At 62.7% G+C, this 57,671-nt stretch carries 47 protein-coding genes, 1 tRNA gene and 1 pseudogene (2 of these 49 cut by a window edge); 17 read left to right on the top strand and 32 right to left on the bottom strand.

The genetic code is table 11. The features are described 5' to 3' along the window. The 7 genes and pseudogenes from rpsA to uvrB all read right to left on the bottom strand — a co-directional run. Nucleotides 1–711 carry the 5' portion of a 30S ribosomal protein S1 gene (rpsA, locus tag LRS53_RS02095; protein ID WP_059315566.1) on the bottom strand. Its footprint begins 969 nt before the window's first position, so the window shows 711 of its 1,680 coding nt (coding positions 1–711); its start codon is at nt 709–711; the stop codon falls past the left edge of the window. Nucleotides 712–851: 140 nt separating this feature from the next. After that, nucleotides 852–1,538, bottom strand: coding sequence for a (d)CMP kinase (gene cmk / locus LRS53_RS02090; RefSeq protein WP_007160398.1), 687 nt, complete (start codon nt 1,536–1,538; stop codon nt 852–854). 20 nt (nt 1,539–1,558) lie between these two features. Continuing rightward, nucleotides 1,559–2,482 (bottom strand): annotated as a pseudogene (locus LRS53_RS02085) (prephenate dehydrogenase/arogenate dehydrogenase family protein); the annotation flags it as partial. Then, complete coding sequence (gene hisC, locus LRS53_RS02080; RefSeq protein WP_231354780.1) at nt 2,475–3,587, bottom strand: histidinol-phosphate transaminase; 1,113 nt, start codon at nt 3,585–3,587, stop codon at nt 2,475–2,477. The pseudogene LRS53_RS02085 and the gene hisC, both read right to left, overlap by 8 nt. 160 nt (nt 3,588–3,747) lie before the next feature. Next, nucleotides 3,748–3,885: a hypothetical protein gene (locus LRS53_RS02075; RefSeq protein WP_231354779.1), complete on the bottom strand. Its 138-nt coding sequence runs from the start codon at nt 3,883–3,885 to the stop codon at nt 3,748–3,750. Nucleotides 3,886–3,944: 59 nt separating this feature from the next. Then, entirely contained in the window at nt 3,945–5,426 is a 1,482-nt protein-coding gene (gltX, locus tag LRS53_RS02070) for a glutamate--tRNA ligase (protein ID WP_231354778.1), read from the bottom strand. A 78-nt stretch (nt 5,427–5,504) separates the two neighbouring features. After that, the gene (gene uvrB, locus LRS53_RS02065) at nt 5,505–7,514 is read right to left on the bottom strand and encodes an excinuclease ABC subunit UvrB (protein WP_231354777.1); all 2,010 of its coding nucleotides are present in this window, start codon (nt 7,512–7,514) and stop codon (nt 5,505–5,507) included. Nucleotides 7,515–7,761: 247 nt separating this feature from the next. Between uvrB and LRS53_RS02060 the strand changes: the two genes are divergently transcribed. Both LRS53_RS02060 and LRS53_RS02055 read left to right on the top strand, forming a co-directional pair. Next, a complete protein-coding gene (locus tag LRS53_RS02060; protein WP_231354776.1) occupies nt 7,762–8,964 on the top strand; it encodes an amino acid aminotransferase in 1,203 nt (400 codons plus the stop codon). An 82-nt stretch (nt 8,965–9,046) separates the two neighbouring features. Beyond that, nucleotides 9,047–9,122 (top strand) — tRNA-Asn (locus LRS53_RS02055). An 82-nt stretch (nt 9,123–9,204) separates the two neighbouring features. Here LRS53_RS02055 and LRS53_RS02050 read toward each other — a convergent pair. Beyond that, nucleotides 9,205–9,579 (bottom strand): response regulator, encoded by a 375-nt coding sequence (locus LRS53_RS02050; RefSeq protein ID WP_231354775.1) that lies wholly within the window; start codon nt 9,577–9,579, stop codon nt 9,205–9,207. Nucleotides 9,580–9,840: 261 nt separating this feature from the next. Here LRS53_RS02050 and LRS53_RS02045 point away from each other — a divergent pair, with 261 nt between their 5' ends. The 3 genes from LRS53_RS02045 to LRS53_RS02035 all read left to right on the top strand — a co-directional run bounded on the left by LRS53_RS02045 (nt 9,841) and on the right by LRS53_RS02035 (nt 11,888). Then, entirely contained in the window at nt 9,841–10,854 is a 1,014-nt protein-coding gene (locus tag LRS53_RS02045; protein ID WP_231354774.1) for a sensor histidine kinase, read from the top strand. A 78-nt stretch (nt 10,855–10,932) separates the two neighbouring features. Further along, the gene (locus LRS53_RS02040; protein WP_026083960.1) at nt 10,933–11,271 is read left to right on the top strand and encodes a zinc ribbon domain-containing protein YjdM; all 339 of its coding nucleotides are present in this window, start codon (nt 10,933–10,935) and stop codon (nt 11,269–11,271) included. 74 nt (nt 11,272–11,345) lie between these two features. After that, nucleotides 11,346–11,888 carry an invasion associated locus B family protein gene (locus tag LRS53_RS02035; protein ID WP_017642049.1) on the top strand — a complete coding sequence of 181 codons (543 nt, stop codon included), beginning with the start codon at nt 11,346–11,348 and terminating at the stop codon, nt 11,886–11,888. A gap of 3 nt (nt 11,889–11,891) precedes the next feature. Here the strand turns inward: LRS53_RS02035 and LRS53_RS02030 are convergent, their stop codons facing one another. From LRS53_RS02030 to LRS53_RS02020, 3 genes are all read right to left on the bottom strand, one after another. Next, nucleotides 11,892–12,629, bottom strand: coding sequence for a hypothetical protein (locus tag LRS53_RS02030; RefSeq protein ID WP_231354773.1), 738 nt, complete (start codon nt 12,627–12,629; stop codon nt 11,892–11,894). Nucleotides 12,630–12,841: 212 nt separating this feature from the next. After that, on the bottom strand, nt 12,842–14,335 hold the full coding sequence (locus tag LRS53_RS02025) for a CoA-acylating methylmalonate-semialdehyde dehydrogenase (RefSeq protein ID WP_231354772.1): 1,494 nt from the start codon (nt 14,333–14,335) through the stop codon (nt 12,842–12,844). 57 nt (nt 14,336–14,392) lie between these two features. Next, nucleotides 14,393–15,739, bottom strand: a complete 1,347-nt coding sequence (locus tag LRS53_RS02020) for an aspartate aminotransferase family protein (protein WP_231354771.1) — start codon at nt 15,737–15,739, stop codon at nt 14,393–14,395. A 352-nt stretch (nt 15,740–16,091) separates the two neighbouring features. On the opposite strand from LRS53_RS02020, the gene LRS53_RS02015 reads away from it, so the two are divergent. The 11 genes from LRS53_RS02015 (at nt 16,092) to LRS53_RS01965 (ending at nt 27,159) form a co-directional block, all read left to right on the top strand. Then, a complete protein-coding gene (locus LRS53_RS02015; RefSeq protein ID WP_017642045.1) occupies nt 16,092–16,937 on the top strand; it encodes a transporter substrate-binding domain-containing protein in 846 nt (281 codons plus the stop codon). A 55-nt stretch (nt 16,938–16,992) separates the two neighbouring features. Continuing rightward, the gene (locus tag LRS53_RS02010) at nt 16,993–17,814 is read left to right on the top strand and encodes an amino acid ABC transporter ATP-binding protein (RefSeq protein WP_442968469.1); all 822 of its coding nucleotides are present in this window, start codon (nt 16,993–16,995) and stop codon (nt 17,812–17,814) included. A 10-nt stretch (nt 17,815–17,824) separates the two neighbouring features. Then, a complete protein-coding gene (locus LRS53_RS02005; RefSeq protein WP_231354770.1) occupies nt 17,825–18,496 on the top strand; it encodes an amino acid ABC transporter permease in 672 nt (223 codons plus the stop codon). 7 nt (nt 18,497–18,503) lie between these two features. Next, on the top strand, nt 18,504–19,169 hold the full coding sequence (locus LRS53_RS02000) for an amino acid ABC transporter permease (protein ID WP_158890917.1): 666 nt from the start codon (nt 18,504–18,506) through the stop codon (nt 19,167–19,169). Nucleotides 19,170–19,194: 25 nt separating this feature from the next. After that, on the top strand, nt 19,195–20,073 hold the full coding sequence (locus tag LRS53_RS01995; protein WP_231354769.1) for a dihydrodipicolinate synthase family protein: 879 nt from the start codon (nt 19,195–19,197) through the stop codon (nt 20,071–20,073). Nucleotides 20,074–20,265: 192 nt separating this feature from the next. Next, the gene (locus LRS53_RS01990) at nt 20,266–21,525 is read left to right on the top strand and encodes an NAD(P)/FAD-dependent oxidoreductase (RefSeq protein ID WP_231354768.1); all 1,260 of its coding nucleotides are present in this window, start codon (nt 20,266–20,268) and stop codon (nt 21,523–21,525) included. Between the two features lie 13 nt (nt 21,526–21,538). Next, on the top strand, nt 21,539–23,020 hold the full coding sequence (locus LRS53_RS01985; RefSeq protein WP_231354767.1) for an aldehyde dehydrogenase family protein: 1,482 nt from the start codon (nt 21,539–21,541) through the stop codon (nt 23,018–23,020). Between the two features lie 10 nt (nt 23,021–23,030). Beyond that, nucleotides 23,031–24,056 (top strand): proline racemase family protein, encoded by a 1,026-nt coding sequence (locus LRS53_RS01980; RefSeq protein ID WP_231354766.1) that lies wholly within the window; start codon nt 23,031–23,033, stop codon nt 24,054–24,056. A 57-nt stretch (nt 24,057–24,113) separates the two neighbouring features. Continuing rightward, nucleotides 24,114–24,821 carry a GntR family transcriptional regulator gene (locus LRS53_RS01975; RefSeq protein ID WP_064308347.1) on the top strand — a complete coding sequence of 236 codons (708 nt, stop codon included), beginning with the start codon at nt 24,114–24,116 and terminating at the stop codon, nt 24,819–24,821. 356 nt (nt 24,822–25,177) lie between these two features. Continuing rightward, a complete protein-coding gene (locus LRS53_RS01970) occupies nt 25,178–26,176 on the top strand; it encodes an acyltransferase family protein (protein WP_017642036.1) in 999 nt (332 codons plus the stop codon). Nucleotides 26,177–26,238: 62 nt separating this feature from the next. Further along, on the top strand, nt 26,239–27,159 hold the full coding sequence (locus LRS53_RS01965; RefSeq protein ID WP_231354765.1) for a LysR family transcriptional regulator: 921 nt from the start codon (nt 26,239–26,241) through the stop codon (nt 27,157–27,159). Here LRS53_RS01965 and LRS53_RS01960 read toward each other — a convergent pair. Further along, nucleotides 27,156–27,884, bottom strand: coding sequence for an SDR family oxidoreductase (locus LRS53_RS01960; protein WP_231354764.1), 729 nt, complete (start codon nt 27,882–27,884; stop codon nt 27,156–27,158). The two genes, LRS53_RS01965 and LRS53_RS01960, sit on opposite strands and share 4 nt — an antisense overlap. Before the next feature lie 162 nt (nt 27,885–28,046). Between LRS53_RS01960 and LRS53_RS01955 the strand changes: the two genes are divergently transcribed. Further along, a complete protein-coding gene (locus LRS53_RS01955) occupies nt 28,047–28,949 on the top strand; it encodes a LysR family transcriptional regulator (protein ID WP_231354763.1) in 903 nt (300 codons plus the stop codon). 211 nt (nt 28,950–29,160) lie between these two features. Here LRS53_RS01955 and LRS53_RS01950 read toward each other — a convergent pair whose 3' ends face one another. The 20 genes from LRS53_RS01950 to flgJ form a co-directional block, all read right to left on the bottom strand. Further along, nucleotides 29,161–29,979, bottom strand: a complete 819-nt coding sequence (locus LRS53_RS01950; RefSeq protein ID WP_231354762.1) for an HAD family hydrolase — start codon at nt 29,977–29,979, stop codon at nt 29,161–29,163. Beyond that, the gene (gene zwf, locus LRS53_RS01945) at nt 29,961–31,517 is read right to left on the bottom strand and encodes a glucose-6-phosphate dehydrogenase (protein WP_231354761.1); all 1,557 of its coding nucleotides are present in this window, start codon (nt 31,515–31,517) and stop codon (nt 29,961–29,963) included. The genes LRS53_RS01950 and zwf overlap by 19 nt, the downstream gene beginning before the upstream one ends. A gap of 83 nt (nt 31,518–31,600) precedes the next feature. Beyond that, the gene (gene gnd / locus LRS53_RS01940) at nt 31,601–32,578 is read right to left on the bottom strand and encodes a phosphogluconate dehydrogenase (NAD(+)-dependent, decarboxylating) (protein WP_017642029.1); all 978 of its coding nucleotides are present in this window, start codon (nt 32,576–32,578) and stop codon (nt 31,601–31,603) included. Between the two features lie 18 nt (nt 32,579–32,596). Further along, nucleotides 32,597–35,416 (bottom strand): bifunctional transaldolase/phosoglucose isomerase, encoded by a 2,820-nt coding sequence (locus LRS53_RS01935; RefSeq protein ID WP_231354760.1) that lies wholly within the window; start codon nt 35,414–35,416, stop codon nt 32,597–32,599. Then, the gene (gene tkt, locus LRS53_RS01930) at nt 35,413–37,497 is read right to left on the bottom strand and encodes a transketolase (protein WP_231354759.1); all 2,085 of its coding nucleotides are present in this window, start codon (nt 37,495–37,497) and stop codon (nt 35,413–35,415) included. Before tkt ends, LRS53_RS01935 begins: the two co-directional genes overlap by 4 nt. Before the next feature lie 240 nt (nt 37,498–37,737). Further along, on the bottom strand, nt 37,738–39,120 hold the full coding sequence (locus tag LRS53_RS01925; RefSeq protein WP_231354758.1) for a sigma-54-dependent transcriptional regulator: 1,383 nt from the start codon (nt 39,118–39,120) through the stop codon (nt 37,738–37,740). Beyond that, nucleotides 39,117–40,316, bottom strand: a complete 1,200-nt coding sequence (locus LRS53_RS01920; RefSeq protein WP_269216615.1) for a sensor histidine kinase — start codon at nt 40,314–40,316, stop codon at nt 39,117–39,119. The genes LRS53_RS01925 and LRS53_RS01920 overlap by 4 nt, the downstream gene beginning before the upstream one ends. Before the next feature lie 193 nt (nt 40,317–40,509). Next, the gene (locus LRS53_RS01915; RefSeq protein WP_231354757.1) at nt 40,510–41,988 is read right to left on the bottom strand and encodes a sigma-54 dependent transcriptional regulator; all 1,479 of its coding nucleotides are present in this window, start codon (nt 41,986–41,988) and stop codon (nt 40,510–40,512) included. Nucleotides 41,989–42,152: 164 nt separating this feature from the next. Next, entirely contained in the window at nt 42,153–42,464 is a 312-nt protein-coding gene (locus LRS53_RS01910; protein ID WP_231354756.1) for a flagellar protein FliT, read from the bottom strand. A 14-nt stretch (nt 42,465–42,478) separates the two neighbouring features. Next, entirely contained in the window at nt 42,479–42,859 is a 381-nt protein-coding gene (gene fliS / locus LRS53_RS01905) for a flagellar export chaperone FliS (protein WP_027601660.1), read from the bottom strand. A gap of 83 nt (nt 42,860–42,942) precedes the next feature. Then, nucleotides 42,943–44,388 (bottom strand): flagellar filament capping protein FliD, encoded by a 1,446-nt coding sequence (fliD, locus tag LRS53_RS01900; protein ID WP_231354755.1) that lies wholly within the window; start codon nt 44,386–44,388, stop codon nt 42,943–42,945. A gap of 62 nt (nt 44,389–44,450) precedes the next feature. Beyond that, on the bottom strand, nt 44,451–44,819 hold the full coding sequence (locus LRS53_RS01895; protein ID WP_007160428.1) for a flagellar protein FlaG: 369 nt from the start codon (nt 44,817–44,819) through the stop codon (nt 44,451–44,453). A 71-nt stretch (nt 44,820–44,890) separates the two neighbouring features. Next, complete coding sequence (locus tag LRS53_RS01890; protein ID WP_231354754.1) at nt 44,891–46,342, bottom strand: flagellin; 1,452 nt, start codon at nt 46,340–46,342, stop codon at nt 44,891–44,893. A 227-nt stretch (nt 46,343–46,569) separates the two neighbouring features. Further along, nucleotides 46,570–51,870 carry a glycosyltransferase gene (locus LRS53_RS01885; protein ID WP_231354753.1) on the bottom strand — a complete coding sequence of 1,767 codons (5,301 nt, stop codon included), beginning with the start codon at nt 51,868–51,870 and terminating at the stop codon, nt 46,570–46,572. Nucleotide 51,871: 1 nt separating this feature from the next. Continuing rightward, on the bottom strand, nt 51,872–52,525 hold the full coding sequence (locus LRS53_RS01880) for an NTP transferase domain-containing protein (protein ID WP_231354752.1): 654 nt from the start codon (nt 52,523–52,525) through the stop codon (nt 51,872–51,874). After that, complete coding sequence (locus LRS53_RS01875) at nt 52,501–53,106, bottom strand: HAD family phosphatase (RefSeq protein ID WP_331275284.1); 606 nt, start codon at nt 53,104–53,106, stop codon at nt 52,501–52,503. The genes LRS53_RS01880 and LRS53_RS01875 overlap by 25 nt, the downstream gene beginning before the upstream one ends. Beyond that, nucleotides 53,103–53,873: a class I SAM-dependent methyltransferase gene (locus tag LRS53_RS01870; protein ID WP_231354750.1), complete on the bottom strand. Its 771-nt coding sequence runs from the start codon at nt 53,871–53,873 to the stop codon at nt 53,103–53,105. Before LRS53_RS01870 ends, LRS53_RS01875 begins: the two co-directional genes overlap by 4 nt. 74 nt (nt 53,874–53,947) lie before the next feature. Continuing rightward, nucleotides 53,948–55,246, bottom strand: coding sequence for a flagellar hook-associated protein FlgL (gene flgL / locus LRS53_RS01865; RefSeq protein WP_231354749.1), 1,299 nt, complete (start codon nt 55,244–55,246; stop codon nt 53,948–53,950). An 11-nt stretch (nt 55,247–55,257) separates the two neighbouring features. After that, a complete protein-coding gene (gene flgK / locus LRS53_RS01860; RefSeq protein WP_231354748.1) occupies nt 55,258–57,297 on the bottom strand; it encodes a flagellar hook-associated protein FlgK in 2,040 nt (679 codons plus the stop codon). Between the two features lie 8 nt (nt 57,298–57,305). Continuing rightward, nucleotides 57,306–57,671, bottom strand: partial view of a flagellar assembly peptidoglycan hydrolase FlgJ gene (gene flgJ / locus LRS53_RS01855; protein ID WP_064308363.1) — the final stretch only. It continues 852 nt past the right edge of the window; the window shows 366 of its 1,218 coding nt (coding positions 853–1,218); its start codon lies off the right edge, out of view; it ends in the stop codon at nt 57,306–57,308.

The raw sequence follows: 57,671 nt of genomic DNA, 5'->3' as shown, positions 1-57,671 counted from the left end.
GACGTTGACGATTTCCGACGGATGCTTGATACGCTTCCAGGCCATGTCGGTGATGTGCAGCAGGCCGTCTACGCCGCCCAGGTCGACGAACGCACCGTAGTCGGTGAGGTTCTTGACGATACCCTTGACTTGCTGGCCTTCCTGCAGGGATTCCAGCAGAGCTTCACGCTCGGCACTGTTCTCGGCTTCCAGGACGCTACGACGGGAAACGACAACGTTGTTGCGCTTCTGGTCCAGCTTGATGACCTTGAACTCGAGTTCCTTGCCTTCCAGGTGAGTGGTGTCACGCACCGGACGGACATCGACCAGGGAGCCCGGCAGGAACGCGCGGATGCCGCTGACGTCGACGGTGAAACCGCCCTTGACCTTGCCGTTGATGACACCCTTGACCACTTCGTCGGCGCTGAACGCGGCTTCCAGGACCAGCCAGGACTCGGCGCGCTTGGCCTTTTCGCGAGACACTTTGGTTTCGCCGAAACCGTCTTCGACGGCATCCAGGGCTACGTGGACTTCGTCACCCACGTTGATGGTCAGCTCGCCTTGTTCGTTGTAGAACTGCTCGAGCGGAACCAGGCCTTCGGATTTCAGGCCGGTATCGACCACAACCCAGTCGCCATCGATCGACACCACGGTGCCGACGATGATGGCGCCCGGCTGCATGTCGAGGGATTTCAGACTTTCTTCAAAGAGTTCTGCGAAGCTTTCGCTCATGTTCATACCTGTTGTATGGATACCCGATGTATCCGGCTACCGCATGACCAGCCCATGCGGGGTGAGTGGTTACCATCCGGCTGCCGGGATGCGACTGGTTCCCGGCAGCTTTCACCGACGACTCGGATGAGTCTCGGCCTTCATCCCGCCAGGTCGCGTTCGGCGGCCAGGGTCAGGATGCGTTCCAATACCTGTTGTATGGAGAGATGCGTGGAATCCAGCTCGACGGCATCGTCGGCCGGCTTGAGCGGAGCAACGCTACGCTGACTATCGCGGGCGTCCCGCTCACGGATCTCTTCCAGGAGGGCAGGCAAGCTAACATTTTCGCCCTTCTGCTTCAACTGAAGATAACGCCTCTGTGCCCGTTCCTCGGCACCGGCGGTCAGAAAGATCTTCAGCTCGGCGTCCGGGAACACCACGGTGCCCATGTCGCGACCGTCGGCGACCAGACCGGGCGCTTCGCGGAACGCCTGCTGGCGCTGCAGCAGGGCATCGCGCACGGCCGGCAGGGTGGCGACCTGGGAGGCACCGGCGCCGACTTCCTCGGTCCGGATGACGTCGGTGACGTCCTCGCCTTCGAGAATGATGCGCTGGCCGTGTTCATGGCCGGCGAGGAACTGGACGTCCAGATGGGCCGCCAGCAGCTTGAGCGACTCCTCGTTGGTGTAGTCCACGCCATGGTTGCGCGCAGCGAAGGCCAGCAGGCGATAGAGCGCGCCGGAATCCAGCAGATTCCAGCCGAGCTGCCGGGCGACCAGCGCCGCGAGGGTGCCTTTCCCCGAACCGCCGGGACCATCGAGGGTGATGACGGGTGCGGTACTGCTCATGAGTGCCCCTCCGTAAGAGAATGATGGGCGGCGACCTGGGCGCCAGCCTGGGTACGACTGGCGAGGATGCGCCCGAAGTATTCGCGCGCGCCGCGCGCATGGGTCAGCACCTCCATGAGGAACTGACCATCGCCGGCCTGGATGGCGCCGCGCAGTTCGTCGAGATCGGTGCGATAGGTGTCCAGCGCCTGCAGCACGGCTTCGCGGTTGGCGATGAAGATGTCGTGCCACATGGTCGGATCGCTGCCGGCGATGCGGGTGAAATCGCGAAAGCCACCAGCGGCGTAGTGGAAGATTTCGCGGTTCTCGCTGCGCTTGGCCAGGGAGTCCACCAGATTGAAGGCCAGCAGATGGGGCAGATGGCTGGTGGCGGCGAGAACCTGGTCGTGGTGCTCGACGGTCATGTGCTCGACATCGGCCCCTATGGCGCGCCAGAGCCGATCGACCTTGTCCAGATCGCTCGGCAGGGTTTCTTCCAGGGGCGTCAGGATGACCTTGTGGCGATTGAACAGCGCCGCATTGGCCGCCGTGACGCCACTGCGCTCGGAGCCGGCGATGGGATGACCCGGCACGAAGCGCAGCGACTGGCCGGCGAAGGCCCGCCGCGCAGCGCGTACCACATTGCCCTTGGCGCTGCCGACGTCGGTGAGGATGGCGCCCTGCAGTGGCAGGGCCGCAAGATCGGCCAGCACCCGCTCCATGGCGAGAATCGGTACGGCGAGCTGGATGACGTCGGCACCCGGGCAGGCCTCGGCCAGCTCGGCGACGCAGCGGTCGACGACGCCCAGTTCGACCGCCAGCCGGCGAGTCTCCGGATCCCGGTCGACCCCGACCACCTCACGGCAGAGGCCGCTGGCGCGGGCGCCCTTGGCGAAGGAGCCGCCGATCAGGCCCAGGCCGACAACGACGAGACGTTCGATCAGGGGGGTGGCCACTTCAGCCACGACCCAGGACCTTGCTCAGCGCCGCCAGGAAACGGGCATTTTCCGCTTCGGTGCCGATGGAGACGCGCAGGAAGGTGGGCATGCCATAGCCGGCGACGGGCCGCACGATGACGCCCTCCTGCAGCAGCCCCTGGTTGATCGGCGCGGCCTCGCGCCCCAGGTCCACGGCAATGAAATTGCCACGGGAGGGAATCCACTTGAGGTCGAGATCGCGGAAACCGGCTTCCAGCTGGGCCATGCCGGCATCGTTGAGGGCGCGGCTGCGGGCCAGGTAATCGCTGTCGGCCAAAGCCGCACAGGCCGCCGCCTGGGCCAGGCTGTTGACGTTGAACGGCTGGCGCACCCGGTTGAGGACATCGGCCACGGTTGGCGAGGAAAAGGCATAGCCGACGCGCAGGGCAGCCAGGCCATAGGCCTTGGAAAAGGTCCGCGAGACGATGAGGTTGGGGTACTGGGCCAGGAACGCCAGGCCGTCCGGCAGTTCGTCACCTTCGGCGTATTCGATGTAGGCCTCGTCCAGTACCACCAGGACGTGCTCAGGCACACGGGCGAGGAAGCGCGCCAGGGCCTCGCTGTCGAACCAGGTGCCGGTGGGATTGTTGGGGTTGGCGACGAAGACCACCCGGGTGTCGGCATCGATGGCGGCGAGCATGGCCTCGAGGTCATGCCCGTAGTCCTTGGCTGGGACGCTGCGGCCTTCCGCACCGATGGCCAGGGTCACCAGCGGATAGACGGCGAAGGCATGCTCGCTGAACACGGCGTTGTAGCCGGGTGCCAGGTAGGCGCGGGCGACCAGTTCGAGGATGTCGTTGGAGCCGTTGCCCAGGGTGATGCCAGTGGCGGCCACGCCGAAACGCTCGCTCAGGGCCTGCTTGAGGTCGAAGGCGTTGCCATCGGGATAGCGGGTCAGCTCGGCCAGTTCGGCACGGATGGCGTCAATGGCCTTGGCGCTGGGCCCGAGGGGGTTCTCGTTGCTGGCGAGCTTGACGATGCTGGCCGGCGCCATACCCAGCTCGCGGGCCAGTTCATCGACGGGCTTGCCGGGCACGTAGGGCGAAAGTTTCTGTACGCCGGGAAGGGCTTGTGCCAGGAAATCGCAGCTCATGGAGACCTCTTCAACTTGCGATGACGACGGTCGGGCCGCCGAAAATGGGCGCCATCTTAAAGCCAAGGCGGGTCGCGGACCAATCGAAGTTGCGCCTGCGCGACGGAAAGCCCCTCGCTGATGGCGCTGTAACGACCCGGTCACGGGTTGATCGTCAGGGTCAGATCGAGGATCGCGCGCCGGTCGGCAATCCGGCCTGGCGATGGAGATTGACCGCCAGGGCGATCATCCGCGTCGCGTTGAGCAAGGCCAGCACGTCTTCGAGCAGATTGTGCCGCTGGGGAATCACGGAAGTCATGGGGCCATCCTGGCGCGAGACAGAAGCCGACCCCGACGTCGGGGTCGGCTGAGAGGCGATCAGCCGAGTTCGGCCAGCAGCTTCTCCCACTCCTTGGTTTCCTTCTTGGAGGGCGCACCCAGCAACTCGACCGCCTGGCGCAGGCGGAAGCGGGTGAGGTCCGGCCCGAGGATTTCCATGGCATCCAGCACCGAGACCGAACTGGCCTGGCCGGTGATGGCGGCGAACAGCAGCGGCATGACGTCGCGCAACTTGAGCTGCTGGTGCTCGGCGACCGCCTGGATCACGGCGGTGATGCGCTCCTTGTCCCACTGGCGCAGGGCTTCGAGCTTCCACAGCAGCAGTTGCATGACTAGGCGGACCTGGTCGGCGGCCAGCTTCTTGTGCTGGAACAGCGCCGGATCCAGATTCAGGGCGCCACTGAAGAAGAAGCCGGCCAGCGGGGCGATCTGGCTGAAGGTCTCGACGCGCTGCTGTACCAGGGGGGCGATCTTGAGCAGGTACTCGGGATTGAGCGCCCATTGCTGCACCTCGGCGGCGAAGCGCTCGGGGCTCAGTTCGCGCAGCCACTGGCCGTTGAGCCAGGAGAGCTTCTCGACGTCGAAGATCGGACCGCCGAGGGACACGCGCTGGAGGTCGAAATGCTCGACCATCTCGTCCAGGGTGAATTTCTCGCGCTCGTCGGGCATGGACCAGCCCATGCGGCCGAGGTAGTTGAGCATGGCTTCGGGCAGGTAGCCCATGCGCTGGTAGAAGGTCACCGAGGTGGGATTCTTGCGCTTGGAAAGCTTGCTCTTGTCCGGGTTGCGCAGCAGCGGCATGTAGCAGAGTTGGGGCTGCTCCCAGCCGAAGTACTCGTAGAGCTTGATCAGCTTGGGCGCCGAGGGCAGCCACTCTTCGCCGCGCAGGACGTGGGTGATGCCCATCAGGTGGTCGTCGACCACGTTGGCGAGGAAGTAGGTGGGCAGGCCGTCGGCCTTCATCAGCACCTGCATGTCCATGCGATCCCAGGGGATCTCGACATCACCGCGCAGCAGGTCGGGGACGACGCAGACGCCCTCCTCCGGCACCTTCATGCGGATCACATAGGGCTGGCCGGCATCCAGGCGCTGTTGCACCTCCTCCTGGCTCAGGCGCAGGCCGCGACCGTCGTAGCGCGGGGTCTCGCCGCGCGCCTGCTGCTCGGCACGCATCTGGTCGAGTTCTTCGGGCGTGGCGAAGCAGTAGAAGGCATGGCCCTTCTCCACCAGCTCACGAGCGTACCTCCAGTAGATCTCACCGCGTTCGCTCTGCCGATAGGGGCCATGGGGGCCACCGACGTCCGGGCCCTCGTTCCACTCAATGCCCAGCCAGCGCAGGGCATCGTAGATCTGTTGTTCGGATTCGCGGGTCGAACGGACCTGGTCGGTATCCTCGATGCGCAGAATGAACTGCCCCCCGTGCTGACGGGCGAAGCAGAGGTTGAACAGGGCGATATAGGCGGTACCGACATGCGGGTCGCCGGTGGGCGACGGCGCGATGCGCGTGCGAACGGTGGTCATCGGCTTTCTCGAAAAACGCGAAGGGACAAAGGCGGAATGGTAGCAGCGCCAGCCCTGGCGCTGCCAGTTGGAGCGGACCTAGACCTGCACCAGGCGCTCGCGCAGCGCCTGGATCTCGTCACGCAGCTGGGCAGCGGACTCGAACTGCAGGTCGCGCGCCAGTTGCAGCATCTTTTCTTCGAGCTGACGGATGCGCTTGCCGATCTCGCTCGGCGAGCGCAGTTCGGCGGCGTACTCACCCTGATCCTCGGCGGCCTTGGCCACGCGACGCTTGCCCTTGGCACCCGGGGCCGCGGCGCCTTCCATGATGTCGCGAATGTCCTTCTTAATGCCCTGGGGCACGATGCCGTGCTTTTCGTTGAAGGCCAGCTGCTTGTTGCGCCGGCGTTCGGTCTCGTCGATGGCCCGCTGCATGGAGCCGGTCATGTTGTCGGCATAGAGGATGGCCTTGCCGTTGAGGTTGCGCGCCGCCCGGCCGATGGTCTGGATCAGCGAGCGCTCGGAACGCAGAAAGCCTTCCTTATCGGCGTCGAGCACCGCCACCAGGGAGACCTCAGGCATGTCCAGGCCCTCGCGCAAGAGGTTGATGCCCACCAGCACGTCGAAGGTGCCCAGGCGCAGGTCGCGGATGATCTCCACGCGCTCCACGGTGTCGATGTCCGAGTGCAGATAGCGCACCCGTACGTCGTGGTCGGCCAGGTAGTCGGTGAGGTCCTCGGCCATGCGCTTGGTAAGGGTGGTGCAGAGCACCCGCTCTTCCTGGGCCACGCGCAGGCGGATCTCGGAGAGCAGATCGTCCACCTGGGTGGTGGCCGGACGGATCTCGATGATGGGGTCGACCAGGCCGGTGGGGCGCACCACCTGCTCGACCACGCGGCCGGCGTGTTCTTCCTCATAGGGACCGGGGGTCGCCGAGACAAAGATGGTCTGGGGCGCACCGGCTTCCCACTCCTCGAACTTGAGCGGCCGGTTGTCCAGCGCCGAGGGCAGGCGGAAGCCGTATTCCACCAGGGTTTCCTTGCGCGAGCGGTCGCCCTTGAACATGGCGCCGATCTGCGGAACGGTGACGTGGGATTCGTCGATTACCAGCAGGGCGTTGCTCGGCAGATAGTCATAGAGGGTGGGGGGCGGCTCGCCCGGACCGCGCCCGGACAGGTAGCGGCTGTAGTTCTCGATGCCGTTGCAATAGCCCAGTTCGAGGATCATCTCCAGGTCGAAGCGGGTACGCTGCTCCAAACGCTGCGCTTCGAGCAGACGGTTCTGGCTGCGCAGCCAGTCGAGACGATCAGCCAGCTCCAGCTTTATGTTCTCGATGGCGCCGAGCAGGGTTTCACGCGGCGTGGCGTAGTGGGTCTTCGGATAGAAGGTGAAGCGCGGCAGTTTGCGGATCACTTCGCCGGTCAGCGGATCGAAGGCCGACAGACTCTCCACCTCGTCGTCGAACAGCTCGATGCGCACCGCTTCCAGATCGGATTCCGCCGGGAAGATATCGATGACGTCGCCGCGCACCCGGAAGGTGGCACGGGCGAATTCCATATCGTTGCGACTGTACTGCAACTCAGCCAGCCGGCGCAGGATGGTGCGCTGGTCGATGCGGTCGCCGCGATCCAGGTGCAAGACCATCTTCAGGTAGGCCTCGGGACTGCCCAGGCCGTAGATGGAGGATACCGAGGCGACGATGATGGCGTCCTTGCGCTCCAGCAAGGCCTTGGTGGCTGACAGGCGCATCTGCTCGATGTGGTCGTTGATGGACGAGTCCTTCTCGATGAAGGTGTCCGACGAGGGCACATAGGCTTCCGGCTGGTAGTAGTCGTAGTAGGAGACGAAGTACTCCACCGAGTTGTTCGGGAAGAAGGCCTTGAATTCGCCATAGAGCTGGGCGGCCAGGGTCTTGTTCGGCGCCAGCACCATGGTCGGACGCTGCACCTGGGCGATGACATTGGCGATGCTGAAGGTCTTGCCCGAGCCGGTCACGCCGAGCAGGGTCTGGTGCGACAGGCCTGCCTCCAGGCCTTCCACCATCTGGCGAATGGCTTCGGGCTGGTCGCCGGCCGGGGTGTAGCGGGTGGAGAGCTGGAATGCGGACATGGCTGCCTCAGTAGCGCGAAAATGCACGGACACCACCGCGCTGACGCAAGGCCAGGGCGGTGTGGGCGAGGAAAAAGCTGGAAGCCCCTAGATGAGGTCGCATGCGCCCCTTTGCAATCCGCCTGCGGCGCCGCACGTCAGGAAATCTCCTACCGAGGTCGGGTCGCGATGGTGCCTGCAGGGGGCTATACTCCTGGTTCCTAAGCGTTCCGCCCTTCCCTTCACCCCTCATTCGAGCCCCTGCCCCATGAGTTTGTTCTCCGCCGTCGAAATGGCACCCCGCGACCCCATCCTTGGCCTGAACGAGGCCTATAACGCCGACGCCCGTCCGCACAAGGTCAATCTGGGCGTGGGGGTCTACTACGACGAGCAGGGCCGCATTCCGCTGCTGCGCGCCGTGGCCGAGGCCGAGCGCCAGCGCGTGGCCGCTCAGGCGCCGCGTGGCTACCTGCCCATCGAGGGCATCGCCGCCTACGACCAGGCCGTGCAGCACCTGCTGTTCGGCGCCGAGTCGAGCCTGGTGCGCGAAGGTCGCGCCATCACCGTACAGGCCGTCGGCGGCACCGGTGCGCTGAAGATCGGCGCAGACTTCCTCAAGCGGCTGCTGCCGGATGCCGTGGTCGCCATCAGCGATCCGAGCTGGGAAAACCACCGCGCGCTGTTCGAGGGCGCCGGTTTTCCCGTGCAGAACTATCGCTATTATGACGCCGCCAGCAACGGCCTGAACCGCGCCGGCTTCCTGGCCGATCTCCAGGCGTTGCCAGAGCGCTCGGTAGTGGTATTGCACGCCTGCTGCCACAACCCCACCGGCGTGGATCTGCAGCCCGCCGATTGGCAAGCGGTGCTGGACGTGGTCAAGGCGCGTAACCTGGTGCCCTTCCTCGACATCGCCTACCAGGGCTTTGGCGACGGCATCGAGGAAGACGCCCAGGCCGTACGCCTGTTCGCTGATTCCGGGCTGACCTTCCTGGTCTCCAGCTCCTTCTCCAAGTCCTTCTCGCTGTACGGCGAGCGGGTCGGCGCCCTGACCCTGGTCAGCGAAAGCCGTGAGGAAAGCGCCCGGGTGCTGTCCCAGGTCAAGCGGGTCATCCGCACCAACTACTCCAACCCGCCGACCCATGGCGCCACCATCGTCGCCAGCGTGCTGAGCAATCCCGAGCTGCGCGCCCTGTGGGAAGCCGAACTGGGCGAGATGCGCCAGCGCATCCGCACCATGCGCAACGCCCTGGTGGAAGGCCTGGCCGCCGCCGGCGCCACCCGCGACTTCGCTTTCGTCAACGCCCAGCGCGGCATGTTCTCCTACTCCGGCCTCACCGCCGAGCAGGTCGAGCGGCTGAAGAGCGAATTCGGTATCTATGCGGTCAGTACCGGACGCATCTGCGTGGCGGCGTTGAACGCGCGCAATCTGCAGCCCACCGTCCAGGCCATCGCCGCGGTATTGCAGGGCTGACGACGGGCGTTCGGCGGCCCGTTTTTCTGGTGCCGCCGAGGCTTGACTTCCCGTTATCTATCAGTAAGATACGCCCCGTTGTTCCGCGATAGCTCAGTCGGTAGAGCAAATGACTGTTAATCATTGGGTCCCTGGTTCGAGTCCAGGTCGCGGAGCCAAAATCTGAAAAAGCCCGTAGCGGGCGACCGCTACGGGCTTTTTCATGGGCGCGATTTGGTCAGCGCCACAGCTGTCGAGTGCCTAGACAGGGTTCGTCTGGGCACCGGGCGCTGGGCAACTGCGGTGCAACGCCTCCAGATCCCAGGGTTTGGGCAGAAAGGTCGCCCGCGCCGCGCGAGCAGGGTTGTCGTCGCAATAGCCCGAGGTGATGACGATGGGCAGGTGGGCCTGACGGCCACGCGCCTGGAGTGCCAGATCCACACCACTCAGAAGGCCCGGCATCCGCACATCGGTAAAGAGCAGATCCAGCTTGGGCTGCGCTTCCTGCAAGAAGGCACAGGCGGCATCCGCGCTGCCAAAGGCATACACCTGATAACCCCAGCCTTCGAAGAGTTCCTGCAACAGCTCGCGCAGAACAGGCTCATCCTCGGCGACTAGCACACGCTGGCGATTCATGAGCGGATCCTGTGATTGAAAGATTGCAATCGTTTGACCATAGCAATCCACTAGCGTCCTGAGCTGTACGACCAAGGGCACTGTTGTACAAGAAACATACCTGACCGATTAGCGAGCGGGGGAAACGGCCGAGACGGTCCAACTCTTGTACAGGCTGCCGCCGTCGGACCGGGCAAAGCCACCTTTGGTGCGCTCATCCCCTAAGCGAGACCGCTATGCGTTAAGCTTGCGCCGCCGTTGTCTACCCCACAGGTTAGAGCCTTGGATCCGTCGTCTCGTCGTCATTGGATCAGCGATCTCAGCAGCAGGATCCGCGCTCGCCCGGTACTGGCCTACGGCCTCGCGCTGCTGGCGTTCGCCCTGGCCCTGGCGGCACGCTTCGCCCTGGTGGACGTCCTGCTGCAGGGCTTTCCCTACCTCACCTTCTTTCCCGCCGTCATCCTGACCACCTTCTTCTGCGGCAGCCGCGCCGGCACCCTGTGCGCCGTGCTGTCCGGGTTGGCCGCCTGGTACTTCTTCATTCCTCCGGGCTGGACCTTCGATGTCGGCGCCCAGGGCTTTCTGGCCCTGGCCTTCTACGTGGTCATCGTCGGTGTGGACATCGCCCTGATCCACTACATGCATAGAGCAAGCGCCCGACTGCGCGCCGAGCAGCAGGTGATCCACGACCTCTACGACGTCCAGACGACGATGTTCCAGGAGTTGCAGCACCGGGTCGCCAACAACATCCAGTTCATCGCCTCGTTGCTCATGCTGCAGCAACTCAAGTTGCCCGGCGACAGCCAGGCGTCCCAAGCCCTGGAAGAGGCGCGTTCGCGACTGGAGAGCATTTCGCGCATCCACCGGCGACTGCACGATCCGGCCGACGCCGCGCAGCCAGTGGCCCATCACCTGCAGCTGCTGACCAATGACCTGCTGGCCGCCGCGGGACAGGCCAACGTCTCCTGCGCCATCACTGCCGAGCCGCTGAATTTCGACCTTCCCCGCCTGACCACCCTGTCGATGCTGGTGGCCGAGGTGGTGACCAACTCCCTCAAGCACGCCTTCGACGCCAGCCAGCGCGGTCTGATCAGCATCAGCCTGCAACGCGACGACGATCAGCGACTGCTATTGCGCATCGCCGACAACGGTCGGGGCATGCCGCAGCAGTTCAATCCGCACACCAGCCAGCGCCTGGGCTTCAAGATCATCAACAGCCTGGCCGAACAGCTCGGCGGCGAAGCCCGCTATCGCAACGATAATGGCACCGTGGTCGAGGTGCAGCTGGCCGCCTAGTGCAACGGCCTCACAGACACCCGGGCGCGGCTAAAACCCTATACAATGCGCGGCTTTTCCAGCCAGGTGTCCTTCGCCATGACCGCTCTGCCGCCCTGCCCCCTCTGTGCTTCCGAATACACCTACGCCGACGGCGCTCAGCTGATCTGTCCGGAGTGCGCCCACGAATGGACGCCCGGTGACACCGGCGCCACGGACGAGGCCAAGGTGATCCGCGATGCGGTCGGCAATACCCTGCAGGATGGCGACACCGTCAGCGTGATCAAGGATCTCAAGGTCAAGGGCTCGTCCCTGGTGGTCAAGGTCGGCACCAAGGTCAAGAACATCCGCTTGGTCGATGGCGATCACGACATCGACTGCAAGATCGAGGGCATAGGTGCGATGAAGCTCAAATCCGAGTTCGTCAAAAAGGTCTGATCGTCGTACCGGGGTGTTCCCTGGCGGAGCGATGGCCTACCCTTAGGCTCTTTTCCTCCTGCCAAGGACTCTCCATGTCTTATCGCTTTCTCCGCCCGGCCCTGTTCCTCGCGCCCCTGCTGCTCGCCGGCCAGGCCTTCGCCCAGTCGGCGCCTGCCAACGCCCAGGAACCCCAGCCGTCGGTCACGGAGAAGTATGGCGACTGGCAGGTGATCTGCCGCATCGCCCGCAATGCGGACCGTTCCGTGCAGCTATGTGCCATTACCCAGCAGAAGGACAGCGCCAAGGGCCAGCGCATGCTGGTCACCGAGCTGCGCCCCAACCGCGAAGGCGTGGACGGCATCCTGGTGCTGCCCTTCGGCGTGGCGGTGACCAAGCCGATCTCGCTGCAGATCGACAAGCGCAGCCTGGAGAATCGGCCCTTCCATACCTGCATCCCCCAGGGCTGCGTGGTGCCGGTGGAATTCGTCGGTGACGTCTTCAAGCAGCTGCAGCGCGGTGGGCGCCTGACCGTGACCACCCCGGTCGCCAACGGCGAGACCGCCAGCGAAAGCCTGTCGCTCAAGGGCTTCTCCAAGGCCTATGACCGCGCCAAGGAACTGACCAAGCCGCTGTGATCGCTACTGCACCGGCAGGAAGTTGATGAAAAGCAGGCTCTGGGCGTAGTTGACGCCGATGCGCCGGTAGCGCTCGTCCAGCAACTGGGCGAGCAGGTCCAGGCGAGCGACGATCTTGCCGAACTCGGTGGCGAAACTGAGGTTGCTGCCCTCCTCCGAGATCTCGTTGGCGAACAGCAGGGGCTCGCCATCGGCGTTCTTGCGCTGGCCGAGCAGCCAAGTGGCCTTCTCGATGTTACGGGCGGCATTGTTGACGAAGCGCGCATTCACCACATCGGTGATGTAGAACTCGGTGCGATTGCCGTGGGCAGCGATGATCATGCTGCCGATGGCATAGATGAAGGCACCGACGCGGTCACCCTGGTAATCGTCACCCAGCACGTAGCTCAGGGCCGCCACGTCCTTGCGTCCGCCCAGTGCCGGCAGGCTGCGTCGCTGCTCGATGGCCGTGCGGATCTCACGCTCGGCGCTGGCGGCATCGGGCAGCCCGGTCTTCTTCCATTCGGCCGGATTGCGCAGGTAGAGCTTGTTCATCAGCCGATAGAGACTCTGCAGATTGGCCTGCATGGCGAGAGTAGCCATGCGGTCGGAGCTGGTCTGGAGGAATTCGCTGGGGCGGGTCTTGCCGAATTGCCGGGCGATGTCCTGAGCGGACTGGCTGCTACAGCCGGTCAGACTCGCGAGCAGGAGGCCAATCACACACCCGAGACGGGCGACGGCTGTGAAGGTAGGGGCAGGCATGGAAGCTTCGGCAATGGAGGGCAGCCGAAGGGTAAAGCCTTCCCTGGCCGGCCTGCTGTGCGGCAGGCCAAGGAATGAGCCTTTCCGAGCTTATTTAAAGGCTCGCGAGCTAGAGACAAACAAGGCGAAAATGCCTGAGGAAGCGGACCGGGCTGGCGACCCAGGGCATTTTCAACGCCGTTTGGCCGACGCGCAGCAGCCTTTAAACAGGCTCAACCGTTGCTGGGGAAGGCGAACTGCGAAGCCTCCTGGGTCTCACGTTGCGGCCAACGCTGGGTGATGGTCTTGCGACGGGTGTAGAAGCGCACACCGTCGGGGCCATAGGCGTGAAGGTCGCCGAACAGCGATCTCTTCCAGCCGCCGAAGCTGTGATAGGCCACCGGCACTGGCAGCGGCACGTTGATGCCAACCATGCCCACTTCGATCTGATCGGCGAACAGCCGCGCCGCTTCGCCGTCGCGAGTGAAGATGCAGGTACCATTGCCGTATTCGTGGGCATTGATCAGGGCGATGCCCTCTTCCAGGCTCTTGACCCGCACCACGCAGAGCACCGGTCCGAAGATCTCTTCCTTGTAGATGCGCATCTCCGGGGTGACCTGATCGAACAGACAGCCGCCGAGGAAGAAGCCCTCTTCATGATCGGCGACCTTGAGGCTGCGGCCGTCCACCACCAGCTTGGCGCCTGCGGCGACGCCATCGACGACGTAGCCGGTGACCTTGTCCAAATGCGCGCCGGTCACCAGTGGGCCCATGTCCAGGCCGCACTGGGTGCCGGGGCCAACCTTGAGCTTCTCGATCTCCGGCACCAGTCGGGCGATCAGGGCATCGGCGACCTGGTCACCGACGCAGACCGCCACCGAGATGGCCATGCAGCGTTCGCCGCAGGAGCCGTAGGCGGCGCCCATCAAGGCATTGACGGTATTACCGAGGTCGGCATCGGGCATGACCACCGCGTGGTTCTTGGCGCCGCCCAGGGCCTGGACGCGCTTGCCCTTGGCGGTGCCGCGGGCATAGATGTATTCGGCGATGGGGGTGGAGCCGACGAAGCTCAGCGCCTTGACCTCGGGGGCGTCGATCAGGCCGTCCACGGCTTCCTTGTCGCCATGCACCACGTTCAACACGCCCTTGGGCAGGCCGGCTTCCTCGAACAGCTGGGCGATGGCCAGGGTAGAGCTGGGATCGCGCTCGCTGGGCTTGAGGATGAAGGTGTTACCGCAGGCGATGGCCAGCGGATACATCCACAGCGGCACCATGGCCGGGAAATTGAAGGGGGTGATGCCGGCTACCACGCCCAGGGGCTGGAAGTCGGACCAGGTGTCGATACTCGGACCGGCGTTGCGGTTGTATTCGCCCTTGAGCAGCTCGGGTGCGGCAGTGGCGTATTCGACGTTCTCGATGCCACGGCGCAATTCGCCGGCGGCGTCTTCCAGGGTCTTGCCGTGCTCTTCGCTGATCAGCTGCACCAGGCGCTCTTCGTTGCTCTCCAGCAGCTGCTTGAAGCGGAACAGCACCTGGGCGCGCTTGGCCGGCGGGGTGTTGCGCCAGGCTGGAAAGGCGCCCTGGGCGGCGTCGACGGCCTGCTGCAGGGTGGCCGCATCGGCCAGGGGCACTTCGCGGATGACCGCGCCGGTGGACGGGTTATAGACCGGTGCGCGGCGGCTGCCACCGTCGACCAGCTGGCCGCCGATGAGATGCTTGATGCTCATGAAAGGACTCCTTGTACGAGGGATGGGCGCTCCCGCCGGGGAGCGCCGGAAAGGGGGTCAGTCGAGGCGATTGAGGACATCACCGACCGCGGCGAAGACGCGATCCAGGTCTTCGATCCTGGCGTTGAAGGTAGGCCCGAATTGCAGGGTGTCGCCACCGAAACGCACATAGAAGCCGGCCTTCCACAGGGCGATACCGGCCTCATAGGGACGGATCACCGCATCGCCGTCACGCGGGGCGAGCTGCAGGGCACCGGCCAGGCCGCAATTGCGAATGTCCACCACGTGCTTGGCGCCCTGGAGGCCATGCAGCGAAGCTTCGAACTTTGGCGCCAACTCGGCGGCTTGTTGCACCAGATTCTCACGCTCCATGAGCTCCAGTGCGGCCAGACCCGCGGCACAGGCGACCGGATGGGCCGAATAGGTATAGCCATGGGGAAACTCGACCATGTGCTCCGGCGTGGCCTGGTTCATGAAGGTGTCGTAGATGGCGCTGCTGGCGATCACCGCGCCCAGGGGCACGGCGCCGTTGGTGACCTGCTTGGCCACATTCATGATGTCCGGCGTCACGCCGAAGAAATCGGCGCCGGTGTGACGGCCCATGCGGCCGAAGGCGGTGATGACCTCGTCGAAGATCAACAGAATGTCGTGCTGGGTGCAGATCTCGCGCAGGCGCTGCAGATAGCCCACCGGCGGCACGATCACCCCGGCCGAACCGGACATGGGCTCGACGATGACGGCCGCGATATTGGAGGCATCGTGCAGTTCGATCAGCTTGAGCAGCTCGTTGGCCAGTTCGACGCCGCCGGTCTCGGCCATGCCCTTGGTGAAGGCCATGCCAGGTTGCAGGGTATGAGGCAGATGGTCGACGTCCATGAAGGAGCCGTACAGCTTCCGGTTGCCGCCGATGCCGCCCAGGCTGGTGCCGGCAATGTTGACGCCGTGGTAGCCGCGGGCCCGGCCGATCAGCTTGGTCTTGGCCGGTTGACCCTTGATGCGCCAGTAGGCCCGCGCCAGCTTGACCGAGGTGTCGGCGCTCTCGGAACCCGAGCCGGTGAAGAAGACATGATCCAGACCGGCCGGAGTCAGTTCGGCCATCTTTTCGGCCAGCTGGAAGGACAGCGGATGGCCGTACTGGAAGCCCGGCGAATAGTCGAGGGTACCCAGCTGACGTGCCACGGCCTCCTGGATCTGCTTGCGCGAGTGACCGGCGCCGCAGGTCCAGAGTCCGGAAAGGCTGTCGTAGATGCGCCGACCCTGGTCGTCCGTCAGCCAGCTGCCCTCGGCGGCCACCACGATGCGCGGATCCTTCTGGAAGGCGCGATTGGCGGTGAAGGGCATCCAGTAGGCGCGCAGATTGAGCTGCGCGGCGACGGGTGGGGAAACGGTCAGCGGCTGGTTCATGACAGGGCCTCGGGGCGGTGACGTTGAGCCTGCAGAGTACGTTCAGCCTTGCGTGAGTTAAATGGTTTTTTTCTCACACTTGGATTCAGTAAAAATCACGTTAAGTCTCGGGTTTCGTTTTTGGGAAATTTTTTTCCTGCCGCGGTGAGTAGCCTTTTATTTCGGCATATCAAGGATTTACCGGCTGAGCTCAACTGGAGCTGCAGCACTTTTACGGCAGCGCTGCTGAGGAAGCCCGTTGACAGTCCCAATTCGCCACTCCTAATCTGCATGCAGCGCTGAATACAACTACATACACAAAAAAGCTTTTTTGCCTCCTGCCTATAACAATCGTCCAAATGGAGTAGCAGCTATGGCTCGGCGTCTATCGCGTTCGCAATCCCTTCGTGCAGTCCTGGGTAGTCTGGCAATCGCCGGCGCCCTGCTCTGGCAGCCGGCCGCTCAGGCCGAGCAGGCCGGCGTGTGGCAGCAAGTCCAGAAAGCCGGCGTCTTGAAATGCGGGGCCGCAGTCGCCGCGCCCTATGTGATGCGCGATGCCGCCTCGGCGAAATACAGCGGCTACTTCGTCGATCTGTGCCGCGACTTCGGCGAGCGGGTGCTCAAGGTCAAGGTGGAGTTCGTCGACACCAACTGGGACAACCTGGTCGCCGGCCTGCAGGGCGGCAAGTGGGATCTGGCCATGGCACTCAACCAGACACCCGAGCGGGCCCTGGCCGTGGCCTTCAGCACGGCCGCCACCGACTATCAGATCTCGCTGTTGCTGAACAAGGACAACCCCAAGCTGGCCCAGGCCGGCGAGACCTTGGCGGACTACGACAAACCCGGCGTGACCTTCGCGGTGATGTCCGGTACGGCCGCGGACAAGGCGATCTCGGCCGTCATCAAGCAAGGGACCGTGATGCGTCTCCCCGGTATGGACGAGACACGTCTGGCGGTGATGTCCCGCCGCGCCGACGTGCTGGTCGATGCCAGCGACACCAATCACCTCTTCGCCATCGCCAACCCCACCTGGGCCAAAGAAGTGATGCCCAAGCCGGCGCTGGCCAAGCAGGGCGTGGCCTTCGGCGTGCGCCGCGACATCTCCTGGGCCGACATGCAGGTGTTGAACATCTATCTCACCCAGCGACGCGAAACGGGTGAGATCGCCGCCCTCGTGGACAAGGCCTCCGAGCAGGTCAACGCCCAGAAAGCCCCGTAATCCGCCGCTGAGACAAAGGACTCGTCCTGACGAGTCCTTACCGGAGTTCGCCCCTATGAAAGCCGTTTCCATCATGCCGACGCCCCTTGCCACCGCCGCACCGGAGGCCCGCCCGGGTCCCGATGGCTTCGTCCAGTTCCAGCACGTGTGCAAGAGCTATGGTCCGGAGCTCAAGGTCATGGACGACTTCTGCCTGGACATGCGTGCCGACGACCGTCTGGTGATCATCGGCCCGAGTGGCAGCGGCAAGAGTTCGCTGCTGCGCGTGATGATGGGGCTGGAAAGCATCCAGGATGGCCGCATCCACTTCCAGGGCCAGCCCTATATAGAAGGTCGCAACGGACGCAGTCAGGTGCTGGATCGAGTACTGCACCGGCAGATCGGCATGGTCTTCCAGCACTACACCCTGTTTCCCCACCTGTCGGTGCTGGGCAATCTGGTCCTGGCGCCCATGAAGGTACGCGGCTTGTCGCGCGCCGAAGCCACCGAAAAGGCTCGGCTGTACCTCGCCCGACTGGGCCTGGAAAGCAAGCTGCACGCCTATCCCAGCCAGCTGTCGGGTGGCCAGAAGCAGCGCGTCGCCATCGCCCGCGCGCTGATGCTGGAACCGGCGCTGATGCTCTTCGACGAGGTCACCTCCGCCCTCGACCCGGAAATGGTGATCGAGGTGCAGAACGTGATGCTGCAGCTGGCCGAGCAGCGCATGGCGATGATCATCGTCACCCACGACATGCACTTCGCCAAACACATCGCGACCCGGGTGGTGTTCTGCGCCAACGGCCGACCGGTCGAGGAAGGCCCGCCCGAGGAACTGTTCAGGCGTCCGCGCGAGCCCCGCACCCGGGAATTCCTGGAAAAGGTCTTGCACCTGGATTGAGGACGGCGCCATGAACTACCAATTCGACTTTTATTTTCTCAACGGCACCCTGGGCCCGCTCTGGCAGGGCCTCAAGGTGACCCTGCAACTCGCCTTGGCCGCCAATCTCATGGGCCTGGTGCTGGGTTTCCTGCTGTGCCTGCTGACCCTGAATCGCTGGCGCCTGGTACGGCTGCCCGCCCAGCTGTTCATCGAGTTCTTCCGCTGCACCCCGGTCCTGCTGCAGATCGTCTGGTTCTTCTATTGCGTGCCCATGCTCTTCAACGTCTTCGTCGACCCCATCACCATGGGCGTGCTGGCGCTGGGCCTTAACCTCACCGCCTTCAATGCCGAGGCCTACCGCGCCGGCGTACAGGCCGTGCCGCGTGAGCATCTGGATGCCAGCGTCGCTCTCGGCCTGGGACCGCTGAACCGCACCCTCTATGTGGTGCTGCCGCAGGCGTTGCGCAGTGCCCTGCCGGTACTGATGACCAATGGCATCGGCATCCTCCAGCAGAGCGCCCTGGTCGCCATCGTGGCCGTGGCCGACCTGATGTACATCGGCAAGTCCATCGCCACCGAAGCCTATCGCCCGCTGGAAACCTACTCGCTGATCGCGTTGATCTACTTCGCCCTGTCCTTGCCGATCGCCCAGCTGGTGCGCCTCGTCGAACGCCGCCAAGACGCGGCCCTGGAGCGCTGAGATGGATATGCAACTCGACTTCTCCATCGTCCTCGGCTACTGGCAGGTGCTGCTCAAGGGGCTGGGACTGACCTTGACCATCACCCTCGGCTGCGCCCTGGTGGGCAGCCTGCTGGGCTTCGGGCTGAGCCTGGTGCAGCTGGCGCCCAGCCGCCTGCTGCGGGCGCCGGTTCGGCTCTATGTGGAGTTCTTTCGCGGCACCCCCCTGCTGATCCAACTGTTCTGGGTGTTCTTCTGCTTTCCGGTGGTGTTCGGCCTGTCGATCTCGCCCTATGTCTCGGTAGTGATCTCCCTCACGCTGTTCATGGCGGCGATCACCAGCGAGACCTTTCGCGGCGCCCTCAAGTCCATCGCCGGCGAACAGCACGATGCCTGCGTGGCACTCGGCCTGACGCCCGGGGTGAAGGTGCTCTATGTGATCTTCCCCCAGGCGCTGCTGCGCGCCATACCGCCGCTGCTCTCGAACGTCATCAGCCTGTTCAAGGAAAGCGCCCTGATCTCCTCGGTCGGGGTGGCGGACCTGATGTTCGTCGGCCAGAACCTTTCCAACAGCACGGCGCGTCCGGTCGAGTTCCTCTCGGCGGTCGCCGTCATCTACTTCTGCATCGCCTTTCCCCTGACCCGTCTGGTCGGCCTCGTCGAGGCCCGGCTGCTGAGACGCTTCGCCTACTGAACCCCCATCCCGAAGAGGCAACTCCATGGACATGCACGGCATCCTTCCCGCTCTCGTCACCCCCTTCGACAAGGCCGGCCACGTCGACTGCGCGACGCTAGCCTCCATCGTCGACTACCAGCTCAAGGCTGGTGTATCCGGCTTCGTGGCGCTGGGCTCCACCGGCGAGTACTACGCCCTCGACAACGCCGAACGGCGCCTGGTCCTGCAGACGGTCAAGGAGGTAGCCGAAGGCAAGGGCACCCTGATCGCCAACTGCAACGGTGCCAGCACCCGTGAAGTGATCGAGCAGATTCGCCAGGCCATCGAGTGCGGCTTCAGCAACATCCTGCTGGCCCCGCCCTTCTATGCCCTGCCAACCCAGGAAGAGCTGATCAACCATTATCAGACCGTGCTGGACACCTTCGCCGGCATCAACGTCATCCTTTACAACTACCCCATCCGCACCAACGTCGAAGTCGGCACTTCGGTGCTGGAAGCCTTCCGCGACCATCCTCGCGTCATCGGCATCAAGGAAAGCTCCGGCAATCTGCTGCGCGCCATCGAGATCACCGAGACCTTCAAGGGCGGCTACCAGCTGTCCTGCGGCTCGGATGACCAGGCACTGGACTTCTTCCTGTGGGGCGCCACCAGCTGGATCTGCGGGCCGGCCAATTGTTTCCCGGATCAGATCGTCGCCTTCCACAAGGCCTTCACGGCCGGCGATATCCCAGGTGCCCAGGCGGTCATGCGTTCGCTGTTCCCCGTGATGGCGAGCATGGAGCAGGGCAAGTTCATCCAGAAGGTGAAGTACGGTTGCGAGCTGGCCGGGTTCAACTCGGGTAACGCCCGCCTGCCGCTGTTACCGCTGAGCGACGCCGAGAAGGCAGACTTCCGCGCAGTCTTCGAAGCCTCGCAGCGCTGACGGGATAGCCCACCCCGGCACAAAGGGGTGGTGGAGGATTTCCATGAACCCCAGCTTCGGCGGCTTCACAGGCCAGGCGCAGGAAAGGCCAGAGCCATACCACGCGGGTACCGTGGAGGCGCCTTCGCCCGCCTGGCGGGATGTGTCGCCATCCGGTCCGCATGACAGGTCGCCATTCAGCGAGAGAGCACTATGAACCAGGAGTCAGGCGCTCCCCGGACCGCGATAGTGGTCGGGGGCGGTATCGTCGGGGTGTGTTGCGCCCTCTGGCTGCAACGGGATGGGCTGGCGGTGACGCTGGTCGACCCCGCCGCACCAGGCGACAGCACGGCCAAGTGGAGCTGTGGCCAGATGGCCGTCAGCGAGGTGGTGCCTCTGTCCAAGCCGGGCATCCTGAAGAAGCTGCCCGGCTGGTTGCTGGACCAGCGGGGTCCGCTGGCGCTAAGGCCCAGCGCCCTACCTGGCATCCTGCCGTGGTTCCTGAGATTCCTGGCTTGCGCCCGGCCGACGCGCATCCAGGAAATCGCCGCGGAACTGGCGACCCTGACCCGCGACGTCTACCGCGACTACGGGATACTGCTGGAAGCCTGTCCCGACCGTAGCCTGCTCGGCGAGCGGCCCATCCTCGAAGTGTTCGACACGCCTCAGGGACTGGCCCAGGAGCGTCACCACTTCGAGTTGCGTGAGCGCCTGGGTTTCCAGGTGGAAGAACTGGACGCCGCCGCCATCGCCGATCTGGAGCCCGCCTTCGCCGGTCGGTTCAAGCACGGCCTGCTGTTTCCCGATTGGCGAGCGGTCAGCGATACCGAAGGCTTCATCGCCGCCCTCACCGCCAGTTTTGAACAGGCGGGTGGCCGCCGGATTCGCGAGCGGGTGACGCGGATAGACGAATACCAGGGACAGGCCACCGGGGTGACGCTGGCCGACGGGCGCCGCCTGCCGGCCGAGCGGGTGGTCATCGCCGCGGGCAATGGGGCGCGGGCCTTCTTTGGCCAGCTCGGACTTTCAATACCCCTGGCAGGAATCGCCGGCTACCAGGTGGTGCTGCCAGAGCCTGAAGTCGAGATCCACCACTCCACCATCTATGCCGACGGCGGTTTCTGCTTCGCGCCCATGACCCGCGGCCTGCAGATCGGCGGCACCATCGAATTCGCCGGCGAGGGCGCCAAACCCAACTTCGCCCGGGCCGACATCATTCTGGAAAAGGCGCGGCGTGTGCTGCCACAGCTGCGGACTACGGATCTCGAATATGGCGTGGGTTATCGGCCCTTCCTACCCGATACCAAGCCGATCATCGACCGCAGCCAGCGCCTGACCAATGTATTGCTCGCCTTCGGTCACGGCCAGCTCGGCCTGACCTTGGGCGCTACCACGGGACGGCTGATCGCCGATCTCGCCGGGGGACGCACGAGCACCCTTGATCTCCACCCTTTCCGCGCTTCGCGCTTCTGACAGGACTTCGCTGATGGTTCGCTACGACCACCTGTACATCGATGGCCACTGGGTTCGCCCGTTGCGCGGCGGCACCTTCGAGACCTTCGATCCGGCCCTTGAGACTCCCCTTGCCCAGGTCGCCGCGGCGACCGCCGAGGATATCGACCTGGCTGTCCACGCGGCCCGTCGCGCCTTCGACGAAGGGCCCTGGCCGCGGCAGAGCGGCGCCGAACGGACGACCGTGCTGCGCCGCATCGCCGCGATGATCCGCGAGCGCCAGCAGTCACTCGCCGAGCTGGAGGTGCGCGACAATGGCAAGCCACTCCCCGAAGCCCTGTGGGACATCGGTGACGCCGCCGGCTGCTTCGATTTCTATGCCGACCAGGCCGAACGCCTGGACCGGGACCGCGAGCGAACCATCGCCTTGAGCGATGCGCGCTTCAGCGCCGTCGCCCGGCAGGAGCCCATCGGGGTTGCCGGTGCCATCATCCCCTGGAATTTCCCGATGCTGATGGCGGCCTGGAAGGTCGCTCCAGCCCTGGCCGCCGGCTGCACCCTGGTGCTCAAGCCGTCGGAGCTGACTCCACTGACCGCCCTGGAACTGGCCGGCATCTGCGACCAGGCCGGATTGCCACCCGGGGTTCTCAACGTGGTCACCGGCCTGGGCGCGGACGCGGGCGCCCCGCTGGCCGAGCATCCGGCCGTCGACAAACTGGCCTTCACCGGCAGCGTGCCCACCGGCAGCCGGATCATGCAGGCTGCCGCGCGCGACATCAAAAACATCAGCCTGGAGCTGGGTGGCAAGTCGCCCTTCGTCATCTTCGCCGACGCCGAGCTCGACGCCGCTGTCGAATGGATCCTGTTCGGCATCTTCTGGAATCAGGGCGAAGTCTGCTCGGCCACCTCACGTGTGCTGGTGGAGCGTGCCCTCTATGAGCCGCTGCTGGAACGCCTGGCGCAAGAGGCCCAGCGCATCACCCTGGGTCAGGGTCTGGAGGCGGGTGTGTTGCTCGGTCCGCTGGTGAGTCGCGGTCAGCACGAAAAGGTGCTCGCCGCCATCGCCCGCGGCCGCAAAGAAGGCGCTCGCCTGGTCACCGGAGGCGAGCGCCCGGCGCACCTGACCACCGGGTACTACGTGCAACCCACGGTCTTCGCGGATGTCGCCGAGGACAGCTGGATCTGGCGCGAGGAGATCTTTGGTCCGGTGGTCTGCGTGCGGCCCTTCGACGATGAAGCAGAGGCGGTACACAGCGCCAACGACTCCCGCTTCGGTCTTGCCGCCGCCGTGATGTCGCGCGACCTGGCCCGCTGCGAGCGGGTAGCCCGGGCCCTGCGCGCCGGTATCGTCTGGATCAACTGCTCGCAGCCAACCTTTACCGAGGCCCCTTGGGGCGGCTACAAACAGAGCGGCATTGGTCGCGAACTGGGGGAATGGGGCTTGCAGAACTACCTGGAAACCAAGCAGATCACCCGCTACGACAGCGACCAGCCCTGGGGCTGGTACATCAAGTAGGACAGCTACCATGCGCTGGAAGAAAACGTTGCAGCTGGCCGACGTCCACTGCGAAGGCGAGATCGGCAAGGTCATCACCGCAGGCGTGTTGGACGTGCCCGGCCGGACCATGCTCGACAAGATGAATTACCTCAACGAGGTGGACGACAGCCTGAGGCGCTTGGTGACCCTGGAACCGCGCGGCTGCCTGCAGATGTCGGTCAATCTGCTGCTGCCACCGACCCGCCCGGAGGCCCAGGCGGGGTTCATCGTGCTGCAGGCGGACAAGGCCCATCCCATGTCAGGCAGCAACTGCATCTGCGTGGTCACGGCGCTGCTGGAGCTGGGTATCCTGCCGATGCAGGAGCCGCTGACCACCGTGACGCTGGATACACCGGCCGGTCTGGTGGTGGCCCAGGCCGAGTGCCGTGACGGCCGCTGCCTGAATGTCTCCCTGGACATGGTGCCGGCCTTCGTCGAGGCGCTGGATCTGCAGGTCCCTACCGCCCAGCATGGCACCCTGACGGTAGACGTGGCCTTCGGTGGGGTCTACTACGCGCTGATCGATGTCGATCAGGTCGGGCTGAGCATCGCGCCGGAGCATGCCCGAGAGCTGGCCGAACTCGGCGTAGAACTAAAGCACGAGATCGGGCGACAGGTGCGCGTACAGCATCCCTTGCTGCCCAGCGTGAACGAGATCGCCTACGTGATGTTCCGCAAGCGCCTGGACGCCTGCACCTACCAGACCTGCACCACCTTGCCGCCAGGCCGGGTGGATCGCTCGCCCTGCGGCACCGGCAGCTCGGCGAATCTGGCCACCCTCGCCGCGCGCGGACTGGTCGCGGTAGGCGATCAGCTCACCTCACGCTCGACCATTGGCGGCGAATTCACTCTTGGCTTGCGCGGACTGACCGAAGTGGCGGGTCGGCCGGCGGTCCTGCCCAGGGTCACCGGGCGTGCCTGGCTCTATGGGCTACAGCAACTCGGCATTGATCCGGATGATCCGCTCGCGGCCGGCTTCATGCTCAGCGATACCTGGGGCGCCGGGTTCGGTTAGCGCTGCAAACGCGATGCTAGACTGGCCCTCCAACCTCCGAGCGTGAAGAACTCCTCGATGGCTCCCAAAGACGCTGATCCCACCGTTGCCGCCCGCCGTCACGGTGGGCGTTACATCTATGAAGAGCTGCGCCGGCAGATTCTCACCCTGCAGCTCAAACCAGGGATGCCCCTGGACGAAACATCGCTGGCCACCCAGTTCGGGCTGTCACGCTCGCCGGTCCGCGACGCCCTGGCGCGCCTGGCAAGCGAGGGCCTGGTCACCATCCTGCCCAATCGCACCCTGCTGGTGACGCCCTTCGAGATCGAGGAATTCCCCAACTACGTGTCCGCGCTGGATCTGTTGCAGCGCGCCGTAACCCGCCTGGCCGCCATCCGGCGGACACCGCGCGAGCTGGACCTGATCAAACAGGCGGACGCGCGCTACCTGGACGCGGTCGCCAGCGGTGACTTCCAGGCCATGTCGGAATTGAACAAGGCTTTCCACCTGGAGATCGCCCGTGCCGGCAAGAATGCCTATCTCACGGCCAGCTACGACCGATTGCTGGGCGAGGGACAGCGACTGCTGCACCTGCACTTCGACTACATCATGAACAGTGCTGGCTCCACCCAGCTCGGTCGCGACCATGATCGTATCGTCGCCGCCATCGAACACCAGGACGGCGACGAGGCCGAAGCCGCAGCCCATGAACACACCATGCTGTTCCGCCAGCGCTTTCTCAGCTTTCTCGAACAGGATCTGTTGCGCGGTATGGCAGTCGGCTGACAGTGAGCCCTGCTTGGTGTGCCTACCAGACCCAACGTCAGCTTCGATCCATGACTGAGAAACCCCTGGCCAGAGGTCATGGGCGTGCCAACTCCATCGACAGAAACATCTTGAAAACAACAAATTTGATTAGTAATCAGTAATTTGCCTGAAACACTTTAAGCTGGCCGCCTGCCACCGTAGTCCCGTGGCGCCGAGGCCTCCTCGCCTCACCTCTTTTCCCGGCGCGTAGTCCTGCCGGGCGCGGTAGCCTGTCCGCCGTCTCTGCCGCGTACCCCACTGTCCGCTTTCGCTAACCCGTGCCCCTCCTCCGAGGCAGAGCGCGTGGTTTACCTATTCCTCAAGGAAACCTCTCCATGCTGATTCAGCTCAACTGGATCCGCGGCCTGGCGGCCGTCCTTATCGTTTTCCACCACATGACCGTGGGCAGCTACCAGACCACCGAGCACCAGCAGATCGCATTGAATCTGCTATCGCTGGAAACCACCTGCATCTTCGTCGCCCTCTCCGGTTTCTTCTTTCGCTACAACCTCGGCAAATACAGCTACCAGGTCTATCTGGGCAAGAAGCTGCAGAACGTCATCCTGCCCTACCTGCTGATCTCGATTCCTGCCGTGCTGCTCTATGTTTCCGGGCTCAAGCAGGAGCATGAGTGGATCGACATGAACGCCTTCCATGACTGGCCGCCCTTCGCCCAGACCGCCCTGCTGCTGGCCACTGGCGCCCACCTGGGCCCGCTGTGGTTCATCCCGGCACTGACGCTGATCTTCCTGCTCGCGCCGGTCCTGGAGTGGATCGTCCAGCGTGGCCTGTTACCGGCGGCGACCATGGTCGGCCTGCTCTATTTCCTGGTGTCCGACCGCCCGGCCAACGATGCCGATCCGCTGCTGGCCGCCCTGCATTTCCTGCCGATCTACCTCTGCGGCATGCTGGCCTGCGAACAGCGCGAACGCCTGCAGCGCCCCCAGGCGCGCTACTGGCTGCTGGCGGCCCTGGTGCTGCTGAGCGGTGCGGCGGTACTCGACAGTGCCTTCTATGGCCTGCAGAAACTGGCGCTGTGCCTGTTGCTCTTCGCCGTCTTCAGCCAGCAGGTCAAGACCACGGGACGTACGGACGGCCGTCTGGCCAAGGGTATGGCCCTGCTCGGTGCCTACAGCTTCGCCATCTATTTTCTGCACGGCTATCTGGCTGGTGCCTACCGGGTGCTGGGTCGCCTGCTGGGTGAGCAGAATTTCGCCCAGTATCTGGGCACTCGCCTGTGCCTGACATTGATCACCTTGCTCTGCTGCATCGCCGCGGTCTGGCTGGTCAAGCAGGTCAGCCAGCAGCGCAGCCGGGTGTTGATCGGCGCCTGAAGCCAGTCGCTGGCGCCGTGCCAAGCGGCGCCTTATGCTGTCCCGCATTTGCGGTGGCAGCCATGAAGACGACGCGCAAGGCCCTGCTCGCCCAAGTCGGCGATTTCGAGATCCGCCTGCTGCGGCTGTTCAAGACGGTGGTGGAATGCGGCAGCTTCACCGCCGCCGAAGGTCGCCTGGGCATCACCCGCTCGGCCATCAGCCTGCACATGAACGACCTGGAAAAGCGCCTGGGCATGCGCCTCTGCCAGCGCGGTCGCGCCGGTTTCTCGCTGACCGACGAAGGCCGCGAAGTGCTCAAGGCCAGCCAGTCGCTGTTCGCCGCCCTGGAAGGCTTTCGCAGCGAGGTCAACCAGCTGCACCAGCACCTGCGTGGCGAGCTGAACCTAGGCATCATCAACAACCTGGTGACCCAGCCGCACATGCGCATCACCCATGCCCTGGCGGCGCTCAAGCGTACTGCGCCGGGGGTGGTGGTCAACATTGGCATGACCCTGCCCGGCGAGATCGAGACCGGCGTGCTCGACGGCCACCTGCACCTGGGCGTGCTGCCGCTGATCAATGCCCTGGCCGGTCTCGACTACCTGCCGCTCTACGAAGAGCGCGCGCTGCTCTATTGCAGCCGCAGTCATCCGCTGTTCGCGGTGGCCGACGCGGCGCTGGACGAGAGCACCCTGGCCACCCAGGATGCGGTAGGCCCCAACCATCTGCTCAACCAGGACGGCCACGAGCGCCATGCCGCGCTGAATTGCACGGCGCGGGCCTCGGATCGCGAAGGCGTGGCCTTTCTCATCCTCACCGGCTGCTACATCGGCTACCTGCCCGACCACGTCGCCCAGCCCTGGGTGGCCCAGGGCCAGTTGCGCGCCCTCGATCCCGAACGCTTCCACTTCGACACCACCCTGGCCGCCGTCACCCGCAAGGGTCGGCGGCCGAATCTGGTGCTGGAGCGCTTTCTCGAAGCCCTGGCCGAAACGGTCTAGTTGGCGCTGCGGGTCGGGCGGACGACGATCTCGTTGACGTCCACGTCGTCCGGCTGCTCGATGGCGTAGCGCACGGCCCGGCCGATGGCGTCGGGTTGCAGAGCGATGGCGCGGTAGCCGTCCATCATCGCTCGCGCCGCCGGATCGGTAATGGTCGAGGCCAGCTCGCTTTCCACCACGCCTGGATGGATGCAGGTGACCCGCAGATCGTCACGCTCCTGCCGTAGTCCTTCGGAGATCGCCCGTACCGCGTGCTTGGTGGCGCAATAGACCGCCGCCGTGGGCACCACCGACAGGGCGCCGATGGAGCCCAGGTTGATGACATGGCCAGCGCCGCGCGCGGTGAATTCCGGCAGCACCGCGGCGATGCCGTTGAGCACGCCCTTGATGTTGACGTCGACCATCTGCATCCACTCCTCGGTCTTGAGCGAAGCCAGGGGCGACAGAGGCATGATGCCGGCATTGTTGACGATGACGTCCACCCGGCCCCAGCGCTCGCGAGCTGCCTCGGCGAAGGCGGCCACGTCGGCGCTGTCGGTGACGTCCAGCCGGCGGCAGGCGGCTTCGCCACCCGCGGCGTTGATCTCGGCCGCCAGGGCCTCCAGCCGTTCGCTGCGGCGAGCGCCGAGCAGCAGCTTGCAGCCGGCCGCGCCCAGTTCACGCGCGATGCCCGCGCCTATGCCACTGGAGGCGCCGGTGATGAGTACGACCTTATCGATAGTCATGAGGTGTTCCTCTCGAATTGGGGTGGATTGCCTGGACGACCTGCTGGTCAGCTGCGTGCCCTTCCAGCACTGCGCCCTTCCAGGCTTGCCACCACCTTAGCGAAGGCTCATTGTCGTGAAAATTCCCCCGCTCCTGACTGCCATGGTTAGCCAGACTCACCAATGCACACCGATCTGAATCTGCTCAAGGTCTTCGTCGTGGTGGCCACGGCCGAGAATTTCCGGGTGGCGGCTGATCGCCTGGGCGTCAGTCGCTCCGCAGTCAGCCAGGCCATCCGCCGTCTGGAAGACGAACTGGGCAGTTCGCTGGTGCAGCGCACCACCCGTAGCGTGCGCCTGACCGAGGCCGGTGAACGCCTGCAACGGCAGGTCGCAGGCCCCCTGGCCGGTCTGCTGGGCGCCCTGGAAGACGCTAGCCACGCTGGACCACCGCGGGGCCTGTTGCGAGTCGCGGTCACCTCCATCGCCGAGCGCTTTCTCGATGGCCCGCTGCTGGCCGGCTTCGTCGAGGCCTATCCGGAGGTGACCCTGGACATCACCGTTACCGACGAGGAATTCGATATCGTCGCCCGTGGTTTCGATGCCGGAGTACGGCTAGGCGAGGTGATCGAGCAGGACATGATCGCCATTCCAGTGACCGGACCGCAGCGCGAAGTGGCGGTGGCGACCCCTGGCTATTTCGCCCGTCATGGCCGACCCCGGCATCCGCGTGACCTGGCGGACCACCGCTGCATCGGCTGGCGCCCGGCACCGGAGGTGGCGCCCTGGCGCTGGGAATTCAGCGAGAACGGTCGCGCCTTCGATGTGGCGGTTGCACCCCGGATCACCACCAACGACATGCTGCTGATGGTACGCACCGCCCTGGCCGGCGGCGGCATCACCTTTGGCATGGAAGACACCTTCAGGCCCTATCTGGACCGTGGCGAACTGGAGCGGGTGCTGGAAGATTACCTGCCGCCCTTTCCCGGCTTCTATCTCTACTATCCGAATCGCCACAACCTGGCGCCCAAGCTGCGGGCGCTGGTGGAGCATGTGCGGGGGTATCGGGCGGAGAACGAGGGGTAGGCTGGAATGTGGGCGGCCCTCACCCCGGCCCTCTCCCGGAGGGAGAGGGGGCGCCCGCCTGACCCTGCGTAGGGTGGAAAACGGCGCAGCCTTTTCCACTTGGTACGAAGGCAGGCCCTGTTGGGCTTCGGCGATGGAGCCGCCTCAACCCAACCTACAGGACGCATAGGTTGGGTTGAGTGCAGCGAAGCCCAACGTCACCCGCCAGCCATCAGCTCCCCAGGATCCACCGATCGATGGCCTGGGCCAGACCGTCTTCCTGATTGCTGGCGGTGACCCGGTCGGCCGCTTCCCGCACTCCTGCGCCGGCCTGGCCCATGGCGATGGCCAGGCCGGCCTGGCGGAACATGGGCACATCGTTGCTGCCATCGCCGATGGCCGCCGTGCGCGCCACAGGTACGCTCGCGGCCTGGGCCAGTTCGATCAGGGCATCGCCCTTGTTGGCCTTGGGGTGGGTGATGTCGAGGTAATAGAGCTGGGAGCGCAATACCGTGGCGCCCTCCCCCAGCCGTTCGCCCAGCTCTCTCTCCAGGGCTTCGAGGCCCGCATGGTCGCTACCAGCAGCGACGATCTTGTCGACTCTATCCAGGTAGGGTTCGAAGGACTCCACCACGGTCGGCCCGTACCCCAGCGCCCGGGTCTCGCGCGGGACGTAGGGCCCCTGTGCATCACGGGTCAGCCAGAGGTCGTCGGCGAACAGCCAGACTTCGAAGGCCTCGCGCTCCAGGCGCTCCAGCACCTCGCGGGTGACCTGCTCCGCCAACCGATGGGCGCGGATCAGGGTGCCATCCGCTTCCACCAGATTGCCGCCATTGAACCCGGCCACCGCCTGGTCGATGCCCAGCTGCCGCACCAGCGGCAGCAGCGCCCGCGGGGGGCGGCTGCTGACCAGGGTGATGGCTTTACCAGACGCCTGCAGGCGCTTGACGGCAGCGATCACCGCCTCGCTCAGGCTCTTGTCGTCACGCACCAGGGTGCCATCGATATCCGACACCAGCAGGTCGATGGGGATCAGGTCAGGGGATGCCATGAGCGGCCGTCCTTTTGCAGAAGTTCGTCGGCACCGGCGGGACCGGCGCTGCCCGCGGCATAGCTTTCCACCTCACCGCCCTGCTGCCAGGCGTCGAGGAACGGCTGCACGGCGCGCCAACCGTTCTCGATGTTGTCGGCGCGCTGGAACAGCGTCTGGTCACCGATCAGGGAATCGTAGATCAGAGTTTCGTAGCCGGTGGACGGCTGCATCTCGAAGAAGTCGGTATAGGCAAAGCCCATGCGGATGTTTTCCAGCTCCACCAGGGGCCCCGGGCGCTTGGCATGGAAATCGAACCACATGCCTTCGTCCGGCTGGATCTGGATGATCAGATAGTTGGGCTTCATCCGGTCAATTTTGGTATCGCGGAATTGCGCATAGGGCGCGTGCTTGAAGCAGATGGCGATTTCGGTGTCGCGCGCGGTCAGGCGTTTGCCGGTACGTAGGTAGAAGGGCACCCCGGCCCAACGCCAGTTATCGACGAACAGCTTGAGCGCCACATAGGTCTCGGTCTGGCTTTGCGGATCGACCCGCTCTTCTTCGCGATAGCCTTTCACCGGCTTGTCATTCATGGTCCCGGCGGCGTACTGACCGCGCACCGAATTGACCAGGGCCTCTTCGGTGGTCTGGGGCCGGATGGCACCCACCACCTTGGCCTTCTCATCGCGCACCGAGGTGGCGTTGAAGGACGCCGGCGGCTCCATGGCGACCATGGCCAGCAGCTGGAACAGATGATTGGGCACCATGTCCCTCAGGGTGCCGGTCTTCTCGTAGAAATCGCCACGCGACTCCACGCCCACGGTTTCCGCCGCGGTGATCTGCACATGGTCGATGTAGTGGTTGTTCCAGAACGATTCGAACAGGGCGTTGGAGAAACGGCTGACCAGGATGTTCTGCACCGTCTCCTTGCCCAGGTAGTGGTCGATCCGATAGATCTGCTTTTCTTCCATGTTCGCCAGCAGGCGCTGGTTGAGCGCCTGGGCGCTGGCCAAGTCGGCGCCAAAGGGCTTTTCCACCACCAGTCGGCGGTAGGCGTCTTCGCGTTCTTCCAGCAGCCCGGCCTTGCCCAGGCGCTCGGCCACATCGCCAAAGAAGCGCGCGGCGGTGGCCAGGTAGAAGACGGCGTTGTCGGTGTCGGCCTGGGCAATGCGCTCGCCTACCGCCTGGTAGGTGGCGTCTTCGAGGAAATCGCCCTGCAGATAGCGGATGCGCCCACGCAGCTGGCCCCAGAGATCGGCATCCAGCGCCTCGTCCCGGGACTTGCCCTTGGCTTCGGCCTGGTCACGGATGAAGGCCTCCAGCCGGTCGGCAAAACCTTCGTCGGTGTTGGGATTGTGGTCGACACCGATGATCTGGGTGCGGTCGTCGAGCAGACCGTCACGCAGGAGGTTGTACAGTGAGGGAATCAGCAGTCGCTTGACCAGGTCGCCATTGGCGCCGAACAGAAAGAGCGTGGCTGACGGCGCGGTGGGCGCCTTGGTGCAGGAGCGCCGCGCCTGGGCGGCGGTGCTGGGGGTCACAGCAGGAGAATCGGTCATGACAGGGCCTTATCCACGAGGGCGGCTGGTGCCGTTCCCCGGGACGCGGCCCGTGGCCGCTCCACAGGGGAACGGCCAGGGTTTTACTGCGGGATTTCGACGTGACCGCCAAAGCCGAATCTCATGGCCGACAAGAGCTTGTCGGCGTAGGTGGCCTGCTGGCGGGAACGGAAGCGCGCATAGAGGGCAGCGGACAGGACGTTGACCGGTACCGCTTCCTCGATGGCCGCTTCGATGGTCCAGCGACCTTCGCCGCTGTCGGCCACCGAGCCGGAGAACTTCTCCAGTTCGACGTCGCCGGCCAGGGCCTGGGCGGTCAGGTCCAGCAGCCAGGAGGACACCACGCTGCCACGACGCCAGACCTCGGCGATGTCGGCCAGGTCCAGGTCGAAGCGCTCGTCTTCCGGCAGCTTGCTGCTGTTCTTCATCTTGAGGATGTCGAAGCCCTCGGCATAGGCCTGCATCAGGCCGTATTCGATGCCGTTGTGCACCATCTTGACGAAGTGACCGGAACCGGCCGGACCGGTAAAGATGAAGCCGCGCTCGGCCCGCTCGTCCGGGGCGTTGCGGCCACGGGTACGCTCGATGCTGCCATAGCCGGGGGCCAGGGCTTCGAAGATGGGCTCCAGGCGCTCGACGGCTTCGGACTTGCCGCCGATCATCATGCAATAGCCACGCTCCAGGCCCCAGACGCCACCGGAGGTGCCGACGTCGACATAGTCGATGCCCTTCTCGGCCAGGGTCTTGGCGCGACGGATATCGTCCTTGTAGTAGGTGTTGCCACCATCGATGATGACGTCACCGGGAGCCAGGCGGTCGGCCAGCTCGGCGATGGTCTGCTCGGTCGGCTCGCCGGCCGGCAGCATGACCCAGATGGCCCGCGGCTGTGCCAGGGCGGCGATGACGCCATCCAGGCTATCGGCGGTGATGGCGCCTTCCTGGCCGAGGCCGGCCACGGTTTCGGCACTGCGGTCATAGACCGCGACTTCATGCCCATGCTTCATCAAACGCCGTGCGATGTTGCCGCCCATGCGGCCCAGTCCGATGATTCCCAATTGCATGCTGATGACTCCTTGAGGTCAGGCGACCGCCGCCTCGACCAGTTCGACGATTTGTTGCAGGCCGGCGTCGATGTCGCCGCCCTTGATATGCACGCGCAGGTAGCGCCGTCCCCGTTCGGCCAGCACCTCGAGGTCGCCCTTGGCCTGGGCGGCCTCGACGACACCAAAGCTCAGACTCCGCCCTGGAATCTCCAGGTCGTTCTGGGCATCGGCGGTAATCTGGATGAACACACCCGAGTTGGGACCGCCCTTGTAGGCCTGTCCCGTGGAGTGCAGAAAGCGGGGGCCGAAGCCGCCGACGGTCGCTACGCGCTTGCTGTCGCGAATGCTATCACGCATGGCGCTCAAGGCCTCCTCGTGCACGGCATTGCGCTCCAGATAGGCCAGTACCGCCAGGTAGTCGCCGGGCTGCAGACGCGCCAGGTGCGCCTTGATCGCTGCGCGGGCGGTGTCCTGCCCCTGCAGGTCGGCATCGCCAAACAGGGTCAGGGTGCCCTCCTCCAGCAGGGGTTCGTCACCGGCCAGGCGACCGTCGCGCTCATAGCCATCAGTGAGCGCACGGGTCTTGATCTTGCTGGCTTCCACGTCGGGCTGATCGAAGGGATTAATGCCGATGACGGCACCGGCCACTTCGGTCGCCACCTCCCAGCGGAAGAATTCCTGACCGATCAGCTCGGCACGGGCGAGACGGATGTCCACCACCGGATGCCCCGCGGCGGCCAGGGCCTGCAGGCGACTGTCGCGCTCGGCGTCTTCCTCGCCGGCCAGCACCAGGCTGACGAACACCCGATCCGCACCATAGACGTCCGGACTGCCCAGCGGCTCCAGATCCACCGGGATGATGCCCTTGCCCTGTTTGCCGGTGCTTTCGGCCAGCAACTGCTCCAGCCAGGCACCCAGACTGGCGACACCCGGCGAGGCGATCAGAGTGACCTTGTCACGACCGGCGCGTACCGCTTCGCCCAACACCACGCCGAGACGGATACCGGGGTTGATGGCAGGCGGCGCACTGGGACCGCAGGCCAGCACCATGGGCTGGGTCACCTGGAAGAAATCGGCCACCGAGTGCCCCAGCAGCGCCAGAGGCACCATGCCGAACACCGACAACACTGAATAGCGCCCACCGATGTGGGGATCGCCCTGGAAAATGGCCCGGTAGCCTTCGGCCGTGGCGCTGGCTTCGAGTTTGGAGCCGGGATCGGTAATGGCGACGAAGCGCCGTTGCACCTCGCCCGCACCAAGCGTGCGCTCGACAGCCTGGTGAAAATAGGCACGCAGGATTTCCGGCTCCAGGGTCGAGCCGGATTTGCTCGATACCAGGAACAGCGTCTTGCGCAGGTCCAACTGCTCTTCCAGCGCGGTGATCTGCGCCGGGTCGGTGGAATCCAGCACCCTGAGGGTCAGTCCGCCAGGGGCGGTACCCAGGGTATTGGCCAGCACTTCCGGGCCCAGGCTCGAACCGCCCATGCCCAGTAGCACCACGGTATCCAGGCCTTCCTTGCGCACGGCGTCGGCCAAGGCCTCCAGGGCCACGGGATCGGCTTGACGCCCCTGGGCGGCGGCTAGCCAGCCGACCCACTGGTCTTCGTCGCGACCGGTCCAGAGCGAGGCATCGCCCTGCCACAGCCGGCGCGACCAGCCTTCACGTCGTGCCTCGTCGAGGCGGGCCTCGACGGCTTCATTCAAATCGTGCGGCAGCCGATAGTCCGCCGCATTCAAGCGCTCGCCGAGAAAATCGAGGCGCTTCTGCCCAACCGCACCCAGCAGGGCATCGGCGGCGTCCTCGAATTGCCGGGCGCCGTCCTTGACCAGCCGCTTGGCCACGCCATCGAGATCCAGCCCGAAACGGGCAGTCGCGTCCACCACCCGCTGCGCGGCTTCGATGTCAGTGCTCAACATGGGAGCTGCCGTACCATGGTCGCGGAAGGCGTCCATGGTCTTGGGCGGCATGGTGTTGACGGTGTCCGGACCGATCAGCTGATCGACATAGAGGGTATCAGGATAGGCCGGATCCTTGGAGCCGGTGGAGGCCCACAGCAGTCGCTGCGGGTGGGCGCCCCTGGCTTCCAGCACCTTCCAGCGTGGCGACTGGATCAGCCGCAGGTAGTCCTGATAGGCCAGCTTGGCATTGGCGATGGCGACCTTGCCACGCAGCTCGGCCAGCTCGGCATCCTCGCCCTTGCGCTGGTCGATCAGCTTGTCCAACACGCCATCGACGCGGCTGATGAAGAAGCTGGCGACGCTGGCGAGCCGACTGATGTCCTTGCCCTGGTGCAGTCTAGCCTCTAGACCCGCGATATAGGCCTCCGCCACGGCCATGTAGGCATTGCGATCGAACAGCAGGGTCACGTTGACGTTGATCCCTTCCTCGATCAACTTGCGGATGGCCACCGCCCCTTCGGGCGTCCCAGGCACCTTGACCATGAGATTGGGCCGATCCACCGCCTGCCAAAGGCGCCGGCCCTCCTCCAGAGTGGCGCGGGTATCCAGCGCCAGATAGGGCGAGACTTCCAGACTCACATAGCCGTCACGCCCTTCGAGGCGGTCATAAACCGGCCGCAGGATGTCCGCCGCCTGCTGGATGTCCTCGATGGCCAGCTGCTCGTAGACGTCCACCGGCTCGGCATCGGCCTTTTCCAGAAAGGCCTCGAGGCTGGCGTCGTAGTCACTGCCGTGGCCCATGGCTTTCTCGAAGATCGAGGGGTTGGAGGTGACCCCGGTGAGGCCGTCACGCTCGATCAGCTTCTGCAGCTCACCCTTGGCCAGAAATTCACGGCTGACGAAGTCGAGCCAGACCGCCTGGCCCTGCTCCGTCAGCTGTTTGAGTGGATTGCTCATGTGGCGCTCCCTTTGCGTTGCGCCTGTTCCTTGGCCAGCTTGACCACGTTTTCCACGGTGTAGCCATATTTAGCCTGCAGCTTGCCGATGGGCGCGGAGGCACCGAAGGTGCTCATGGTGACAGAGGCGCCTTTGCGCCCAACATAGCGCTCCCAACCCAGGGGACCGGCCTGCTCGATGGCGACGCGGCCCAGGACCTCGTCCGGCAGCACCGATTGCTTGTAGGCCTCGTCCTGCTCCTCGAACAGCTCCCAGCAGGGCATGGAAACGACTCGTGCCTTCACCCCTTCGCTCTGAAGCTGCTCATAGGCCTGCATCGCCAGACCCAGTTCGCTGCCGGTGGCCATGAGGATCACCTGGGGCGTGCCGCCCTCGGCATCGGCTACCACGTAGGCCCCCTGGGCCACGCCTTCGGCGCTGGCGTATTTGCTGCGATCCAAAGTCGGCAGGGGCTGGCGCGACAGCACCATGCAGGAGGGTCTATTGGTCTGCTGCAGGGCGATCTTCCACGCCTGCACCGCTTCGTTGGCATCGCCCGGACGCAAGGTCAGCAGACCGGGCGTGGCACGCAGCTGCGCCAGGTGCTCGATGGGCTGGTGGGTCGGGCCATCTTCGCCGACGCCGATGGAGTCGTGGGTGAAGACGAACACCACCGGCAGCTCCATGATGGAGGCCAGGCGGATCGGCGGCTTCATGTAGTCGCTGAACACCAGGAAGGTGGCGGTGAAGCTGCGCAGGTAGCAGAGCGCCATGCCATTGGCGATGGAGCCCATGGCGTGCTCGCGGATGCCGAAGTGCATATTGCGCCCGGACGGCTCACGAGCGGAGAAGCTGCCCGCGCCGTCGAACTTGAGATTGGTCTTGGTGGACGGCGCCAGATCCGCTGCCCCGCCGACCAGCCAGGGAATGTTCTGGGCAAAGGCATTGAGCGCCTTGCCACCGGACTCGCGGGAGGCCACGCCCTTGGCGTCGGTGTCGAAGCTGGGCAGCTTGGCGTCCCAGCCGTCAGGCATCTCGCCGGCGCGCATGCGCTGGAGTTCATCGGCACGAGTCGGATCGTCCTGACGCAGGCGATCGAAGGCACGGTTCCAGTCTTCGTAAAGGCCGCTGGCACGCTCCAGCAGGGCGTCGCGCAGGTGGTGACGGGCTTCGTCGGGCACCAGGAAGTCGGCGTCCTCCGGCCAGCCATAGGCCTTCTTGGCCAGCTTGATCTCGTCCGCGCCCAGGGGCTCGCCGTGGGCCGCCGCGGTGTTCTGCTTGTTGGGCGCGCCGTAGCCGATGAGGCTGTCGACCACGATCAGGGTCGGCTTGCCGGTATTGCCCTTGAAGCGATGCAGGGCGGCGGCCAGGGCTTCAGCGTCGTTGGCATCCTTGACGTGCAGGGTGTGCCAGCCATAGCCGCGGAAGCGTTCGGCCACGTCTTCGCTGAAGGCCAGTTCGGTGTGGCCTTCGATACTGATGGTGTTGTTGTCGTAGATCCAGCAGAGGTTATCCAGGCCCAGGTGGCCGGCCATGGAGGCCGCCTCGCCGGTGACTCCTTCCATCATGTCGCCGTCGCCGCAGAGGACGTAGACGTCATAGTCGAACAGGGTCACGCCCGGCTGGTTGAACCGCGCGGCCAGCCACTTCTGCGCCAGCGCCATGCCGACGCTGTTGCCACAGCCCTGACCCAGGGGCCCGGTGGTGGTCTCGATCCCGGTAGTCATGCGGTACTCGGGATGGCCTGGCGTCTTGGAATCCAGCTGGCGGAATTGCTTGATGTCGTCGAGGCTGACCGCCTCCTTGCCGGTGGCGGTGCCGTGCTCGTCGATTTCCTTGACCCCGGCGAGGTGCAGCAGCGAATAGAGCAGCATGGAGGCATGGCCGACCGACAGCACGAAGCGGTCTCGGTTGGGCCAGTCCGGATGCTCGGGGTGATAGCGGAGGAAGCGGCTCCACAGCGTGTGGCCGACCGGGGCCAGGGCCATCGGCGTACCGGGGTGGCCGGAGTTGGCCTTCTGTACCGCGTCCATGGACAGGGTACGGATGGTATTGATGGTCAGTTGGTCGGCGTTGGAGCTGGAAGGTGCGGTGGAACCCATGGCAAGCGTCCTCGTGCTGGCAGACACGCCACCCGCGGCGAAAACGGTCTTTACGGTCCCTGAAACCGTTTTCAACAAAGGCAGCGCCTAAGAGAAAAAGCAAAGCGGCCGGACGAGGTCCGGGACGGCGGGGGCAGGCATCCTCTGCGACCCCACGCCGCAGTCGCGATCCTTTCTCTAGAACAGCACGCCGGAGGGTTGGTTCCATGGCGGTAGATAGCCGGCTATCGACTTGCGCGCTCAGTGTCCGGCGGCAAGCGACTGCTCGACGTCCAGGCCGGCGTCGCGCATCTGCGCCAGCTTGTACCTCAAGGTGCGGGCACTGATGCCCAGGCGTTCAGCGGTCTCCTTGCGCCGACCGCGCTCGGCCCTGAGGGTATCGAGAATCACCTGGAATTCCCGGTCGCGCAGATCGGCATCCAGCGGGCGCATAGCCTCGTCAGGGTGTGCCTCGGGTACGGGCGCCGCCCGAGGCGCCAGGGATACACCCGTGGCCAACCAGTGCAGCCCGAAATCCTCGGCCTGGATCTGTTGGCCCGGTTGCAGGATCAGCGCCCGCTGCACGGCGTTGTCCAGTTCGCGCACATTGCCCGGCCAGGGGTGCTCGGCCAGGGCCTGGCGCGCACCAGCGCTCAGGATCGGTACCGGCCGATTCATCCGCGCGGCCTGGACCGCCAGCAGCCGTTCGGCCAGGGGTACGATGTCGGCCGGCCGCTCGCGCAGCGGTAGCCAGGCCAGCGGAAAGACCGACAGCCGATAGAAGAGGTCTTCGCGAAAGCGTCCGGCGGCCACCTCCTCCGCCAGCTTGCGGTTGCTGGTGGCCACCACGCGGATGTCCAGGGCCATCGGCTTGCGCGCCCCGACCCGCTCCACCTCGCGCTCCTGCAGGACGCGCAGCAACTTGGCTTGCAGGCCCAGAGGCATTTCGGAAATCTCGTCCAGCAACAGGGTGCCGCCCTGGGCCAGTTCGAACTTGCCGGGCTGGGTGGCGATCGCCCCGGTGAAGGCGCCCTTCTCGTGACCGAAGAGAATGGCTTCCAGCAGGTGATCGGGAATGGCCGCGCAATTGACCGCCACGAAGGGGCCTTCCGCCCGTGCCGATTGATCGTGGATGAAGCGCGCCAACACTTCCTTGCCGGTACCGGATTCGCCGGTGATCAGCACCGTGGCCTCGCTTTGGGCCACCCGGCTGGCCAACTCCAGCAGTTGTCGACTCTGGGGATCGGCCGCCACCGGCTGGCGAGCACCGGGCACGCGCCGTCCCTGGGGGCAGCAGCGCGCCAGGGTATCCAGCAGCAGGCGCGGCTCGAAGGGCTTGACCAGGTAATCCGCCGCGCCGCCACGCATGGCCTCGACGGCGCGTTCGATGCTGCCGAAGGCGGTCATCAGCAGTACCGGCAGCGCCGGATCGCGCAGCCGGATACTGGCCAGCAACTGATGCCCATCGATGCCCGGCATGTTGACGTCGCTGATCACCAGGCCGAAGGGTTCCTCGGCCAGCGCCAGCAGGGCCGCCTCGCCGCTGTCCACGGCGCGATAAGGGTAGCCGCCGAGCTCCAGGGTATCGGCCAGGGCTTCGCGCAGGGCGCGGTCGTCTTCCACCAGCAGGATGGGCAGGGTCATGCCGAGATTTCCTCGCCCGCCAGCAGCGGCAGGATGAAGGTCACCAGCGTGCCACGACCCAGCCGCGAGCGCACGGTCAGACGGCCACCATGGGCCTTGGCCATTGCGAGGGCGACGGGCAGGCCGAGACCGGTGCCGGTGGTCTTGGTGCTGAGAAAGGGTTCGCCCAGCCGTTGCTGGACCGCCAGCGGGATGCCAGGGCCGCTGTCGCTGATCGCCAGGCGCAATTCTCCGCCACGGCGATGGAGATGTATCTTGAGACGCGCCGGGCGACCGCCGCCGGCCATGGCCTGCAGGGCGTTATGGATGAGGTTCAAGGCAGCACCTACCAGCATGTCGCGATTGCAGGCGAGCAGCCCACCCTGGGTGTCGAGTTGCCAACGCACGGGACAGTCGCCCAGGTGAGGGATGGCGGCCTCGCGCAGGGCATTGAACAGCGCGCTGGGCGTCAGTCGATCCGCCAGGGGCAATTCGCCGCGGGCGAACACCAGCATGTCGCGGACCTGGTTCTCCAGTTCGTGCAGTCGCTCCTTAAGCCGACCGGCGAAGCGCTGCTGCTGCGCCAGCGCCAGACCGCCCTCCTCCAGGTGGCTGGCATAGAGCAGCGCCGCAGTCAGCGGGGTACGGATCTGGTGGGCCAGCGAAGCCATGGTCCGCCCCAGTGCCGAGAGCCGTTCATGCCGCGCCAGTTCGCCTTGCAGATGGCGGGTTTCGGTGAGGTCGTTGAGCAGCACCAGTTGACCCGGCTCACCGTCCAGGGAGCGAATGGCGATGGACAGGCGGCGCCCATCACGCAGGGAGACTTCATGGCCGTCGTCATGACGCGGAGCGAAGGCCCGTGCGATGACCGAGCGCCACAACTCGCCTGCCAGCGGCTCGCCGAGCAGGGCCTCCGCTACGGGGTTGGCATCACGCACGCGCCCGGCACCGTCCAGCACCACGATGCCGGCAGGCAGGACGTCGAGCAGATTCTGCAGCCGGCTGGCCAGGCGTTCCTTTTCCGCCAACTCCTGCAAGCGCTGGGCGGACACCCACTCCAGTTCACCCTGCAGCGAATTCATCCGGGCTTCGAGCAACTGGAAAGATTCGCTCAGCTGACGCGACATCTGCCCCAGGGCTTCACGGGCCTGCGCCGAAGCGGAGGCCTCCACGGCAGCATCGTTGGGGACAGCGGCAGAAAGGGCTTGCGCAGGCATAGGCTAGGCTCGCGACGAACAATTGACATTGTCCAGGCTGGAGCAAGACCCATGCCGCTTAGTAGTGACGCTTGTTGGGAGAGAAACGAGCCGTAGGTTGGGTGGAGGCGGCTCCATCGTCGAAGCCCAACCGCATGGCCGAGTTGAGCACCGTTGGGCTTCGCTGCGCTCAGCCCAACCTACAAAGAGCCCGCTAGATCTCTTCGTCGAACTCGTCGTCGCGACGGCCCATACCGTACTTGCGCATCTTCTCGACCAGGGTGGTCCGGCGGATGCGCAGCCGCTCGGCAGCACGGGCCACGACGCCACCGGCATCGTCCAACGCCTGTTGGATAAAGCTCTTTTCCAGATTGGCCAAGTAGTCCTTGAGATCCAGGCCTTCGCTGGGCAGCAACGCAGAGGACGACACCTCGACGGTGCCAATCCCGGCCATGGCCTCGCGCTCCTGCAACTCCTCGCGCAGGGACTCCACCATGGGATCGGCTTCGTCCTCCACGTAGCGGAACTTGAGTGGCAATTCGGCCACGCCGATGACGCCATAGGGATGCATGATCGCCATGCGCTCCACCAGGTTGGCCAGTTCGCGGACGTTGCCCGGCCACTCATGGCGACACAGCGACATGATGGCCGCCGAGTTGAAGCGGATGGAGCCACGCTTCTCATGCTCCATCCGGGCGATCAATTCGTTGATCAGCAACGGAATGTCTTCACCCCGCTCGCGCAGGGGCGCCATGTCGATGGGGAAGACATTGAGGCGATAGTAGAGGTCTTCGCGGAAGGTGCCCGCAGCGATCATCTGCTCCAGATTCTTGTGGGTCGCGGCGATGATGCGCACGTCCACGCTCTGGGTCTTGTTGCTGCCTACCCGCTCGTAGGTCCGTTCCTGCAACACACGCAAGAGCTTCACCTGCATGGGCAGCGGCATGTCGCCGATCTCATCGAGAAACAGGGTGCCGGTGTTGGCCAGTTCGAAACGACCAGCGCGGCTGGTGATGGCGCCGGTGAAGGCGCCCTTCTCATGGCCGAACAGCTCGCTTTCCAGCAACTCCGCGGGAATCGCGCCGCAGTTGACCGGCACGAAGGGCGCCTCGCGACGCTTGGAGTGGAAGTGCAGGTTGCGCGCCACCACCTCCTTGCCGGTGCCGGATTCGCCGAGGATAAGCACCGTGGCCTCGGTATCGGCCACCTGCTGCATCATCTTGCGTACACCCTGGATGGCGCGGCTGGTGCCCACCAGACTACGAAACAACTCGGGTTCGCGCTGACGACCGCGATCCCGAGCCTGGTCGTACATCTCGCGATAGACCTGGGCACGGTGCAGGGAATCCAGCAGCTTGTTGTAGGCCAGCGGATATTCAAGGGAGACCAGCACACGACGGCGAACGTCGTCCGGCCACTCCGGTTGCACCGATTCACCGAGCAGCAGCAATGGGACCATCTCGTCCCAGGCGACGATCTGCTTGAGCAGCTCGACACTGTTGCCGCGACTGTCGACGCGCCCAACCAGCACGCAGCTGACTTGCCGACTGCTGTCGAGCGCTTCGAGGGAGGACTGCCAATCGGAACTGGTGCAGGCGAGATGCGCCTCGCCGAGAAAATCGAGAATGACCGATACCGCCTTGCGCCGCTCGGCTTCATCGTCGATCAGAAGGATCTTGGTTTCACGCCACATGTCCCTGCCCCAATTCGGCTTGTCGGTTCGCTACGCGCAGGTGTCGCCTGCATCCAAGTGCCAACTGGTCGGCATCTTGCGCAAGTTAAGACAAATTGTGATGCGGGGTCAATTTTATGGCGGCGAAATATCCAAACTTTGAATTACCGTCCAACAGATGACAGTCAACCGAACAGTTGATAGACCTTGGCGGCCTGATTCGACTTATTGAGTTTGGTCAACTCTTGAGCGGTAGCATCCCGCTCTACCTTGCAGGTTTCCAGCATGGACGCATAGAGCACCAGCAGGCGCTCGAGGCTGGCCCGCAGGGCCACAGCCTCGTCGCCGGTGGCATACAGCGCTTCATCGACGAACAGCCGGCAATCCAGATCCAGCTCGGCGATCCGCGTCCAGTCTCCGGCCTTGAGCGCAGCGGCCATCTGCTCATGAACGAGCTCGACGCGTTCCACCGGGGTCTTTTGCATGGCGACGTTCATCGGTCGACTCCAGATCAGGGGGCAATGGCATCCCAGCCGGACTTGATCTCGCGGATCAGGCCGGATACTTCTTCAAGGATAACAGGATCGTTGTTGCGGTTGGCTTCGCTGAGCCGGCGGATCATGTAGTCGTACAGACGATCCAGGTTGGTGGCGATCTCGCCACCCTGCTCGAAATCCAGGACGTCCTTGAGACCGGCGATGATAGAGACGGTCTTACCGATCAGCTCACCCTTCTCCGGTAGCCAACCGCGCTCCAAGGCACCTTGCGCCTTGGCCAGACGATCCAGGGCGCCCTGCATGAGCATCTGAATCAGCTGATGAGGGCTGGCTTCGAACACCTGCGCCTGCAGACCGACCTGCTGGTATTGGCGCATAGCTGTCATTGCGTTCATGTCACAACCTCTGTGTGTTTCCGATAACTCTTTATCGGTCGTCACAGGCAGAACTTGACGCTTTATTAGGTAAATTCCCTACGTCAGGAGTTCTTGGTGGCGAATGGCATAGACGCCAGGGAAGAAGCCAACTGGGACGCCGTACTGGACAGCTGCGAGTAGGTCGCGTCCATGGCGTTGTACTGCTTGTAGAGGCGCTCCTGAAGCGAGGTCATCCGAAGGTTCAGAGCCGTTTGCTGCTCAGTTACCTTCTTACGCACATCGCTCAGGGCCGATGTGCGTTGCTCAAGGATGCCGCCAGCCTGGGTATAGACGTCGAGCTTGCCCTTCATCCGCGCGGCCAGACCATTATCACCCGTGAAAAAGCCCGCCAGATCAGAGAAGCTGCCAGTAACCATTTTGGTCAGTTTGGTGTCGTCGATTGCCAACGTACCATCCTTCTGGGTGGTGATCCCCAGATCGGCCAGCGCTTTGATGGACCCCGTGCCCTGCATATTGACCAATTCATTACGAATGGTGCTGGTCAGGGTCCGAGTAGTTGCATCACCTACCAGCGCGCCAGTGATAGGAGCGCTGTTTTCACCAACGGTCGTTACCGACGTTTGGGTTTTAATGACACCCATAAGTTTGTTGTAGGCATCAACGAACTTCTTGACGTTGCCTTTCACCCCGGCTTCGTCCTGGCTTACCCCCACGGTCATGGGCGTATCTTTGTCAGTCTTGGCTTTGAGGGTGAAGCTGACACCTTCGATGGCATCACTGACGGTATTGGTCTTACTGGAGACCTGCAGGCCATCCACGGTCATGAGGGCACTTTGCGCCCTGGTCAGCATCCGCGCGGCGGCCGGATCACTTGGCGTCGGCGGGTCGACCACGTTGCTGTCGGCAGGCTTGGCAGGCGGTGTGAACTCCAGCTTGGAAAGACTCTGGGTGCCGCTGCCATCGTCTCCTGAGACCGACACCGCAATGTCGTTGCCGTCACCCGATTGAGTGCTGCTCAGTACTAAGCGTGCACCCTGGGTATCGCTGACGATGGTTGCGCTAAGGCCTTGAGATTTACCCGCCGTATTAATGGCGTCGCGAATACCCGCCAGCGTGTTATTGGTTGAGTCGATCTTGATGCCAGGGATCGAGGTGCTGCCAACCTTGATGTCCAGGGTACCCTGGCCGAACTTGTCTTTAGCGCTCACGGCACCCAGGGCAACCTTGCTACCTGCGGCCAATTGCTTGACCTCGACCTGGTAACTACCCAGGCCGGCACTTTGGCTGGCCGTTGCCGTCAACACATCCGATTTGGACGTACTGACCGAACGGGCCAGAAAGCTGGAGGGGCTATTGAGCGTGGTCAGGGCGCTCTGGAAATCGCTGATCGCGCTCTTGAGCGAACCGACGGCCGTGAGCTGAGCTACCGCCTGGCTTTCGGTCTTCGTGATCTGATTCTGCTTGGGAGCCTTTTCAGCTGCCACCATCGTTTTGACAATATTGTCAATATCGAGCCCAGAGCCGCCGATACCAGAGATACCTGCCATGTCATCAATCTCCCCGCCAACGTTTCGTCGTTTTGGATTCTTGGTTACAAGATCCGTGCCGCTCAGGCCTTGGCTTCGAACATCAGACTTCGAAAGTCATCGAGCTGCTTGGACAGCTTCAATACTTCCTCAGTCGGAATCTGTCTCACAAGCTTGCCCGACTCACCATCGATTACCTTGACAACTACCTCACCGGTAGAATCGTCGACGCTGAAATCCAGATTGCGATGATCATTCTGTAGCTTCGATTTCAGCCCAGAGACAGCACTTTCCACATCGTCTTGCTTGACAGCTGCAGACGATTTTTGGGTTTTGTCCTGCTCAGTGGCCGCTGATTTTTCCGAAGACGAAACGGCAGCTATCCCGCTTCCTCCCGAATTAACGCCCGAGGTAGGCACTGCGGCAAAACCCGATGCTTTGACGATGTCCATGTTTTGTCCTCACAACGGAAGAAAGGGAGAAGAGGCGTCCCCCTTCTCCCTGCCTTGCTGATCGCTTCGCCTTACTGAAGCAGGCTCAGTACCGACTGCGGCAGCTGCTTGGCCTGGGCCAGAATCGCGGTACCGGCCTGTTGCAGCACCTGATTCTTCGACAGGTTCGCCGTTTCGGCCGCGTAGTCGGTATCCTTGATTCGGCTACGAGCTGAGCTAGCGTTCTCCGAGATGTTGGTCAGGTTGCTGATGGTGTTATCGAAGCGGTTCTGCACGGCACCGAGGTCGGCGCGCTGGCTATCAATGTTCGCCAGGGCCTGATCGATGACGCCGAGAGCTTTCTGGGCACCGTCGGCAGTGGAGATGTCGACATCAGAAACCTTACTCAGGTCAGCCGTTTTCTTGCCAAACACTTCGGTCGTGGCGCCGGTCATCGCGAAGGTCGTCGGGGAGTCCAGCTTCACGTATCCGGTCGCAGTACCACCATTGGCGCGGATATCGGTCGCCGCACTGAATTTTCCATCGGTGCCCTGCGAGGCAAGCTTGACGGTACCAGTCGCGCTATTGGTGTCACCACCGAACTTGATGTTCTCACCCGAGGCAGAAGTGATGGTCAGCTTCTTGCTGTCCTTATCATAGTTCGCCGTGACTCCGAGCTTGCTGGCGTTGGAGTTGATCTGAGCTGCCATTTCCTCGGTGCTGGTAACACCCACCAGGTCGACGGAGTTCGAACCAACCGTCATCTTCATGTTGATCGAGCCGCTGGTAACGCCGACCTCAGCTTGCACTACGGTACGAGCGGACGCTGCGAGACCTGGAATCTTGCCGTCGAACTTTTCGGCCAGAGTTTTCGCGCTGTCGGTGGTGGCAACAGTCACGCTTTCGGACTTGCCACCCCCTACTACGTTGATGGTGCCGCTGGAGAAAACAGCGCCACTACCAGCGGTCACGCTACCAGCCTTGGTAGTGCCGTTAGCACCCTCGGTGGTGGCACCGCCGCCGATCTGATAGGAGCCCAGAGCGGTCGCCGAGGTATCTTTCAAAGTGATGTCGATAGTTTCGTAGGCGTTGGAACCGATCTGGAAGCTGGTGGTGCCAAAGGAGCCGTCGAGGAGCTTACGACCACCGAAGGTAGTGGTGTCAGCGATACGGCTCAGCTCGGATTGCTGGGCGGATACTTCTTTCTGTAGGGCAGCACGGTCAGCATCGCTGTTGGAACCGTTGGCGGACTGTACGGCCAGGTCACGAATACGCTGCAGGATGTTGGTCGACTGCTGCATGGCGCCTTCAGCCGTCTGCGACAGGGAGATGCCGTCGTTGGCGTTGCGGGTCGCCTGGTTCAGACCATTGATCTGATTGGTCAGACGGTTGGAAATCTGCAGGCCGGCGGCGTCATCCTTGGCGCTGTTGATGCGGCTACCGGTGGACAACCGCTGCATGGAGGTCGAAAGGGAGTTCGACGAAGCCTGCAGGTTACGTTGGGTGTTCAGCGAAGAGATGTTGGTATTGACGGTAAGGGCCATGGTGGCGTCCTCCAGTAGAACGGTGTGTGCCTGAGCATGCGAACGGGGCCTGCTTGCTCAGGCGCCCCTGCATTTCGCATTCATCTTGTTTATCGGCGTGGACTCAGGAAGCTTTAATTTTTCTTTCGCTTCCTCTTGCTTTTTTTGCGAGGAAGAAAAAGGGAAGCCGTAGCTTCCCTCCTGAGTACGATCTACCTTCGTATCGGCCAGTAAGCCATATTCTTGAATCAGCTTGGCAACCAGGCCGCTTGCCAGGCCAGAGCGGCCTTCTCGTCCAATAGCCAGTTACCCATGACCTGAGCGCGCAGTCTCTGTCCCGCTAGCCGGCTGGCAGTAAGGTCACCCGCCTGAGCGCGGATGGCTTCCACCCAATTCTTGTAGCGGTTCTTGACGCGAACCACGTCCAGGCTCCCGGCGTAGGCACGGACGTCGCTGCACACCACCGGATAGCCACAGGCTCCATACTCAAGCAGCCGCAGATTGCTCTTGCAGGCGTTGAATACATTGTCTTCCAGCGGCGCAATGGCCAGATCCAGAGCAAGGTCGGCAAGGCGCTGGGGATACTGCCCTATCTGCACCCCATGGTGAAACTCCTTCACATAACGCCGCAAGCTTTCAGGGCAATAGCCCAAAAAGATCCAGTCCACTTCGTTCGCTAGATCCCGAACAACATCGTGAATCAATTCGAGATCCCCTTGATGCCCAATGCCTCCCGCCCACCCAACCCGTGGACGTGAAGAAGCGGCCTTGTGCGGCGTTAGACTTCCCCACCATTTGATGGGCAAACGATTGTTGACCACTCTGATGTCAGAGTGCAGATCTGCGAATTGCTCGGCCAAGGCGTCAGTGGAGACGACGAAGCGATCCACCAGAGAGAGCGCTCTGCGCAAAGACTTCAGGACATCCTTGGGCATATGCTCTCGGTGGACGCTCTTTAGCGGTAAATTAGGCAGGTAGTCATCAAGCTCGAAGACGCGAAACGCGGTAGAGTACCTTTTGAGCCTTTGAATCATATCTATCTGCTCATCCAGTATCTGTCGCTGCAGAACTATCGTATCAGGCGCGATCCGGTCGATTTCCGCCGGGGAAAGGATATCTGCGCCTATACCACCTTCAATCAGCGCACGCTCGCGGAGCGCTTTGAAGGGTTGATAAATCCGATAGTGACCACAACCGCTGTCGTCAGCCGGCATCGCCAAGATACGCGGACTGAGTGAGGCGAACATTGGCTTCCAGCCTGCCTCTCGAGGATCAAGCTCGAAACCTGGTTTCGTCAGCGCAAGATTCCGGTTGTAGCTGGGATCGTTGGCAATCACAGGCAGCCATCGGTCATACATCGCCAATTGCTCAGCGGTAAATCTATTGACCTTTTCCGAGTAACTGCTTTTATCGACTTCGCGCTGACTGACACTGCCTTCGTGCATGAGAACCGCATAGGGCGTCCAGACACAGAGATAGCCGGCTTGGCGTATTTTCAGACAGAAATCGACGTCGTTGTAGGAAACACGAAAATCACCTTCATCAAGTCCACCAACCTCGAGATACAACGAACGCGGGACCATGAGGCACGCAGCTGTTACCGCCAGATAGTTTTGATCAACTACCATACGATGCATGTAACCGGGATCATCCGCCGGCAGACCTATGAAGGCATGATCGGCTGGCCCGTCCAGTCCTAGCACGACACCCGCGTGCTGGATACGCCCATCAGGAAAATGCAGCTTGGCTCCTACCACCCCGACCTCGGGGCGCCTCGCATGATTGAGCAATGCCTGTATCCAGTCTGGCTGAATCACCTCGGTATCATTATTGAGCAAAATCAGATAGTCGCCGCTGGAATGCTCGACGGCGAGATTATTCATTGCCGAGTAGTTAAAAACCTCAGGGTAATCGATTACCCGCAACTGCGGCGTCTGGAGATCTCGTATTCCCTGAAGCCACTCGCAGGTGGCCGCATCAGTGCTTCCATTGTCTACGATGATGATTTCATAGTTGGAATAGGACGTCTTCTCGAAGATACTTTCAATACAACGACGCAAGTAGAACAACTGATCCTTGGTCGGTATGATTAGACTGATCTTCGGCTCTCCGGAATAGCCATAGGCTATTCGATTTATCACGGAGAGTGCGCCAGCATATATTTTATGGGGAACATTCAGCCGCTCCAGGTGACGACTCACCACAGGAGCTATAAAAGGCTGTACATTAATGCGCGAAACCCATTCACCAAAAGAGCAATGAGCATGTATCAGCACTTCCGGTATATGTCCCACGGCGTCGAGGCCATAGGCTTCTACCACCCGGAAAGCAAAATCATAGGGACCCAACTCACCGATATCGTCAGCAAATCCCTGCAAGTCGCGATAGCCCTGGGCGGCGACAGCCACTCGCGGACCGATATAGGGATAGCTGCGCAGCAGGTCGAGATTGATGTCAGGCTTGAACAGCGGGTTGGTGTACTCCACCGCGTCTAGCTGAACGTCTTCGTCGACATAGCAGAACTGCCATCCAGGATGCTGCTGGACATGCTCAGCGATCAATAGACAGGCATGCTCCGCCAAGACGTCGCCGGCCTCCATGACCATGAACCAGCGCGCGCCTGTGGACTCAAGCACCTGGGGTAAATCACGCCAGCTGCCCACAGGCAGCCACTGATCAGCGGCAGTCGGAGTCGGCCCTTGGCCTTCTGAAGCCATGACCACTACACCTGCTACAGGATAGAGCTGAGTTCCAATGCTAGAGAGGGAGCGCGCCAGAAGTTCGGCGTCCAGTACATTGCCATGTAGCACGACCAGCACTTGCGTGCGAGGCTCCTTGCCAGCACCCCAGGCGGCGATCAATGCCTTCTGGCCGATGTCGAAATGTCGCGAGGCACTCCAGATCTGGTAGGCGGTAAGTGACTCAGCCAAGTCGTCGGTGAGACGTACTATATGAGGGAGGGGCCTTTCGGCCTGATCGGACTCGACAGTCGACGGCAGTACCTCAACCTCATCGAAGGTACCCGAAAGTGAAATGGAGCTAACCAGTCCTTGCATGCCTGGAAAGCTGCCATTACAGAAAATACCTACTTCGGCACGTCCTTGGGCGTCAGGCGCGAAGAAAATATCAAAAGCCTGTGTCGCCTCAGCAATCTCGAATCGCTGTTCAAGGACCTGCCCATTGACGGTAAACGTCAAGCCAACTGGAAAATGGCTGTAGTTCTTTTGCTTAAGAGCCGCCAGATGGAGCCGCAGCCGCCCTCTTCCGTACCAGTCAGCTCGGATATCCGAGGTGATACTCAACCTGGATTCTTCGCCGAAGAGGTAATGCACGCTACCGACCAGCTTGGTGACGCCTGGCCCTGGCGTAACGTACAGCGGATTCGTCGAGGCAGGTGCAGGCGTCGTCAACGAATGCCACCACACCTCCATTGCTGCTTCGCTCAGTTGCGAACGTAATTGCGCGACCTCGACGATCAATCCATCGTAAGTCACCAGTTGCCAACAGGTTCTACCAAACACCCTGGACAGCCGCTCACGTAACCAACCCGCCTCTCCGCCGTCATCCATAGCGGTATCGACCGCAGCAGACAAAATATGACGTCTACCGCGAAAGGTGCCTCTACCGCTTTCCGCCAGCGCTATCGATAGCGGATGGAAACTACCTGGCTGCATCCAGTAATGACCCTCAAGCAGCAGGAAGAGCCCGGTTTTTTTGCCTTGTTTCTCCAATGCATTCGTCCATTGGAGAAGGTTTGCGTAGGAAGTAACATCCGCTCTATCGATCGTCTGCCCAATCAGTACCACACGGGCAGTCGGCCATTCCCGGGCGACATTTTCAGACAACAGCTGCGATTGTTGCTCGTTATAGCCGTTGATGACGACGGTTACACGGGGAAGATTACCTATAGCAGACGCCACTCTTTGAGTGGACAGGCCATCTTGATAACGGCCATGAAGTGCTTGGGTTCGCTCCAATTGAGCTTTTCGGCAACGCTTTTCATGAGCATCGAAGACATTCCCTAGCAAACTTAGAAACTCAACGTCGTCCTGAAACTCCAGTCCTATATCCCGCCACGCATTACCAGGCGCCGAAGGATTGTACTCCCAGTGTTCCACCCGCTTCTCACTGGAGTACAGCAAAATCGGACGATCCAGAGCCATGAACTCAAACAGCAGCGAAGAGCGATCAGCAACCAAAATGTCCGCTTCGGCAAAGCTATCAGCAATACTGGCTTCAGGATCATCGATCAATTCGACCAGCGAATCGGAAGCTGCCTGCATCCGCCACACGACCATCAGATTGCGGAAGCGTTCCTTCTCGACGACAAAGGCATGCTCGTACTGAACGATCGCAGGATGCGGCTTTATGATAATTCTTGCAGTCGGAAAGACTTGGCGTATGAGTGGCACCAATCTTTCACCGAAATAGACTGCAGCACTGAGTTCCGGATTGTACGTAGGGGCGAATAGAATAGTCGGACAGTCGTGGACTGGTACTCTTTTCGGCAGCCGGAAGACCTGATCCACCCAGGCATTGCCGGTTAGCAAAAATCCTTGGCGTGGGCGGACTCCAGACAGCAGCGTATCCTCTATGTCCCAACCGCTGCCGCACATGTAATCAGCTAGATTGTATTGCGGTTCGGCGTAGCCATAACGCGTGACAGATCCATGCCGCATGGCGACGAGCGTTGCTCCATGGGCATCGCAGTAGTCGCGCCAGAACTCCACGGACCAACCATCGGCCACCGCGATGACATCGGGCCGCCAAGCCATCACCTCAGCGATATCCAGGCTCAGCAGGCTCTTCTCAAAACAGGCTGACAGTGGTCTTAGCGAGCGAAAGTGGAACGGCATGCTGCCATAACAGGCCACCCTCAAGCCGGAATGAGGCGTTTCGACGGGCTCGGGCAGCTGATGCCTAAACACATAAAGAATGCTCGTCTGCTGATAATTATCCATTGTCAGCAGAGGGTGACGAGATGAAAGCTCGAACCCTAGAGAGCGAACCAGCGCCAGATAGGAGGACTCGGTCCGGTACACAGCCTCGTAGCTATCGGTAGCCACCGTGACTGAGGAGTCAGCGTCGACCAGCACCGAATCCTTGAGAATCAAGACGCCATTATCACTCAGTACTTCAGCAGCTCGTAGCAATACCCGAGCAGCACTCAAATCATCGGCGATGGTAGTAAGTACCCCCATCAGGCTAACCGCCTCGAATCTTTCCGACGTCTCAAACTCGAAGATGTCTACCTCTTCAAACTGAACGTTTGCCGCTCCGGTCTTGGCTGCCTGATCGCGGGCCTGGCGAATAAGCTCTGACCCGAGATCAATGCCCTTTACCTCTGCTACCTTCTGTGCATAGAGCAAAGAAAACTGGCCATCTGCACAGCCAATATCGAGTAGCCGGTCGCTTGATTCAAGCAGCGGTAACACGGCTCCCAAAATGACCTCTTTTTGCCGCTCATAGAGCAGTTCAGGCCCTATCTGGCCCCTTTGGGTAGCTGACCAAAATTGCCGCGCCGTGGTCCCCTGGGACGCTTTTTTCATACTATTTCCATCCACCGGTCATGACCCTTCTAGCCATGTCTAGATCTGCGACGGTATCTATGTCGAAAGCATCCAACTCATAGGCAGGCAGAGGCAGAGAAGGCTCAAGCGCCTGGTACACGTAAATCGGCTTATCAACGACAATACTAGGCTCAAGTATCGCTATACCCGTCCACTCCCATTCGTAATGCGGCTCTCGTGTGAAAGCCTGAACAAGCGTCTTTTCCTGATTCAGGATCACCCTCACACCATCGCTGGTTGTATAACTAGAAACCCCTACCAACTGAGCACACTGTTCGGCAGCCTTTAGAAACTCCTTGAAGCTATCTCGTCTCACCACCGTATCGGCATCCACCACTAGGAATCTTTCGTGCAGATGCTGGGCAACTCGGAATATGCTCTGCAGCGTATTAGTTCGCGCAAAGTCAGGATTACGAACGATGATGATATTTGGTCGGAGAGCGAGGGCATGAGCAATAACGTCTTCTTCCTGAAAGCCTACGACAAGCCATACGACAGGAACGTCAACCAAGCGCTCGAGATGGTAGTCAAGCAGGGTACGACCCGCCACCTCGACCAAACACTTCGGCCTGTTCAAGCCTAGGCGCGATCCTATACCAGCAGCACTAATTACAGCATGTTCAATAAGCGGCATAGGACGGTCCGGTCATAAATTACGAAATCACTCAGCTTTACCAGAAGTGCAGTCGGGGGATGAGTACCCCCGTAGGCGATTCGCCAATCCGCCGCCTCGAACATGGGCACATCGTTCATGCCATCGCCTACCGCAATAACGCGATCATATTGCTGACGTAGTTCTGCCACTACGTCGCCTTTGTGCAGAATATGATCTATCCCGACCAGCTTTCCACTGTCATCGAGTTTGGCCCTCGAGGCAAAGTTGCGGATACCCAGTCGATCAAGAACCGGCTTCACCCAGATATCCAGATTCCCCGTTATTACATAACAATCTTCGGGACGACTAGCAATAAAGGAAAGTATTTCAGCGTCGAATTCGACCCTATGCTCCAGTGCCTGATGTATCCATTCGATATTGGCGTCCTTTAGCAGGCGGACCCGTAACTTGAACGACTTGTCAAAAGGCAACACGCCGTCGATTGTGGCTTGCGTTAGCAGCGAGATCTCATCCTCGAGCCCCACGGTTTCAGCGATGAGAGGGAGAAGCTCCTGGCGGGTCAAGGTGCCGTCGAGATCGAAGCAGTAAGCTGTCCTCACTGCTGCACATCCTTCATGGAAAGAATCAGGTAGTACTGGCGAGTCTCGACTCGTTTCTCCAGACTATCCTCAAACAGGAATCCTTCCTCATCAACTGCCAGAGTGCCCGCTGGAAAAGCTTGGGACAAGAGCGCCTTGAGCTCGTCCAGCGTTCGGTAAATGGCGGAATAGCGGTCTTGCAGTTCTGAAGAAAAATATGCGTCCAAGGTCAGCCGCTTTTCCAAAGCGATTGGCTCGCGAAGATAGAGACGCGTAGTAGTTGAGCAGAGCGACCCAAGATCGGTCAGCATTTTTAGACAATCGGCGTCGTTCAAATAGATCAGCAGACCCGATACGATAAGCAGGTCATAAGGCGGTGCCAGTCCAAGCCGAGAATTATCGATGGCGGTCGCCGACATGGTCTGGAACCTGAGTCGTCGGTACCCGCGTTCCAGTGCTCCCTCATGCGCCTTGGCAATGAGAGAGGACGAGAAGTCGATACCGAGATAGTCGATCTCGGGATGGCGTTCTGCCAGGTACCATCCCCACCGGCCTATACCACAACCAATATCCAGTACCGACTTGGGAGCGGGACTGCAGAGCGTCATGCCGATGGCGGCCTTTTCAGCATCGTCGCGGTAAGCCACCAACCCTGGATCGTTGTCTTGATACATGGTTGCGCTTAAAGCGTTCTGATAATGCTGACGCCCGCGCCGCTCAAAAAAAGCCTGAGTGGCAGCATAGTCAATTTCAACGATTTCGCCCTGCACCCGCTGCCCGTGTTTCAACGTCTTAGCCTCATCTAATCAGTCTGCAGTCCCACAAATTAGTCTAGCGCTATGAAGCATGCGAGGGTCTTTCATCACAGATAGTTGAACAGACTCAACTGCGACACCTTCACGAAGCTCTGCTGCGTCGCTTGCAGAACCGTGTTTTGCAAAGCATAGCGGGACAAGGCCTCAGCATAGTCCAGATCCTGAAGATCCGACTGCACCGCCTTGTTGACCAGGCTGACATCGGCGATGAAGTCGCTGGTGGAGTCGATGACGTTGAGGCGCGCGCCGACCTTGCCGCGGATACCGTCGACCTGGGTGTAGGCCGTGTCCAGGTTGCTCAGGGCTACGGCAGCGCTGTCACGCATCTTGTAGACGCCTTCGGTGCTGCCGTCGCCACTTTCCAAGGCCTTGCGCAAGTCGGACACCACGTTAAGCAGGCTGCGCTTCTCGTTGGCGGTATCACGGGTGATCTTGAATTCATCGCCAGCGGCGGGTATGCCGTCGATCTGCACCTTGACTCCTCCAAAGCGGATGAAGTCGCTGGTCGAAGGATTGCCATCGACGCTGTCCGCCTTGAGCTGGCCAGCCGGCGGATTGGCCGGATCGTAGGCCGCCCACTGAGCGGCCGTGGGCGCGTTGGCCAAGTCGTAGATGACGTATTTCTTGTCATCGAGAAAATGAATGCCGATACCGTCGGTAGCGACCGGCGGCGTGCTGGCGGGAAAACTATCGTCGTAGGCCTTCTTGTCTTCCACCAGGCCGAGCGAGATCCGCCCGGTCCCGGTATTGCCAGCTGTTAGCGCAGTGGTGACGCGATTGGCGTTGAAGTTGTTCTCGAAGGCATCCTTGCCACTATCGCTAATGGGCACGAAGGTAGAACTGGCGATCTGCACACTGCGCTGCCCTTCGTCGCCATAGTAGCTGTAGGTGCCGTCGGCATTGCGCACATAGGGCTGGGTGTCGCCCATGGAGCCGGAGAACAGGTACTTGCCGCTGGCGTCCTTGCTGTTCATCAGGTTCATCAGCTCGTCTTCGCGCTGGCCGATCTCCTTGGCCAGGGACGCGCGATCGGTCGGATCCAGGGCGCCGTTGCCGGCCTGGACGGCGATCTCGCGGATGCGCGTCAGCACCGTCTCCACCGAGGTAAGCATGGCTTCCCCGCTGTTGAGGCTGTTCTTGGCGGCGGTCATGCCGGTGTTGTACTGGCTGTTGAGCGCCTCCTCCTGGCTGATCTGCAACAGCTTGACCGAGGCCACCGGATCGTCCGCTGGCGTCAGGATCTTCTTGCCGGTGCTGATTTCTTCCTGGGTACGGGTCACGTTGCCGTAGTTGTTCTGCAGGCCGCTGATACCGTTATTGAACGCCTGAGCGGTAGAGATGCGCATGGCCGGTTTCCTTATCTGAAGGCGCCGAGCAGGGTGTCGAACAGCGACTGGGCGATTTTGATGACCTGCGCTGAGGCACCGTAGTACTGCTGGAACTGGACGAGTTTGGCGGCTTCCTCATCGAGGTTGACGGCCGACAGGGAGTCACGATTGTCCTGGGACTGCTTGAGTACCGTTTCGCTGGCGGCGGAATCCACCCGCACCTGGGCGGTCAGGGTACCGACCCGCTCCACCAGGCCGCCGTAGGCGTTGTTGTAGGTGGTGCCGGTATTGCCATAGCCACCCATGGTGGGCTTGGTCTGCAGAGCGACCAGGTTCAGGGCGTTGCGGTTGTCCGAAACGGCGCCCTTATTGGTGCCTAGGGTGAAGCTGTCACCGGATTGCGGCACGCCGCTGATGTTGAAGTCGTAGGTGTAGCTGTTATTGGTGTTCGGATCGGTATACGTGAGGCGAACGGCGTTGGTCTGACCGCTGGTGAGCACACCGGCCGTAGGCGACAGGTAGTTAAGCGTCGCACCGTTCGGCAGGGTGCCATCCAACTGGTTGGTGGCACTGTTGAAGCTCAGCTTCAGGCCATCGGCCCCGAACAGCCGCCCGAAGTCGGCGGTATTGACCGGCGAGACTGAAGTGGTCAGCGCCGGCTGGGTAATGGCACCGGTACCGCGGTTATTAGTGGTGGCCCCCGCCTTGGCCGTGCCGGCGAAGCCCAGCTGATCGGCCTGGGCCAGATCCACCTTGAGCTGGGAAGCACCACGCCGCGTCGGTTGCAGGCTGAAGACATCACCGGCCTGGGCCTTGGCGAGCTCGGCCGCGCTGAATTGCACCTTGAAGCCCTGATCGTTGCCCTGGGCATCGGTCAGGGTGAGGGTGACCGGATCGGTTCCGGTCCTGTTGACCGTGAGCGCCGCGTTGTCACTGGCACGGCGCGCCGTGAAGCCGGTGCCGTTGTAATCGAGGCGGTAGTCGCTCGGCGAGAGCTTGCTGGTATCGGTGATGCTGAGAGTCGCGTTGGCCGAGCCAGTGTTGGTGGACCGACCCATGACCCGCAGACCGATGCTCTGAGTGTCGTTGATATTGCCGAACAGCGCGGAGCCGGCATTGCCGGACAGATCCAGGCCCTGGCCCAGTTGCCGGTTGACGGTATCGGCCAGGGTCAGCGACAACTGCCCCAGGCTGTTATAGGCGTGATCCAGCGCGGTATCGCGATAGGACAGCAGGCCGCCCATCTCGCCACCATTGAGCTGGCTGGTAACGTTCTGCTGCGTCGAGCCGGAAGTCAGCAGGATCTGGAAGCGCGAGGGATCGTCGGTCCCAGGTTTGGCGGCCATGCTGGAAACGGTATTGCCCACCACCAGCGGCTGGCCGGTACCGACGAACAGGTTCAGCGCGCCGTCGTCCTGCTCTACCACCTGTAGCCCGACCATGCCGGACAGCTGCTTGATCGCCTGCTCACGGGAGTCGATGAGATCGTTGGGCGCACCACCGGCGGCCTTGGAACGGGCGATGGCGTCGTTGAGACTGCCAACGCTCTTGGCCAGGGCATTGACCTGATTGGTCAGTGCCGACAGCTGATCGTTGATCTGGCCGTTCTGCTTGTCGACCTGGTCGTACAGGGTATTGAACGACTTGGCCATGCCCTGGGCCTGGGCGAGTACGGCCTCCCGCGCCGGGATCGACGAAGGATCCTGGGCAGCGGTCTGCAGGGTGGCGAAGAATTTCTGCATGGCCGGGGTGATACCCGTCGTGCTGTCGGACAGCAGGCCGTCGAGCTGGGAGATCTGGCTCTTGAAGGTCTGCAGTTCGCTGTTCTGGCTGTTGGCCGAGCGCACCTGGCTGGTGAGGAAATCGCTGGCGAGACGGCGTACATCCACCGTCTGGGAGCCGGAACCAACATAACCCGAGCCATTGTACTGGGCGATGTTGGTCTGCTGGATGGTCTCCTGCCGCGAATAGCCGGGCGTGTTGACGTTGGCGATGTTGTGGCCGGTGGTGGTCAGGGCGTTTTGCGTGGACCTCAGGCCCGACAGACCAATGGAAAGTAGATCAGCCATGGCTCACCTCAACCGCGGGACGGACTGGTGCCCAGGGAGGCGACCGTCTGATAGGTGTTCATGTTGCGGGCGATCTGGATCACCTTGCGGGCGTAGTGCGGATCGGTGGCGTAGCCCGCCTGCTGCAGCCCCTGCATGAAGCGCTCGGAGTTACCGCTGGTGGACAGCGCCTTGTCGTAGCGATCATTGCTCTGCAGGAAGTTCACGTAGTCGTGGAAGCTGTCGGCGAAGGAATCGTAGGTGCGGAACTTGGCGGTCTCGGTCACGGCCTTGCCGTTGACGAATTCCTGGGTCACCGCCGGTGCGCTGCCGCCATCCCAGCCGTGGGATTTGATGCCGAACAGGTTGTTGCTGTTGCTGCCATCGGCCTGCTT

Origin of the sequence: Pseudomonas sp. PLB05 (assembly GCF_021106615.1) — a bacterium.
Taxonomy (GTDB): domain Bacteria; phylum Pseudomonadota; class Gammaproteobacteria; order Pseudomonadales; family Pseudomonadaceae; genus Chryseomonas; species Chryseomonas benzopyrenica.
This window is presented reverse-complemented; position numbering and strand designations above follow the sequence as displayed.

Excerpts from the sequence above, each read along its gene's own strand:
- cmk (WP_007160398.1), bottom strand. The coding sequence starts at position 1,538 with ATGAGCAGTACCGCACCCGTCATCACCCTCGATGGTCCCGGCGGTTCG.
- fliS (WP_027601660.1), bottom strand. The coding sequence starts at position 42,859 with ATGAACGCAATGACAGCTATGCGCCAATACCAGCAGGTCGGTCTGCAG.
- LRS53_RS02030 (WP_231354773.1), bottom strand. The coding sequence starts at position 12,629 with ATGCCTGCCCCTACCTTCACAGCCGTCGCCCGTCTCGGGTGTGTGATT.
- uvrB (WP_231354777.1), bottom strand. The coding sequence starts at position 7,514 with ATGTCCGCATTCCAGCTCTCCACCCGCTACACCCCGGCCGGCGACCAG.
- flgL (WP_231354749.1), bottom strand. The coding sequence starts at position 55,246 with ATGCGCATCTCTACCGCTCAGGCGTTCAATAACGGTATCAGCGGCCTG.
- LRS53_RS02010 (WP_442968469.1), top strand. The coding sequence starts at position 16,993 with ATGAAAGCCGTTTCCATCATGCCGACGCCCCTTGCCACCGCCGCACCG.
- LRS53_RS02025 (WP_231354772.1), bottom strand. The coding sequence starts at position 14,335 with ATGAGCATCAAGCATCTCATCGGCGGCCAGCTGGTCGACGGTGGCAGC.
- LRS53_RS01915 (WP_231354757.1), bottom strand. The coding sequence starts at position 41,988 with ATGTGGCGTGAAACCAAGATCCTTCTGATCGACGATGAAGCCGAGCGG.
- LRS53_RS01885 (WP_231354753.1), bottom strand. The coding sequence starts at position 51,870 with ATGAAAAAAGCGTCCCAGGGGACCACGGCGCGGCAATTTTGGTCAGCT.
- LRS53_RS01960 (WP_231354764.1), bottom strand. The coding sequence starts at position 27,884 with ATGACTATCGATAAGGTCGTACTCATCACCGGCGCCTCCAGTGGCATA.
- flgK (WP_231354748.1), bottom strand. The coding sequence starts at position 57,297 with ATGGCTGATCTACTTTCCATTGGTCTGTCGGGCCTGAGGTCCACGCAA.
- zwf (WP_231354761.1), bottom strand. The coding sequence starts at position 31,517 with ATGACCGATTCTCCTGCTGTGACCCCCAGCACCGCCGCCCAGGCGCGG.
- LRS53_RS01890 (WP_231354754.1), bottom strand. The coding sequence starts at position 46,342 with ATGGCCCTTACCGTCAATACCAACATCTCTTCGCTGAACACCCAACGT.
- LRS53_RS02000 (WP_158890917.1), top strand. The coding sequence starts at position 18,504 with ATGCAACTCGACTTCTCCATCGTCCTCGGCTACTGGCAGGTGCTGCTC.
- fliD (WP_231354755.1), bottom strand. The coding sequence starts at position 44,388 with ATGGCAGGTATCTCTGGTATCGGCGGCTCTGGGCTCGATATTGACAAT.
- LRS53_RS02075 (WP_231354779.1), bottom strand. The coding sequence starts at position 3,885 with ATGACTTCCGTGATTCCCCAGCGGCACAATCTGCTCGAAGACGTGCTG.
- LRS53_RS01975 (WP_064308347.1), top strand. The coding sequence starts at position 24,114 with ATGGCTCCCAAAGACGCTGATCCCACCGTTGCCGCCCGCCGTCACGGT.
- LRS53_RS01925 (WP_231354758.1), bottom strand. The coding sequence starts at position 39,120 with ATGACCCTGCCCATCCTGCTGGTGGAAGACGACCGCGCCCTGCGCGAA.
- LRS53_RS01965 (WP_231354765.1), top strand. The coding sequence starts at position 26,239 with ATGAAGACGACGCGCAAGGCCCTGCTCGCCCAAGTCGGCGATTTCGAG.
- LRS53_RS02005 (WP_231354770.1), top strand. The coding sequence starts at position 17,825 with ATGAACTACCAATTCGACTTTTATTTTCTCAACGGCACCCTGGGCCCG.
- LRS53_RS02040 (WP_026083960.1), top strand. The coding sequence starts at position 10,933 with ATGACCGCTCTGCCGCCCTGCCCCCTCTGTGCTTCCGAATACACCTAC.
- LRS53_RS01910 (WP_231354756.1), bottom strand. The coding sequence starts at position 42,464 with ATGAACGTCGCCATGCAAAAGACCCCGGTGGAACGCGTCGAGCTCGTT.
- gnd (WP_017642029.1), bottom strand. The coding sequence starts at position 32,578 with ATGCAATTGGGAATCATCGGACTGGGCCGCATGGGCGGCAACATCGCA.
- LRS53_RS01920 (WP_269216615.1), bottom strand. The coding sequence starts at position 40,316 with ATGCCTGCGCAAGCCCTTTCTGCCGCTGTCCCCAACGATGCTGCCGTG.
- LRS53_RS02015 (WP_017642045.1), top strand. The coding sequence starts at position 16,092 with ATGGCTCGGCGTCTATCGCGTTCGCAATCCCTTCGTGCAGTCCTGGGT.
- LRS53_RS02020 (WP_231354771.1), bottom strand. The coding sequence starts at position 15,739 with ATGAACCAGCCGCTGACCGTTTCCCCACCCGTCGCCGCGCAGCTCAAT.
- LRS53_RS02060 (WP_231354776.1), top strand. The coding sequence starts at position 7,762 with ATGAGTTTGTTCTCCGCCGTCGAAATGGCACCCCGCGACCCCATCCTT.
- LRS53_RS01995 (WP_231354769.1), top strand. The coding sequence starts at position 19,195 with ATGGACATGCACGGCATCCTTCCCGCTCTCGTCACCCCCTTCGACAAG.
- hisC (WP_231354780.1), bottom strand. The coding sequence starts at position 3,587 with ATGAGCTGCGATTTCCTGGCACAAGCCCTTCCCGGCGTACAGAAACTT.
- LRS53_RS01935 (WP_231354760.1), bottom strand. The coding sequence starts at position 35,416 with ATGAGCAATCCACTCAAACAGCTGACGGAGCAGGGCCAGGCGGTCTGG.
- gltX (WP_231354778.1), bottom strand. The coding sequence starts at position 5,426 with ATGACCACCGTTCGCACGCGCATCGCGCCGTCGCCCACCGGCGACCCG.
- LRS53_RS01980 (WP_231354766.1), top strand. The coding sequence starts at position 23,031 with ATGCGCTGGAAGAAAACGTTGCAGCTGGCCGACGTCCACTGCGAAGGC.
- LRS53_RS01985 (WP_231354767.1), top strand. The coding sequence starts at position 21,539 with ATGGTTCGCTACGACCACCTGTACATCGATGGCCACTGGGTTCGCCCG.
- LRS53_RS01955 (WP_231354763.1), top strand. The coding sequence starts at position 28,047 with ATGCACACCGATCTGAATCTGCTCAAGGTCTTCGTCGTGGTGGCCACG.
- LRS53_RS02035 (WP_017642049.1), top strand. The coding sequence starts at position 11,346 with ATGTCTTATCGCTTTCTCCGCCCGGCCCTGTTCCTCGCGCCCCTGCTG.
- LRS53_RS01895 (WP_007160428.1), bottom strand. The coding sequence starts at position 44,819 with ATGGACATCGTCAAAGCATCGGGTTTTGCCGCAGTGCCTACCTCGGGC.
- LRS53_RS02050 (WP_231354775.1), bottom strand. The coding sequence starts at position 9,579 with ATGAATCGCCAGCGTGTGCTAGTCGCCGAGGATGAGCCTGTTCTGCGC.
- LRS53_RS01880 (WP_231354752.1), bottom strand. The coding sequence starts at position 52,525 with ATGCCGCTTATTGAACATGCTGTAATTAGTGCTGCTGGTATAGGATCG.
- tkt (WP_231354759.1), bottom strand. The coding sequence starts at position 37,497 with ATGGGTTCCACCGCACCTTCCAGCTCCAACGCCGACCAACTGACCATC.
- LRS53_RS01970 (WP_017642036.1), top strand. The coding sequence starts at position 25,178 with ATGCTGATTCAGCTCAACTGGATCCGCGGCCTGGCGGCCGTCCTTATC.
- LRS53_RS01990 (WP_231354768.1), top strand. The coding sequence starts at position 20,266 with ATGAACCAGGAGTCAGGCGCTCCCCGGACCGCGATAGTGGTCGGGGGC.
- LRS53_RS01950 (WP_231354762.1), bottom strand. The coding sequence starts at position 29,979 with ATGGCATCCCCTGACCTGATCCCCATCGACCTGCTGGTGTCGGATATC.